Origin of the sequence: Kitasatospora sp. NPDC088134 (assembly GCF_044741705.1) — a bacterium.
Taxonomy (GTDB): domain Bacteria; phylum Actinomycetota; class Actinomycetes; order Streptomycetales; family Streptomycetaceae; genus Kitasatospora.
Map to the genome: position 1 here is coordinate 169,446 of NZ_JBIUTD010000006.1, position 44,490 is coordinate 213,935.

The window sequence follows — 44,490 nt, forward strand, 5'->3', positions numbered from 1 at the left end:
GCCCTCAACGAGGCCCTGCGCAAGTCGTTGGAGAACGACCCGAAGACCGTCCTGATGGGCGAGGACATCGGCAAGCTCGGCGGCGTCTTCCGGATCACCGACGGCCTGCAGAAGGACTTCGGCGACGACCGGGTGATCGACACCCCGCTCGCCGAGTCCGGCATCGTCGGCACCGCGATCGGCCTCGCCCTGCGCGGCTACCGCCCGGTGGTGGAGATCCAGTTCGACGGCTTCGTCTACCCGGCCTTCGACCAGATCGTCTCCCAGCTCGCCAAGATGCACGCCCGCGCGCTCGGCCACGTCAAGATGCCGATCACCGTGCGCATCCCGTTCGGCGGCGGCATCGGCGCGGTCGAGCACCACAGCGAGTCGCACGAGGCGTACTTCGCGCACACCGCGGGCCTGCGGGTGGTCAGCCCGTCCAACGCGCACGACGCGCACTGGATGCTGCGCCAGGCCATCGAGTCGGACGACCCGGTGGTCTTCCTGGAGCCCAAGCGCCGCTACTGGGACAAGGGCGAGGTCGGCGAGGACCCGATGCTGCCGCTGCACTCGGCGCGCGTCGTCCGGCCCGGCACCGACGCCACCCTGATCGCCTACGGCCCGATGGTGAAGGTCTGCCAGGAGGCCGCGCAGGCCGCCGAGGAGGACGGCCGCCGGCTGGAGGTGGTCGACCTGCGCTCGCTGTCGCCGATCGACTTCGCCACCGTGGAGGAGTCCGTCAAGCGCACCGGCCGCGGCATCGTGGTGCACGAGGCCCCGGTCTTCCTGGGCCTCGGCGCGGAGCTCGCCGCCCGGCTCACCGAGCGCTGCTTCTACCACCTGGAGGCCCCGATCCTGCGGGTCGGCGGCTACCACGCCCCCTACCCGCCGTCGCGCGTCGAGGAGACCTACCTCCCCGACCTGGACCGCGTGCTCGACGCCGTCGACCGCGCGCTCGCGTTCTGAACGGGGGAGCGAAGATGACCACTGACGTTCGCTCGCTCCGCGAGTTCAAGATGCCCGACGTGGGCGAGGGCCTGACCGAGGCCGAGATCCTCACCTGGTACGTCAAGCCGGGCGACACCGTCACCGACGGGCAGGTGGTGTGCGAGGTCGAGACCGCCAAGGCCGCCGTCGAACTGCCCATCCCGTTCACCGGCGTGGTCGAGGCGCTGCACTTCCCGGCGGGCACCACCGTCGACGTCGGCACCTCGATCATCGCGGTGGCCGTCGCCGGTGCCGCGCCCGCCCCGGCGGCCGCTCCGGCGGCACCCGCCGCCGCGGCCGCGCCCGCCGAGGCGGAGCCGGAGCGCCGCGAGGTGCTGGTCGGCTACGGGCCGCGCACCGGTACGGCGCAGCGCCGGGCCCGGCGCACCAACGGGGCGGCCGCCGCCGCGCCCGCCCCGGTCGCCGCGCCCGTCGTGCCGGTCGCGCCGCCGGTGCCGACGGTGGCGGAGGGGGAGCGCCCGCTGGCCAAGCCGCCGGTGCGCAAGCTCGCCAAGGACCTCGGGATCGACCTGCGCAGCGTGCTGCCGACCGGCCCGAACGGCGTGATCACCCGCGAGGACGTGCACGCCGCGGCCGCCACGGCCGCCGGTGCGGCCGTCGAGCCGGTGGCGGCCCCCGCGGCGGCCCCGGCCGTCGAGGCGGTGCCCGCGCTGCCGGTGCCGACCGCGGCGGGCGACGTCCGGGTGCCGGTCAAGGGCGTCCGGAAGGCCACCGCGCAGGCCATGGTGGCCTCGGCGTTCACCGCGCCGCACGTCACCGAGTTCGTGCAGGTCGACGTGACCCGCACGATGAAGCTGGTGCGCAAGCTCAAGGAGACCGGCGAACTCGGCGCGGGGGTGCGGGTCAGCCCGCTGCTGCTGGTCGCCAAGGCGCTGCTCACCGCCGTCAAGCGGCACCCGGAGATCAACGCCTCCTGGGACGAGGCGGCCCAGGAGATCGTCCTGCGGGGCGCGGTCAACCTCGGCATCGCCGCGGCCACCCCGCGCGGCCTGATCGTCCCGAACATCAAGGATGCCGGCTCCCGCACCCTTGCCCAACTGGCGATCGCCCTGGGCGAGTTGGTGGAGACCGCGCGGCAGGGCAAGACCGCTCCGGCGGACATGTCCGGCGGCAGCATCACCATCACCAACGTCGGCGTGTTCGGCGTCGACACCGGCACCCCGATCCTCAACCCCGGCGAGGCCGCCATCCTGGCCTTCGGCGCGGTACGGGAGCTGCCCTGGGTGCACAAGGGCAAGGTGGTGCCCCGCCAGGTCACCACGCTGGCGCTGTCCTTCGACCACCGGCTGGTCGACGGCGAGCTGGGCTCGAAGGTGCTGGCGGACACCGCCGCGATCCTGGAGTACCCGAAGCGCCTGATCACCTGGGGCTGATCCGCCCCCGTGGGCCCCGCTCCGCCCCGGCGGAGCGGGGCCCACGCACGTCCGGCCGCTTTCCGGGCGGCTAGCGGCCCGGACGCGGCGCCCCGCTGCGGGCGGTCTGCCAGCTGGCCCGGGCCAGCGCGTGGAAGTCCTCGGCGGCCGGCCGCTCCAGCCCGAGGGCGGTGCACAGCAGCTCCGCGGTGGCCGGGCGCGGGCCGGCCACGCCGCGCTCCAGGTCGGACAGCGTACGAATGCCCAGGCCGGCCTTGACCGCGAGTTCCTCCTGCGTCAGCCGGGCGTGCCGGCGGTGCTCCCGCAGGGCCCGGCCGAACGCTCCGCGCAGGTCGGCGTCCTGATCGATCTCCATTCCGATTCCCTTTCCCCCAGTGGTCCCCCCGTCCGCAGGATATCCCCGGCGGGGCGGCCGGTTGTCGGCCCAACGGCATTGCCGGAATTCGGAATTGGGAATTCCGGCGAATGTCCGCCGGGGTGTTCCGCCGGGGCGATCGGGCAGGGCGATCGGGGCCGCCGGGGCGGCCGCGGCATTGGGCCGCCCGAGGGAGTTTCGCCCCGGCCCGGCCTGGGCCGGGCCGGGGGATGGGTACGTGTGTGCGACCGAAGCACCCGCGCAGTCAGGCCGGGTGACCGTCGCAGCGAGGACTCCCCGTATGCCGACCGGTGCTCCCGGCCCCCTGATGCGGTCCGCGGCCGCCCTGATCCTGGTCGCCGCCGCCGTGCTGCCCGCGGTGGTGGAGCTGGCCTCGCCCGCGCCCTCCACCGCGATAGGGCCGCCGCCGGGCCCGGACCGCCCCGCCCCGCCGGCCCGGGCCGACCTGCGGGCCCCCGGCGCCCCGGCCGTCGACCTGCGGCTGACCGGCGACCCCGGCAACCGGATCACCCTGGTGCTGCTCGGCGACGGCTACACCGCCGACCAGCAGCAGCTCTTCCACGACCAGGCGGACCGGGCCTGGCGGGCGCTGCTGGAGATCGAGCCGTTCCGCACCTACCAGGGGTTCTTCAACATACGGCGGGTGGACGTGGTCTCCCCGGTAGCGGGCATCGCGGAGAGCGAGAACGGCGGGAAGTCCACCGTCACCCCGCTGGGCATGCACTTCTGGTGCGAGGGCACCGCCCGGCTGCTGTGCGCGGACGAGACCGCCACCGCCCGGCTGGCCGGGCAGGGCGAGGGGCCGCAGTACCTGATCGCGCTGGCCAACTCCACCGAGTACGGCGGGGCCGGCGGCACCGGGGTGACCACGCTGGCCGGCGGCAGCCCGGACGCCGGACGGATCATCCAGCACGAGATCGGCCACACCCTGGGCACCCTCGGCGACGAGTACGACAGCGCGCCGAACGACCCGGACTACCCCAACCTGTCCGCGGTGGACGCGGAGGAGATGAAGCGCGGCCGGACCAAGTGGTGGCGCTGGCTGGGCGCCCAGTCGCCGGACGGCGGCGGTCCGGTCGGGGCCTACCGCAGCGCCAACGGCCTGTACCGGCCGACCTCGGACTCGGTGATGCGGACCCTCGGCGGCAGCTACAACCTGCCCTCCCGGGAGGCGATCGTCGAGCAGCTGTACCGCCGGGTGCAGCCCGCCGACGCGCCCGAGCCGGCCCCCGGCCAGCTCTCCGGCCGGCCGAAGCTGCACGTCCGGCCGCTGGCGCTGACCGGCCCGCGGCAGCTGCTGATCAGCTGGACGGTGGACGGGAAGCCGGTGGAGGCGGCCAGCGCGGACGGCACCTGGCTGGACACCGGGGCGCTCGCGCTGTCGGCCGGCCACCGGCACACCGTCACCGCGACCGTCCGGGACACCACCGACTGGGTGCGCGACGAGGCGTTCCGCGACCGCTACATGACCCGGGCGGTGAGCTGGACGCTCGGCGGCTGAAACCGGCCCCCCGGCGGCCCCGGTCCGGGCCCCGGCGGAAAGATCAGGTGATGGGATGACTAGCCTGGTTCCACTATGAGCGTGGACCCCGCCCCCACCGCACCGTCCCTGTCCGCTCCCCGCCGCCCCGCCGCCGCGCCCGAACCGGCTCCCGGCCCCGCCGCTCTCCGGCCGCCCGGCGGCCGGGCCGCCTGGTTCGCCTGGTCGGTCGGCGTCACCGTCTACGCCCTCGCCGTGGTGCACCGCACCAGCCTCGGCGTGGCCGGCCTGGACGCCGCCGCCCGGTTCGGCATCGGCGCCTCCGCCCTCTCCACCTTCTCCATCCTCCAGGTGCTGGTGTACGCCGGGATGCAGATCCCGGTCGGCCTGCTGGTGGACCGGATCGGCCCGCGCCGGGTGCTGCTGCTGGGCGTGGCGCTGATGAGCGCCGGGCAGCTGGCGTTCGCCTTCGCCACCGCGTTCGGGCCCGCGCTGGCCTCCCGGGCGGTGCTCGGCTGCGGCGACGCGATGACCTTCATCAGCGTGCTCCGGGTCGCCGCCCGCTGGTTCCCGGCCGCCCGCAACCCGTTCGTCGCCCAGCTCACCGGACTGGTCGGCACCGGCGGCAACCTGGTCACCACCGTGGTGCTCGCCCAGGCCCTGCACGCCGCCGGGTGGAGCACCACCTTCGGCGTGATCGCGCTGACCGGTGCGGTGGTCTTCGCCGCGGTGTTCGCCCTGCTGAAGGAGGCCCCGCCGGGCGCGCCCGCCCCGGTCCGGCGGGCGGGCGACCGGCTGCCGGTCGGGCGGCAGATCCGGGCCGCCTGGGCCGAGCCCGGCACCCGGCTCGGCCTGTGGGTGCACTTCACCACGGCCTTCCCGGCGGCCGCGTTCGGCCTGCTCTGGGGCCTGCCCTACCTGGTCGAGGGCCAGGGCATGAGCCGGGCCGGCGCGAGCGGCCTGCTCAGCCTGCTGGTGCTCAGCGGCATGGCCTTCGGCCTGCTGTTCGGCCGGCTGCTCTCGCGCTCGGCCGGCTCCCGGCTGCCGATCACCTTCACGGTGCTCGCCGCCACCGCGCTCTGCTGGACCGCTGCCCTGGCCTGGCCGGGCGGCCGCCCCCCGCTGTGGCTGCTGGTGGTGCTGGTGCTGGTGATGGGCAGCAACGGCCCGGCCTCGCTGATCGGCCTGGACTACGCCCGTGCCCACAACCCCGTGGAGCGGCTGGGCACCGCCACCGGCATCGCCAACATGGGCGGCTTCCTGGCCGCCATGGTCACGCTGCTCGGCATCGGCGTGCTGCTGGACGCGCTGGCCGCCCCGGGCGCGGACGGCTACCGCACCTCCGACTACCGGCTGGCGTTCTGCTTCCAGCTGCTGCCGCTGCTGCTCGGCACCACGATGATCCTCCGGCTGCGGCGGAAGCTGCCCGCCGCCCGCTGAGCGGCCGTCAGGGGGTGCTCACCAGGTGGGCGAGCACCCGGGCGCCGAGCTCCCGGTCGCCGACCACCTCGACCGCCGCCGCCTCCGGGCGGACCCGGCCGCAGCACAGCCGGACGAAGGTCTGCCAGTCCATCGACAGCTGCACGTCCGGGCCCAGCACCACCGACTCGTCGACGGTGCCGCGGCCGTCCGGGCCGACCGTGACGGTGCGCCGGAACGGCAGCGCGCCCGTGACGTGGAAGACCACCGTCGAGCCGATCGGCGCGCCCGCCTCCTTGGCGACCTGCTTCGGCAGCGAGGAGATCAGCAGGTCCCGGGTGACGACGGCCGCCGGGGAGTCCAGGTTGCCCGGCAGCTGCAGCGCCCGCCGCAGGTCCTGCTCGTGCACCCACACGTCGAAGGCCCGCAGCCGCAGCAGCGTCGCGTACGGGACGTCCCGGGCCAGCGGGCCGGCCGGCCAGCGGACCAGGTCCTCCGGCTGCTGCCGGGCGTTGCGCAGCGCCCGGGAGCGGCGGATGACGGTGTACTCCAGCTCGCTGGTGATCTCCACCGGCGTCCAGCAGCGGCGCTTGTCGACCGGCAGCTCCATGTACCGGGTGAACTCGTTCGTGACGTGCCGCAGGTCGCGCGGCAGCGCGTGGATCGGCCGCGGGTCGCCCAGCAGCTCGGACTCCACGCCGATCACGTGCGACACCACGTCCCGGACGGACCAGCCGGGGCACTCGGTGGCCCGGTTCCAGGAGTCGGTCGGGAGCGGGGCGAGCAGCTCGGATATCGACTCGATCGAGTGCGTCCACGCGTCGGTGTACGCCTGCACGGTCTGATTGTCCGTCACGGGTATCTCCGGCCCTCCGTCGGCTTGCGTCGTCCCACGTCGCCCGGGCTGTCGAGACCTCCGCACGGACGCGCATAGGGCACGTTACGCTGCCCGGAGAGAGCGGGGCAGCGCTTTCGGGTGACGATCGTAGGCCTCTTGTCGTGGACGGTGGTACTGTGCGCGCTTCATTGATCCAACTCGCGGTCTCGGACGCCGAACCGGTCGCCGAGCGGCGGGCCCGGGCGGCGGCGCTGGTCCGCGCCCAGGACGGCGCCGACCTGGTGGTGCTGCCCGAGCTGTGGGCGGTCGGCGGCTTCGCGTACGACGCCTGGGCGACCGGCGCCGAACCGCTGGACGGACCCACCGCCGAGGCGATGTCGGCCGCCGCGAAGGCCGTCGGCTGCTGGCTGCACGCCGGTTCGATCGTCGAGCGCGACCCCGACGGGCCGATCTACAACACCTCGCTGCTGTTCGCCCCCGACGGCGGGCTGGCCGCCACCTACCGCAAGATCCACCGCTTCGGCTTCGACAGCGGCGAGGCGGTGGCGATGGGCGCCGGCCAGGAGATCGTCACCGCCGACGCCGGTTTCGCCGCGCTCGGCCTGGCCACCTGCTACGACCTGCGCTTCCCCGAGCTGTTCCGGGCCCTGCTGGACGCCGGTGCCGAACTGCTGGTGGTCCCGGCCGCCTGGCCCGCCCGGCGGGCCGAGCACTGGAACCTGCTGGCCCGGGCCCGGGCCGTCGAGGAGCAGGCGTACGTGCTGGCCTGCAACACCGCCGGCACCCACGGCGGCGTCGAGCAGGCCGGCCGCAGCCTGGTGGTCGACCCCTGGGGCCGGGTGCTGGCCGAGGCCGGGCCGGACGAGCAGGTGCTCGCCGTCGAGTTCGACCCCGCCGAGGTGGCGAAGTGCCGGGCCGAGTTCCCGGTGCACCGGGACCGCCTGCTCGGCATCCCGGCCCCCGTCCAGCGCTGAACCGCCCCGCTCGGACCGCCTGCGCGCAACTCGGTGGACCTTGGCCCGGATTGACCATTCCGAGGTAGTCTGTGCGCGTTTTGTGTGCTGGGGCGCCGGGTCGCGGTCCGGTCCGGAGAGGGGACGCGGCCATGACCGCTGCGGGAGCCGGGGGCGGGCGCGCCCAGATCCGGCGCAACAGCCTCCGCGAGCAGATCGCCGACGCCCTGCGGGACGAGATGATGGCCGGCCGGCTGCCGGCCGGCCGCAACTTCACCGTCAAGGAGATCGCCGAGGTCTACGGCGTCTCCGCCACCCCCGCCCGGGAGGCGCTGGTCGACCTCGCCGCGCAGGGCCTGCTGGTCAGCGAACCGCACCGGGGCTTCACCGTGCCCGAGTTCGGCTGGCCGGACTTCCTGGAGATCTTCGAGGCCCGCACCCTGCTCACCGACAACGCGCTGCGCCACCTCGGCGCCCGGGTGGAGCGCTACGACTGGTCCCGGCTGGCCTCGCTGCGCCGCCGGGCCGACGCCGCCGCCCGGGCCGCCCGGGCCGGGCAGCTCGACGTGCTGGTCGGCTGCGACCTGCGGTTCTGGCAGGAGGCGGCCGCGCTGCTCTGCAACGACCGGATCGCCGACTACCTGGGGTGGCTGCGGGTGCAGTCCTGGATGTTCGCCGCCCCGCACCTGCGCGGCGGCGAGCTGGCCGGCCTCTGCTGGGACCGGCACGGCGAGCTGGTCGACCGGATCGAGGCCCGGGACCGGGTCGGCGCGCACCGGATCGTCAACGACTACAACCTGTTCACCGTCGAACTGCTCGCCGGGCTGCTCGGCGAGCCCCTCGACGGGGTCGCCGTGCTGCGGCTGCTGCGCGACCCGCTGCCCCCGGCCGCCCCCGCGGTCGCCGTCGCCCCCGACCCCGTTCCCGCCGCCGTCGCGGACGGGGCCGCGCCCGCCGCGGTGCCGCCCGCCGGGGTCGGTCCGGGCCGGGTCCCGATGCCCAGGTTCGTCCCGCCCGGGCGGTTCGCCCGGCCCTCCCGACCGGGGAGCGGGGAGCCCGCCGCGGGCCGGTAGGGTTGGGGCCCGTTGCCCGCCGACCCGAGAGGACGAGCCGGCCCATGGCCTGCGACCTCTGGCTCGTCCCGCTCGTGGACGTGCTCGCCCACAGTCCCGAGAACCCCTTCCGCGAGGACCTGGACCGCTACAACGCGGTGCTCGCCCAGCACGGGCTGCCGCCCGTCCCGGTCCATCCGTACGTGCCGGGATTCTCCGGGGAGGTCGAGACGATAGCCGCCTTCGACTACGACTCGCTCCACTTCCTGCGCCGCGCCTACCTGTTGGGCCTCACCGGCTTCGAGGTGACGCCGGTGGACGCGCTCGGCAGCGACTACGAGCAACTGCTGGAGATGTTCGAGTCCACGGCCGAACAGTCGCACCTGGTCTGGCACTTCGACCACGCCGGGGCCTATGTCCCGGTGGACTTCGCGCTGCCGCTGGTCGCCGACGAACTACTGGCCGCCGGAGGGCCGTTGGGCTCCTCGTACGGACTGGTTCGTGAACTCCAGGCGGTGGCACCGCTGTTGGGCATCGACCCGGTCAACCCCCCGCTCCCCACCCGGCCGCTGGGCCCCACCCAGCTGGAACAGCCCTTCGGCCCCCCGATCGACGACTTCCACCCCTACGCCCGGGAGCGCCACGCCTGGTCCGGCCTCTACTCGGCCGCCACCCGCAGCGTCACCCAGGGCTCGATGATCGTCTTCGCCTGACCGGCCCGGCCGCGGACCACCCGGCCGCGGACCACCCGGCCCCGGACCACCCGGCCGCGCGCTCAGCGCAGCGGGCCCTCCGGGGGCCGCTGCCGCGGCATGGTGGGCCGGGTGCCGGGCGGCGGCAGCACCCGGACCTGGGCGCCCGCCCCGCCCTCGTTGCGGCCGCCCCAGGCGCCCGGCGCCTGGGTGGGCAGCTGGCTCATGCCGGCCCGGAACTCCAGCATCCACTCCGAGGTCTCGGAGCGGACCATGTCCGAGACGTCCTCGCAGAAGCGCCGCAGCACGCCGAGGCAGCGCTCGGCGGCCTCGCCCGCAGTGCCCTCGGTCGGGCCGAGCACCTCGCGGACGCACTCCGAGGCCCAGTCGAACTGGAAGGCCTCCAGCCGGCGCTGCAGCGCCTGCGCGGTGGAGACGTCCCGCATCCAGCCGGAGGTCAGGCCGAAGGCCCGGTCGGCGAACAGCGCGGCGGCGGCCAGCGCCAGGCCGGTGTAGCCCCACTCCAGGGCGTGCGGCAGCACGCCGGTCGGCGAGACCAGCGGCGCGCCGACGCCGCCGAGCGCGAACACGCCGGAGGAGAACCGCAGCAGGCGGGCCCAGCGGCGCTTCCAGACCCGGTCCCGGCGGTACCAGTCGATCGCCTCGACGGCGCGCTCCTCCGACCAGCGGTAGAGCTCCTCCAGCCGCTCGGCGGGCTCGCCCCAGTCGCCGAGCGGGAACTGACGGGCACTCAGGTCGGTCCGGCGGCGGGTGGGGGTCCGCCCGCCGGAACCCGGGACGGGCTGGTCGTCGTCGGCGACCTCTTTGCCCCAGGGGCTCTCCTCGGGCTGCATTTCCGGCTGGCTCACCTGTGGCGCTCCCTGTGGCGGGGTGACTGCGGGGGCCCGGCGGGGTGCCGGGACCGGCGGGCGGGCCCGTACCGGCTCCGGGGAACCGGGCCCTCCTGCGTGGAACGGTGGAAACTGGTGGAACTGACGGTGCGTGGTGCGCGGACCCGGGGCGCCCGGTGCGGGTCGGAGCCGTCCGGGAGGCCGTGCCCGGTGTGCGGCCGGGTCCTCGTCCAACAGCACTTCTTACCGCCAAATGGCTGACCGTGGGGGCGCTTCCGCAGTGATCGTTATCTGATTCCGGCTCCGGAAGCCGAGGTCGGAGGGTTGCGGCGGGTGGCCGGATTTCACCCGTCCGGGCGGGGTGAACGGGGGGTGTCGCCCTGACGGTACGGCCGTTCGAGGTCACTCTCCCGGGTGGTGCTCGTCGTCCGCCGGACCGCGGGGTCGGAGCCGGACCGGGTCCCGGGGCCCGCGACCGAGCCGCCGACGGGCCGGAACCGGCCACCGACTAGGCTTGGCAGGCGTGAAGGTCCTCGTCATCGGAACCGGCGCCCGCGAACACGCCCTGTGCCGCTCACTGTCCCAAGACCCCGCCGTCGGCGAGCTGCACTGCGCGCCGGGCAACGCCGGCATCGCGCGCCTCGCCACGCTGCACCCGGTCGACCAGCTGGACGGCGCCGCGGTCACCGCGCTGGCCGTCGAGCTCGGCGCCGACCTGGTGGTGATCGGCCCGGAGGCCCCGCTGGTGGCCGGCGTCGCCGAGCCGCTCCGGGCGGCCGGCATCCCGGTGTTCGGCCCCGGCAAGGAGGCCGCCCAGCTGGAGGGCTCCAAGGCCTTCGCCAAGGACGTGATGGCCGGCGCCGGCGTCCCCACCGCGCGCTCCTACGTCTGCACCACCGCCGCCGAGGCCGCCGAGGCGCTGGACGCCTTCGGCGCCCCCTACGTGGTGAAGGACGACGGCCTGGCGGCCGGCAAGGGCGTCGTGGTCACCGAGGACCGCGCCGCCGCGCTGGCGCACGCCGCGGCCTGCGACCGGGTGGTCATCGAGGAGTACCTGGACGGACCCGAGGTCTCGCTGTTCGCGATCACCGACGGCACCACGGTGCTCCCGCTGGTCCCCGCGCAGGACTTCAAGCGCGCCCTGGACGGCGACCTGGGGCCGAACACCGGCGGCATGGGGGCCTACACCCCGCTGCCGTGGGCCCCGGAGGGCCTGGTCGAGGAGGTGCTGGAGACCGTCCTGCAGCCCACCGTCGACGAGCTGCGCCGCCGCGGCACCCCGTTCTCCGGCCTGCTGTACGCGGGCCTCGCGCTGACCTCGCGCGGCACCCGGGTGATCGAGTTCAACGCCCGGTTCGGCGACCCGGAGACCCAGGTCGTGCTGGCCCGGCTGCGCACCCCGCTGGCGGGCGTCCTGCTGGCCGCCGCCAACGGCACGCTCGGCGAACTGGAGCCGCTGCGCTGGTCCGAGGAGGCCGCGGTCACCGTGGTGCTGGCCTCCGAGGGCTACCCGGCCGACCCGCGCACCGGTGACCCGATCGAGGGCCTGGACGCGGCGGAGGCCGACGGCACCGCCTTCGTGCTGCACGCGGGCACCCGGGCCGGCGGCGACGGCGAGGTGCTGACCGCGGGCGGCCGGGTGCTGTCCGTCACCGCCACCGGCGCCGACCTCGCCGAGGCCCGGGCCAAGGCGTACGCGGGCGTCGCGCGGATCTCCTTCAAGGGCGCCCAGCACCGCACCGACATCGCGCTGAAGGCCGCCCAGTAGCAGCCGGTAGCAGAGCGCGAGCGGCTCCCACCCGGGGCGCTGCGTCCGGACCGACCCGTCCGGACGCAGCGCCCCGCGGCTTTTCCCGAGGCCGACGCCGTCAGCGGCGGGGGAGGAAAACCAGTCCTTCGGGTGATCCACCGGTCATCCTGCTGACGGGGCGCGGGCGCGCGCCGTAGGGTGCGCTGCATCGCGCAGGGGCGGGGGCTCCGTCGCGGACGCGGCTCGTCGCCGGAGTGCGCCGGGGCGATGCTGGGAGCGTCGGCGCTCCGCCGCAGTGTCACCAGGACGGGTGGAATCCCGGAGGTTCCGGAACGTCCGCCCGCACCGAGGCGTCGAAACTGGGCAGGAGAGCGCCACGCGAGTCGTACCACCGGGTTCGGCATCCGCCGCTTCCCGTACCGGAATTGATCGAGTCGAGTCGGCTGCGAAGGGGGTGCCGCGGCGATGGCTGCAGTGGACACCGCACGCGCCCGGGCCCGGGCCGTCCTGCGACTGCGCGGACGGGCCGTGGCCGCCGCCGCGCTGCCCGCCGCCTGCGCGGCGGTGCTGTTCGCCGGGCGGTTCACCGGACGCATAGGCGCCCCGGGGGCGCCGGACGCCGCCCTGTGGGACGGCATCCGCTGGGCGGTCGGCGCGGTCGCCGCGCTGACCCTGCTGCTGGCCGCCCTGGTGGCCCGGGCGCACCGGCGGGCCGTCCCGCCGGTCACCCCGGCGGTGCCGCTGGAGCGGTCCGACGCCCCCGAGCTGTACCGCCTGATCGAGGAGTTGGCCGACCGGCTGGACGTGCCCGCGCCCGCCGCCATCGCGCTCACCCCCGACTGCGACAGCTGGCTGGAGGAGCCGCACGCGGCCGCCCGCCGGCCGTCCGCCCCGGTGCTGGTGATCGGTTCCCCCTTCCTGTGGTGGATGCGGGCCGGCGAACTGCGCGCCCTGCTCGCCCCGGTGGTGGCCGGCACCGCGGCCGCCGCCGACCCGGACATCGCCGCCGCCCGCCGCTGGCTGCGCACCCTGGACGCCGCGCTCGGCGAGCACCGCCGCGGCCCGGTCGCCCTGGTCGACCGCCGGCTGCTCGGCGCCTGCCGCGAGCACTCCGCCGAGCTGGAGCAGGCCGCCGCGGCCCGGTCCTCCGAACTGGCCAGGGCCGTCGACCCCGGGCTGCGGATCGCCGCCCAGGAACAGGTCGGCCTGGCCTACGCGGGCTGGGACCGGCTGCTCACCCGGGTCGCGCTGCCCGCCTGGCGGCTCGGCCGGCACCCCGAGCACCTGAACGCCGGCGTGGTCTCCGCGCTCACCGAGCTCTCCCGCCGCGACCGGCTGGCCGCCGACGGCTACGGCAACCGGCTCGGCGACCGACCCGCCTGCGACCTGCTGGAGGAGCCCGGCGCGGTGGACGCCCGGGTCTCCCGGCTGGCCGCCGGGCTGCTGCACGAGGAGCCCGCCGGGGGCTGGCGGCCGCTCGCCTGGGCGGACTACCCGCGCGAGGTGGTCGACCACGGCTGGCGGGCGCAGGCCGCCGCCCTGCAGGCCGCGCTCGGCGGCGACCGGAAGCACACCGGCCCGGCCCTGGACCAGGTGCTGGCCCGGCTCGCGGCCGGCGAGGCCGAGACGCTGGCCGCCGCCCTGGCCGGCCAGGTGGCGCGCGGGGCCCGGGTCGCGCCCCCGCTGCCCCCCGTGCGCAGCGGCCGCGACCTGCTGGTCGAGCACCTGGTCGCCACCGTCTGCTGCGCCGCCGTGGACGCCGGCACCGCCACCCCCGGCCTGGACTGGCTGGACGGCCCGGTGCTGCTGTCCGCGGCGGCGCCGCGGGCCGAACTCGCCCCGGCGGTGGCCCTCGCGGTGGAGGACGGGCAGGACGGCCCGTTGCTGTCCTGGCTGGAGCGGGCCGGGGTGCGGCTGGAGCGCCCGGTGCGCCTCTCGGGCTGAGCCGGGGGCCGGGCGCGGCCGGTACCAATTGCTACGGTGGGGTGACGCTCCGCCAGCAAACTGTGGTGTGCTGGACGACACGCACATCCGCATGGCAAATGCCAAACCCTCGGTGGATGGGCGAAGGGTGGGGAGGGCGTGTGGGGACGGAGTCCAACCGCCGGTGGGAGTCCGGCACGCTGGCGCACGGGGTCTCCGACCCGTTCGGGCAGGGCCCGCTGCCCTGGCTGCGCAGCCCCGACCACTACCTGGCCGACGGCGAGGGCGCGGTGCCCTGGTACGTCAGCGTGGACGCCCCGGGGCAGCGGCCGATCGACGGCCCGGCCCGGCCGCCGCGGCCCGCGGTCAGCGGCCCGCGCAACGCGGACGACGTCCGCCGGCAGATCAAGGGCTTCGCCTCGGCCTGCGTGGCCCGGCCCGGCGGCGCGGTGGACTTCCGGGTCACCGTGAACCCGCCGCAGGAGTTCCAGGTCGACGTCTACCGGATCGGCCACGACGGCGGCGACGGGGCCCGGCAGGTCGCCTCCAGCCCGCTGATCGCCGGCCTGGCCCAGCCCGCGCCGATGGTCGCCGACCGGACGGTCTCCTGCCACCACTGGTGGCAGTCCTGGCGGTTGCAGGTCCCGGCCGACTGGCGCCCCGGCGCGTACGTCGCCGTGCTGACCACCGCCGACGCCGGGCACCGCAGCCACATCCCGTTCACCGTGCGGGACTTCGCCCCGGCCGACCTGCTGCTGGTGCTGCCCGACGTGACCTGGCAGGCGTACAACCTGTTCCCCGAGGACGGGCACCTCGGGGCCAGCCTCTACCACGCCTGGGACGACGCGGGCCGACTGGTCGGCGAGGCGGAGGCGGCGGTCACCGTCTCCTTCGACCGGCCGCACGCCGGGGCCGGGCTGCCGCTGCACGTCGGGCACGCCTACGACTTCATCCGGTGGGCCGAGCGCTACGGCTACGACCTGGGCTACGCCACCGCCACCGACCTGCACGCCGGGCTGGTCGACCCGTCCCGGTACAAGGCGCTGGTCTTCCCCGGGCACGACGAGTACTGGTCGGAGCCGATGCGCCGGGCCGCCGAGCGGGCCCGGGACGGCGGCACCTCGCTGGTGTTCCTCTCCGCGAACAGCGTGTACTGGCGGGTCGAGCTGTCGCCGGGGCCGAACGGCGAGCCGTACCGGCTGCTGAACTGCCGCAAGCGGCAGCGGCTGGCCGCCGACCACCCGGCGGCCGGGGTGCCCGGCGCGGCCTCCGCGCTGTGGCGGGACGCCGGGGAGCCCGAGCAGCACCTGCTGGGCGTCCAGTACGCGGGCAGCGTGCCCGCGCCGGTGCCGCTGGTGGCCCGCAACACCGGGCACTGGCTCTGGCAGGGCACCGGCCTGGCCGAGGGCGAGGAGCTGCCCGGGCTGGTGGCCGGCGAGGCCGACCGCTACTACCCGAAGGTCGCGCTGCCCGCGTACCGGGAGCGGACACTGCTCGCGCACTCCCCGTACCGGGACGCCGCCGGGCGGCTCACCCACCAGGAGACCTCGCTGTACCGGGCGCCCAGCGGGGCGTACGTGTTCGCCGCCGGGACGTTCGCCTGGTCGCCCGCGCTGGACCGGCCCGGGCACACCGACGAGCGCATCCAGCGGGCCACCGCGAACCTGCTGGACCACCTGTGCAAGGAGGGGCGCACCGGGTCCTGACCGGCCCGGCATGAAAGACTTCCCGGCGGCAGAGCCCCCAGCTGTGAGGACTGAACGACCGTGAGCGGATTCGTCACCAAGCCCGAGCCGGTCCAGGTGCCCGGCCTGGTCCACCTGCACACCGGCAAAGTGCGCGACCTGTACCGGGCCGGGAACGGCGACCTGGTGATGGTGGCCAGCGACCGGACCTCCGCCTACGACTGGGTGCTGCCCAACGAGATCCCGGACAAGGGCCGGGTCCTCACCCAGCTGTCGCTCTGGTGGTTCGACCGGATCGCCGACATCGTCCCCAACCACGTCGTCTCCACCGAGCTCCCGGCCGGCGCGCCCGCCGACTGGGCCGGCCGCACCCTGATCTGCCGCAGCCTCGACATGGTGCCGGTGGAGTGCGTGGCCCGCGGCTACCTGGCCGGCTCCGGCCTGGAGGAGTACCGGGCCTCCCGCACCGTGTGCGGGATCGCGCTGCCCGAGGGCCTGGAGAACAGCTCCGAGCTGCCCGCGCCGATCTACACCCCGGCGCTCAAGGCCGAGGTCGGCGAGCACGACGAGAACGTGCCCTACGAGGAGACCGCCCGCCGGATCGGCGCCGAACTCGCCGCCACCCTGCGGCAGACCACCCTCGCGGTGTACTCCCGGGCCCGCGACATCGCCCGCGAGCGCGGCCTGATCCTCGCCGACACCAAGTTCGAGTTCGGCCTGCTGGACGGCGAGCTGGTGATCGGCGACGAGGTGCTCACCCCGGACTCCTCCCGCTACTGGCCCGCCGACCGCTGGGAGCCCGGCCGCGACCAGCCGTCCTTCGACAAGCAGATCATCCGCGACTGGCTGACCTCGCCCGCCTCCGGCTGGGACCGCAGGAGCGAGAACCCGCCGCCGGAGCTGCCCGCCGAGATCGTCGAGCACACCCGGCAGCGCTACATCGAGGCGTACGAGAAGCTCACCGGCCTGAACTGGAAGTGACCGCGCCCGGTCGGCTGTGACGTGACGTGACGTGACGTTCCGTCACAGCCAGCCGTGCTCGCGGGCGATCCGCACCGCCGCGTGGCGGTTCTCCGCGCCGAGCTTGCCCGCCGCCGCGGACAGGTAGTTGCGCACCGTGCCCGGCGAGAGCGCGGCCCGCTCGGCGATCTCGGCGATCGAGGAGCCGTCCGCGGCCAGCTCCAGCACGTCCGTCTCGCGCGGGGTCAGCGGGGAGTCGCCCGCGCTGATCGCCTCCGCGGCCAGCTCCGGGTCCACGTAGCGGCCGCCGGCCCGGACGGTGCGGATGATCCCGGCCAGGTCGGAGGCGGAGACCGTCTTCGGCAGGAAGCCGCGCACCCCGACCTCCAGGGCCCGCTTCAGGTAGCCCGGGCGGCCGTGCCCGGTCACGATCATCACCCGGCACTCCGGCAGCCGCAGGCGCAGCTCGGCCGCCACCTCCAGGCCGTCCAGGCCCGGCATCTGCAGGTCCAGCACCGCGACGTCCGGGCGGTGCGCGGCCGCCATCGCCAGCGCCTCCGGGCCGGAGGCCGCCTCGGCCACCACGGCGAGGTCGTCCTCCAGCGCCAGCAGGGCGGCCAGCGCGCCGCGGATCAGGTGCTCGTCGTCGGCGAGCAGCACCCGCACCTGGTCGGTCATGAGGTGAATTCCCTTGCAGTGAGCGGTAGTTCGGCGATCAGTCGGAAGCGTCCGGGGGACCGGCCGGCAGCGGCCAGGGTGCCGCCGTGGGCCGCCAGCCGCTCGCCCAGGCCGCGCAGGCCGCTGCCCGCGCCCTCCGCGCGCGGGGCCGGGACGGCGGGGACGCCGTCGTTCTCCACCTCCAGCACGGCGGTGCCGCCGGAGACCCGCAACCGGAACAGGCAGTTCGCGGCCTCCGAGTGGCGCAGCACGTTGGTGGCCGCCTCCCGGACCACCCAGCCCAGCACCGCCTGCGCCCCGGCGGGCAGCTCCTCGGCGTCCGACAGCTCGGTGCGGCAGTCCACGTTCGCGGCCCGCAGCACCGCGGCCGCGCCGATCAGCTCGGTGTGCAGCTCCACCGTCCGGTAGCCGCGCACCACCTCGCGGACCTCGCGCTGCGAGTCCTGGGCGATCCGCTGCACCTCGGTCATCTGGTCCACCGCCTCGGGCCGTTGACGGCGGGCCAGCTGCACTGCCAGCTCGCTCTTCAGCGCGATGGTGGCCAGGTTGCGGCCCAGCACGTCGTGCAGGTCGCGGGAGAACCGCAGCCGCTCCTCGGCGACCGCGAGGCGGGCCTGGGTCTCCCGGGCCTCGTCCAGCTCCCAGACCACCTTCGCGGTCCAGGCCGAGCAGCGCACCGTCGTGCAGGCCATGCCCCCGCCGATCAGGCAGCCCGCCGCCATCCCCGCCACCCCGGCCGGGTGGACGCCCGTCAGCAGCAGCGGCACCGTGAGCAGCGCCAGCGTGCCCAGCGCGCCCAGCGCCGCCTCGCGGACCGTGACGCCCAGGGAGGCCGCCGTGATCCAGAAGGTCACCGTCGTCACCGCCACCGTCACCGGGAAGACCGAGCCCTGCTCCGACAGCGGCGGCGAGGTGGACACCGCGGCCAACGCCAGCCCCACCGCGAACGCCCCCGAGGACAGCAGCCAGCGGTCCGGGCGGGGGCGGCGTCCCAGGAAGGCCGCCAGACCCACCCGGTACAGCACCGCGTTCAGGGCCGAGGCCACCAGCACGCCCGCCATCAGCAGCCAGCGTCCCGCCGGGGGCCCCGGCCGCCCGGCCTGTCCGACCACCCCGCCGAGCAGGAGCAGCGGCTGCACCACCGCCACCAGGTACAGCGACCAGCGCACGTACAGCTCGGTGCGCTGCGGCTTGGACAGCGCCCGCCAGCGCCGCAGCGGCCTCGGCCTGTTCACCCGCACGTCCGGTCCCCACTTCCTGACGACGACTCCGGCGAATCTAGCGCCGGGGCTCCCAGCGGAACCAGCGGCGGGTGGCCCAGAGCGCGGCGGCGGCCCAGCCGACGGCCAGCAGTAGCGGCAGCGCGGCCGTCGACCAGGTCGCCGCGAAGCCCTCGGACGGGCCGACGCCGTCGGTGCCGAACCAGCCGATCCGCAGCAGTTGGAGCGCCGGGGTGGTCGGCAGCAGGCGGCAGAGGTCGGCCACGCCGTCCGGCATCGACTCCAGCGGGACCAGCAGGCCGGAGCCGAACTGGGCCACCAGCATCAGCGGCAGGGTGGTGATGCCGGCCGTCTCGACGGTCCGGGTGACCGCGCTGGACAGCGCGGCCAGGGCGGTCAGCAGGACGCCGGACAGCGCCAGGCCGAGCAGCATCAGCAGCGGGTTGGCCGGGGTGCGCAGGTGCAGCGCGGCGGCGCCGACCACCCCGAGCAGCAGGCACTGGGCCAGGGCCAGCAGGATCGACGGGACGGCGGTGCCGAACAGGATCTCGGTGTCGGTGGCCTCGCCGGTCCGCAGCCGCTTGAGCACCAGGTCGTTGCGGCGGGCGGTGTAGGCGCTGGTCAGGTTGGTGTAGACGACGACCAGCAGCACGATGCCCATCGAGCCGGTGATCAGGTTGGTGTCCACGTCCAGGCCGGGGGTGTGCTCGGCGGCGGCCCGCAGGATCGAGCGCAGCGAGCCGACCAGGACGAACGGCAGCACCAGGGCGACGAACACGGCGGTGCGGTTGCGGCGCAGCAGGGTGGTCTCGGCCCGGCCGAGGGCGAGCAGGCGGCTCAGCGGCGTGGTGGCGGCGGGGGCGGTGGTCGCGGTGGTCGCGGTGGTCGCGGTGCTCATGCGGCACTTCCGAGGGTCTCGGGGCGGGCGGGGCGGGCGGTGTCGGGGCCGCTGTCGGGGCCGGGGCCGGGGCCGGCCGCGATGGCCAGGAAGGCTTCCTCCAGGGAGGCGCTGCGGGCGTCCAGCCGGTCCAGCACGACCCGGTGGCGGGCGGCCCAGCCGAGCAACTCGGTGAGGGTGCCCTGCAGGTCGGCGGTGTGCAGGGTGACCCGGCGGCCGTCGATCACCGGCTCGGCGCCGGGCAGCACCGGGAGCTCCAGGTCGGCGTGCGGGCCGGTCCGCTCGGGCAGTTCGAAGCCGATCCGGGCCGGGTGGCCGGCCAGCACCTCGGCGACCGTGCCGGTCACCCGGACCCGGCCGCGGTGCATGATCGCCAGCCGGTCGGCGAGCTCCTCGGCCTCCTCCAGGTAGTGCGTGGTGAGCAGCACGGTGGTGCCGCCCGCCCGCAGTTCGCGGATCAGCCGCCAGACCGCGGCCCGGGCCTCCGGGTCCAGACCGGTGCTGGGCTCGTCCAGGAACAGCACCTCGGGCCGGCCCAGCAGGGCCATCGCCAGGTCGAGGCGGCGGCGCTCGCCGCCGGACAGCTGCTTGACCCGCACCCCGCGCCGGGGCAGCAGGCCGACCAGGTCGAGCGCCCGGTCGACCTCGCGGGCGCCGGAGGTCAGCCCGGCCCAGCAGCGGCCGGTCTCGGCGAGGGTCAGCTCCCCGGGGAAGCCACCCTCCTGCAGCATGATGCCGATCCGCGGGCGGAGCGCCCCCCGCTGCCGGACCGGGTCCAGGCCGAGCACCCGGACCTCGCCCGCGCTCGGCGTGGCCAGGCCCTCCAGCACCTCCAGGGTGGAGGTCTTGCCGGCGCCGTTGGTGCCCAGCAGGGCGAACAGCTCGCCGCGGGCGACGGTCAGGTCCAGGCCGCGGACGGCCTCGAAGCCGGCGCTGCCGGACGGCCCGTAGCGGCGGTGCAGCCCACGGGCCTCGACGGCGGGGCGGGAACGGCTGGTGTCGGTCATGGCTCCAGCCTCCCGGCGGTCGGCGGCCGCCAGTAGTGAGGACCGTCACCGGGCGGCGGTGCGGTGCCACGGGTCGGCGGTGACAAATGTCAGGGGCCGGGGGAGCGACGGGGCCGGGGGAGTGCCGGGAGGACCCGGAAAGACCCGGGAACGCCGAAGGCCCCCTCGGTCGAGGGGGCCTTCGGTTCTGGAGCGGACGACGAGATTCGAACTCGCGACCCTCACCTTGGCAAGGTGATGCTCTACCAACTGAGCCACGTCCGCATGCATATGTACTTGTAGGTTACAGCTGTTCACGCTAGCTGCGAGCGGACGACGAGATTCGAACTCGCGACCCTCACCTTGGCAAGGTGATGCTCTACCAACTGAGCCACGTCCGCACGGTGCTTGCGCACCGGCCGCCCCATTCGGGTTTCCCCGGTTGCGGCGACAGGAAGAACTCTACAACATCGATCGGGCTGTTCGCCCCACCCTTCCCCGGCGGTGCGGCCGGGGAAGGCCGGTGGGGCCGCAACGGCCCGCTGGCGTACGTCAGTTGTTCTCGGCGAAAGCCTCGTACACGTGCTTCGGGATACGACCGCGGGCGGGGAGCTCGTGCCCGTTCGACTGGGCCCAGGCGCGCACCGCGGCCGGGTCCGGGGTGAGCGCGGTGCGGCGGAAGGACTTCCCGCTGCGGCTCTGCCGGCGGCCGGCGGCGACGAAGGGTGCGAGGGCCTCCCGAAGCTTTTCCGCGTTGTCGGCGGACAGGTCGATCTCGTAGGACTTCCCGTCCACACCGAAGTGGACGGTTTCTGCGGCGGCGCCGCCGTCCAGATCGTCGGAGAGCGTGACGACTACACGCTGAGCCATGGGTGTCAATCCTCTCGGGCAATTTCGGCCGTCGGGGTCTCGGATGCCTCCGGCCGGTCGGGCAGGGATCGCGGCATCCGCCGGCGGGCAGGGGAGCCCACGCCGAGATGCGGCGCGTTCGGCTGCCGGTCGCCCTATTCTGCACCCCGGAGCGGGTGAAATCGAAGAGTTGGGGATTCCTTTTTTCCGGATATTCACGGGGTGCCCTCCGAACCCGATAACCCGCCCGCTGCAGACGGGATTAAAGCGGCGAAATCGGATGCGGCCGCCCGACCGCCGCCGGCGCGGACGGGGCCGGAACCCCCGTCCCGTAAGGGGCGTTGGTCTACGCGCGTTACCCTTCCCGGCCCGCAGAACGCCCCTTCCGTCCGGGTAGTCTGAAGGTCCCCCGCCTGAACGCAATCACCACCGGGAGTGCCAGTGGCACGCGTCGTAGTCGACGTCATGCTCAAGCCGGAGATCCTCGACCCCCAGGGCCAGGCGGTGCAGCGTGCACTGCCGCGCCTCGGATTCGCCGGGATCGCCGACGTCCGCCAGGGCAAGCGTTTCGAACTGGAGCTGGAGGGCCCGGTCGACGACGCCGCGCTCGCCCGCATCCGCGAGGCCGCCGAGACCTTCCTGGCCAACACCGTGATCGAGGACTTCACCGTCCGCGTCGAGGAGGAGGGGAAGTGACCACCCGAGTCGGCGTCGTCACTTTCCCCGGTTCCCTCGACGACCGCGACGCCCAGCGCGCGGTCCGCCTGGCCGGCGCCGAGCCGGTCGCCCTCTGGCACCGCGACAAGGACCTCCACCAGGTCGACGCCGTGGTCCTGCCCGGCGGATTCTCCTACGGGGACTATCTGCGCTGCGGTGCGATCTCCCGCTTCTCCCCGGTGATGGACACCGTCATCGAGCAGGCGAAGCTGGGAATGCCGGTCCTCGGTATCTGCAACGGCTTCCAGGTGCTGTGCGAATCGCACCTGCTGCCCGGCGCGCTCACCCGCAACGACTCGCTGCACTTCATCTGCCGCGACCAGAAGCTGCGGATCGAGAACGCCGGGACCGCCTGGACCCGGGATTACTCGGCCGGCCAGGAAATCGTCGTTCCGCTGAAGAACGGCGAAGGCCGCTTCGTCGCCGACGAGCACGTCCTCGACGCCCTGGAGGCGGAGGGCCGGATCGTCGCCCGCTACCTCGACGTCAACCCGAACGGTTCGTACCGCGACATCGCCGGCATCACCAACGCGGCCGGCAATGTCGTCGGCCTGATGCCGCACCCGGAGCACGCCGTGGAGCCGCTCACCGGTCCGACCACCGAGGGCCTGGGCTTCTTCACTTCCGTCCTGAAGCAGCTGGTGAACGCCTGATGAGCCTCGACACCGTCAAGAACGCCGAGCAGACCCCGGACGCCGCCCAGCCCTGGGCCGAACTCGGCCTCAAGCAGGACGAGTACGCGCGCATCCGGGAGATCCTGGGCCGCCGTCCGACCGGCGCCGAGCTGGCCATGTACTCCGTGATGTGGTCGGAGCACTGCTCCTACAAGAGCTCCAAGGTGCACCTCAAGCAGTTCGGCGAGAAGGCGCCCGAGAACGACGCCATGCTCGTCGGCATCGGCGAGAACGCCGGCGTCGTCGACGTCGGCCAGGGCTACGCGGTCACCTTCAAGGTCGAGTCGCACAACCACCCGTCCTACATCGAGCCCTACCAGGGCGCGGCCACCGGCATCGGCGGCATCGTGCGCGACATCCTGGCGATGGGCGCCCGCCCGGTCGCCGTGATGGACCCGCTGCGCTTCGGCGCCCCGGACCACCCCGACACCCGCCGGGTGCTGCCCGGGATCGTCGCGGGCATCGGCGGCTACGGCAACTGCCTGGGCCTGCCGAACATCGGCGGCGAGGTCGTCTTCGACGCCTGCTACCAGGGCAACCCGCTGGTCAACGCGCTCTGCGTGGGCGTGATGAAGCACGAGGACATCCACCTCGCGCAGGCGTCCGGCCCCGGCAACAAGGTCATCCTGTACGGAGCCCGCACCGGCGGCGACGGCATCGGCGGTGTCTCGGTGCTCGCCTCGGAGACCTTCGACGCGACCGGCCCGGCCAAGCGCCCCGCCGTCCAGGTCGGCGACCCGTTCCAGGAGAAGCTCCTGATCGAGTGCACCCTGGAGATCTTCAAGGAGGACCTGGTCGCGGGCATCCAGGACCTCGGCGGCGCCGGCCTGTCCTGCGCCACCTCGGAGCTGGCCTCGGCCGGCACCGGCGGCATGCGGATCGAGCTGGACACCGTCCCGCTGCGCGACCACACGCTCTCGCCCGAGGAGATCCTCATGAGCGAGTCGCAGGAGCGCATGTGCGCGATCGTCGAGCCCGGCAAGGTCGACCGCTTCCTGGAGATCTGCGAGAAGTGGGACGTCATCGCCACCGTCATCGGCGAGGTGACCGACGGCGAGCGGCTGGAGATCTTCTGGCACGGTGAGCTGGTGGTCGACGTGCCGCCGCGCACCGTCGCCCACGAGGGCCCGACCTACCAGCGCCCGTACGCCCGCCCGTCCTGGCAGGACGCGCTGCAGGCCGACGCCCCGACCGCCGAGCGGCTCGCCCGTCCGGCGAACGGCGCGGAGCTGAAGGACGCGCTGCTCAAGGTGGCCGGCTCGCCGAACCAGGCCTCCAAGGCGTGGATCACCGACCAGTACGACCGCTACGTCCTGGGCAACACGGTGCTCGCCACCCCCGAGGACTCCGGCATGATCCGGATCGACGAGGAGACCAACCTCGGCGTCTCGGTCGCCACCGACGGCAACGGCCGCTACACCAAGCTGGACCCGTACACCGGCGCCCAGCTGGCCCTGGCCGAGGCGTACCGGAACGTCGCGGCCGGCGGCGCCAAGCCGCTCGCGGTCTCCGACTGCCTCAACTTCGGCTCCCCCGAGGACCCGGACGTGATGTGGCAGTTCGCCGAGGCCACCCGCGGCCTGGCCGACGCCTGCCAGGTGCTCGGCACCCCGGTCACCGGCGGCAACGTCTCGCTGTACAACCAGACCGGCGACGTCGCCATCCACCCGACCCCCGTGGTCGCGGTGCTCGGCGTCATCGACGACGTCACCCGGCGCACCCCGGTCGGCTTCGCCGAGGAGGGCCAGCTGCTCTACCTGCTCGGCGACACCGCCGACGAGCTGGGCGGCTCCGCCTGGTCGCAGGTCGTCCACGACCACCTCGGCGGCCTGCCGCCCAAGGTGGACCTGGAGCGCGAGCGGCTGCTCGGCGAGATCCTGATCGCCGCCTCCCGCGACGGCATGGTCGACGCCGCGCACGACCTCTCCGACGGCGGCCTCGGGCAGGCCCTGGTAGAGAGCTGCCTCAAGGGCGGCAAGGGCGCCCGCGTGATCGTCCCCGAGGGCCTCGACCCGTTCGTGTTCCTGTTCTCCGAGTCCGCCGGTCGCGCCGTGGTGGCCGTCCCGCGCAGCGAGGAGCTCCGGTTCAACGACATGTGCGGCGCCCGCGGCCTGCCGGCCACCCGGATCGGCGTGGTCGACGGTGACGCCCTGGAGGTCCAGGGCCAGTTCACCGCCACTCTGGCCGAGCTGCGCGACGCCCACACCGGCGTCATCGAGGCGCTGCTCGCCTGACGGTCCGTCAACCTGCGGGCGGCCGGTTCGGAGGAATTCCGGACCGGCCGCCCGTCGGTGTTTTGTACGCTGCGGGCATGCCTACTGCGAAGCCCCGAACCTACGACCCGGTGAAGGTGCGCGCCGCGCTCACCGGGCAGCTCGACGCGATCTCCGCCGCCGTGCGCGCGCTGGACGACGACCAGTTGGCCCGGCCCACCCGGCTGGGGGAGTGGCGGGTGCGCGAACTCGTCGCCCACCTCGGCATGGTGGCCAGCTGGGTGCCGCTGCACCTGCACGACCCGCTGCCGCCGCAGGCCCCGATCACGCCGCTGTACTGGGCCTCGCGGACCCGCACCGCGGCCGCCGCGATCAACTCCACCGCCGTCGAGCTGGTGGCCGAGCAGTTCGCCGGGGACGCCGCCCAGGTGTCCGGCGAACTCGACCGGCAGTTCGGCGAGTTGTGGAAGGCGCTGGACGGTCCGGAGGGTTCGGAGCCCGGCCGGGTGATCCCGATGCGGTTCGGGCCGATGCTGCTGGCCGACTTCCTGGTCACCCGGCTGGTGGAGACGGTGGTGCACGCCGACGACCTGGCCGACGCGCTGGGCCTGGACGCTTTCCCGCACGACCGCTTCGCGCTGGCCTCCGCGGCCCGGCTGCTGGCCGACGCCTTCGCCGACCAAGTGCCGGGCGGCGCAGTCGAGTTGCGGATCCCGCCGTATGCGGTGGTGCAGGCCGTCGAGGGCCCGAAGCACACCCGGGGCACCCCGCCGAACGTGGTGGAGACCGACCCGCTGACCTGGGTCCGGCTGGCCACCGGCCGGGTGGCCTGGGCGGAGGTGCTGGACGTCGCGCTCACCGCGAGCGGGGAGCGCAGCGACCTGAGCGGGTACCTGCCGGTGCTGGGCTGAGTCCTATTTCCCTTCGGTGAGCGCGGCGGCCAACTCGCGGACGCCCGCCTCGCGTTCGGCCGCCGTGTCACCGTAGTCGTAGCTGTGGCTGAACTCGGCGCCCGGGAAGGTCCGGGCCATCCACACGCTGCAGTAGTGGCCCGGCATGAAGCAGGCCTGCAGCTCGGTGTAGACCTCCAGCACGTCCTCCGGGGCGAGGCCGCCGGCCGAGAGGCGGTGCCACAGCGCCTCCTCGGCGTGCAGGGCGAGCGAGCCGTCGGCGGTGACGATCTGCGGCTCGCCGTCCCGGCCGCGCACCTTGAACGCCGCGTACCCGGGCACGCCCCGGGTGTGCCGGACGTCCTCCAGCACCCGCGGCCACCACTGTTCGTCGCTCTCGAACGCCCGCAGGTCGGTGCCGCGCATCCGGCTCTCCGCCGCCGAGAACAGCCGGAAGATCTCCTCCGGGTGCTCGGTCGCGCCCAACGCCCGCAGGTTGTCGTCGAGTTCGCACAGGTTGTCGAGGAACGCCGCCAGGCCGGTGTTCACCGGCACGGACGGGCCCTGGAAGGCCACGTACACGGCCCAGACCCGGCCCTGCCCGTCCAGGCACAGCTCCGCGCCCCGGTCGCTGCCGAGCCGCAGCCAGTCCGCCTCCGGCCGGTCCGCGGCCGTGATGCCCACGCTGCGGGCCCAATCGGCGAGCCGCAGCGGCTCGTCCGCGCGGGCGGCGCTGAAGTACGGCCCGACCTGCAGCGGCAGTCCGGCGGCGGTCAGCAGCGCCGCCGCCTCGGCCGGGACGGCGGTGCCGGCGAACTCGGTGGGTGCGGGGCGGCGCAGGCCGGACGGGCCGAAGCGGTCGAGCAGGCGCTGGGTGAGGTCGGTGGTCATGGCTCCGTCGTCTCGGTTCAGTAGCCGTAGCGGAATTCGTGCAGGATGCCCTGCCAGACCGGCTGGTCGAGCAGGCCGGGTTCGACCGCGCGCAGTTCGGCGGCCAGTTCGGCGAAGATCTCGTCCTCGCTCGGCAGTTCGAGGTCCGGGTCCTCCTCGTACCCGTCCGCGTCGAGGGCAGCGGGGTACAGCTCGGCGAACTCCGGCAGGTGGGCCCGGCACCAGTCGATCTCCGCCGGGTCGAGCCGGGCGACGGCGGTCCACATCGCCCGTCCGCCGAAGGCGAGTTGGCAGCGGGCGAGGGAGTGCAGGCTGCGGTGCGCGGGCCGGCCGTCGACGGTCGGCGGCCGGTGCGCGGCGAGGGCGTACACCTCGCCGGTGGCGCCGTCGAGCGCGAAGGTGCCCGCGAGGGAGGAACCGATCACGACCATGGCGGCACCGTCCTCCGGCAGCCCGGGCCAGTGGTCGGCGGGGCGCTCCGGTGCGCATGCTTCGGGCAGGCCGCAGAGCAGCGGCTGGACGACCGCGCTGAGGGCGTCCGGCAGGCCGATCCCGCTGAGGAAGGCCCGGGCGCCGGGGTCGGTGACGACGGCGGGCAGGTCGGCCTCGGGGACGCGGCGGAGGCTGTCGGTGCCGTAGACCTGCTCCAGCTCGGCGCGGGTGACCGGCCGGACGGGTGGCGGGGGCTCGACGGGTGGCATGCCGACAGCCTATCCACGGCCTGGGGAGCAGCGCGGTCCGCTGTGCGGTCGGCTCAGTAGCCGTGGCGGAAGTGCTGGAGGATCGATTCCCAGCCGGGGTGGCGCAGCAGGTCGGGTTCGATCTGCCGGAGCTTGTCGGCGAGGTGGGCGATGACCTCGTCCGAGTCCGGAGCCGCAGGGTCGATCTCGTCGTCCGCCGGGAGCCCGTACTCGTCCAGCTCGGGGACGGGGAACAGTTCGACGAAGCCCGGCACATGGGCGCGGCACCAGTCGGCGGTGTCCGGATCCATCAGGTCACCCAGCAGGTTCAGTTCCCTTGCACCGAAGGCGAGTTGGCAGCGGATCAGGGAGTGCAGACTCCGGTGGGCCGGGCGGCCGTCGACGGTCGCCTCCTGGTACGGGAGCAGGGCGTAGACCTCGCCGGTGGAGCCGTCGAGGGCGAACACCGTCCCCCACGAGCCGATCAGCACCATGGTGGCCCCGCCGTTCGGCAGGTCGGGCCAGTACGTGGCGGGATCGGCGTAGCTGCCGGACAGCGGGGGCAGCGGCGGCTTCTCGGGACTGATGAACGCGCTGGGGGCGTCCGGCAGGCCGATCCCGCTGAGGAAGGCCCGGGCGCCGGGGTCGGTGACGACGGCGGGCAGGTCGGCCTCGGGGACGCGGCGGAGGCCGTCGGTGCCGTAGACCTGCTCCAGCTCGGCGCGGGTGACCGGCCGGAGGGAAGGCTGCGGGGCGGGGCGGGTGTTCACCTGTGGTCCGGTCAGTAGCCGTGCTGGAAGTCGTGCAGGATGTCCTGCCAGACCGATTGGTCGAGCAGGTCGGGTTCGACGGCGCGCAGCTTGGCGGTCAGTCCGGCGAGGACGTCCTCCAGGGCCGGCAGCCGGTCCAGGAACTCGGGGTCCACGTCCTCCCCGGTGTCGAAGCTCGGCGGGTGCAGTTCGGCGAACTCCGGGAGGTGGGCGCGGCACCAGTCGATGGTGTCCGGGTCCATCTGGTCCGCCATGACTGCCATTTCCCGTCCACCGAAGGCGAGTTGGCAGCGGGCCAGGGAGTGCAGACTGCGGTGTGCGGGCCTGCCGTCGACGGTCGGCGGCCGGTGCACACCGAGCGCGTAGACCTCTCCGGTGGCGCCGTCGAGCGCGAAGGTGCCCGAGCCGTAGTAGCCGACCACGACCATGCCGGCGCCGTCGTCCGGCAGGCCGGGCCAGTAGTGGGCCGGGCCCTTCGGCGCGCAGTCCTCCGGCAGCCCGTAGAGCAGCGGCCCATCGAGGTGGATCATGGTGCCGGGGGCGTCGATCAGGCCGATCTCGCTGAGGAAGGCCCGGGCGCCGGGGTCGGTGATGACGGCGGGCAGGTCGGCCTCGGGGACGCGGCGGAGTCCGTCCGCACCGTAGAGCTGCTCCAACTCTGCTCGCGTGACCGGGAGATGGCTCATGTCAGTATCCGTAGCGGTAGTGGGAGAGGATGAACGCCCAGGCGGGATGGTCGGGGAGGTCGGGTTCGATCGCCCGGAGTGCGGCGGTCAGGCCGTCGAGGACGTCGTCGGGCTCGGGCTGTCCGGCCAGGAACTCCGGGGTCGGGTCGATCTCCTCGCCGTCCTCGTCGTACTCGGGGACGGGGACGAGTTCGGCGAAGCCGGGTACGTGCGCGCGGCACCAGTCGCGGCTGTCCGGGTCCATCAGGTCGGACAGCAGGTAGAGCTCCTTCGCACCGAAGGCGAGTTGGGCGCGGACGAAGGAATGGAGGCTCCGGTGCGCGGGGCGTCCGTTGACGGTGGGGCTCTCGTTCGCCAGGAGGGCGTACACCTCCCCGGTGGCACCGTCGAGCGCGAAGACCGGCCGGCCCCAGGCGCCGACGACCACCATCGTGCTTCCGGCGCCCGGCAGCGTCGGCCAGTAGGTGGCCGGGCCGTCGGGCTCGCAAGCCTCGGACAGGCTGATGAGCGGCGGCTCCACCGGTAGAACGACCGCGCTGACCGCGCTGGGCAGTCCGATGTCCGACAGGAACGTGCGGGCGGCGGGGTCGGTGATCACCGCGGGCAGCTCGGCATCCGGAACCCGGGTGAGTCCGTCCGGGCCGTAGATGTGCTCCAACTCGGCGCGGGTGACGGGCCGGACCGGCGGCAGGTGTGCGTCGGACGTCATGCCCACAGCCTATGGCCGAGGAAGTGGGCGCCGGGGGCGCCGGCGGGGGTGCTTCCGGCCGCCGGCGACATCGCTGATCGTTCTCGACGACGGTCTGCCGGGGCCGTGGCGGGCGGAGCCCGGTTCGGAAAGGCGGCGGAAAGGGCGGGGGATAAGATCACTTCCCATGACGAACTCCCTTGGCGTTCACGAGGCTTCGGTGGTCCGGGTGGCGCTGGCCGGGCAGGTCGGGGCGCTGCGGGGAGTGGTGGCGGGGCTGGGGGAGCGGGAGTTGGGGCTGCCGACCCGGCTGGGGGCCTGGCGGGTGCGGGAGTTGGTGGCGCACCTGGACCGGCAGATCGGTTGGACGCCCGAGCACCTGGACGACCCGGTGCCGGTCGGGTTGCCCGGGTTGACCTTGGCCGCCTGGGTGGCGGCGGTGGGGGCGTTCGCGGACGCGCTGGACCGCGGGACCCGGGAGCAGGCGGCGGCGTACTACGCCGGGTCGGCGGCCGAGGTGGCGGCCCGGTTCGCGGAGGTCTGCGGGCGGTTGGCGGACTTCCTGGACTCGCCGGCGGCGGCCCGGGCCGGGCGGCCGTTCCCGCTGCCGTTCGGGGTGATCGGTCTCGGCGACTTCCTGGTGACCCGGCTGGTGGAGACGGTGGTGCACGCCGACGACCTGGCCGACGCGCTGGGTCTCGGCGCCTTCCCGCATGACGCGGGGGCGCTGGCCGCGGTCGCGGACCTGCTGGCGGCCTCGGTCGGGGAGCCGTGGCGGGCCCGGGCGGTGGAGCTGGCGGCGGCCGACCCGGTGCGCTGGCTCCGGCTGGCGACCGGCCGGGAGCGGGCGGACGGCACCGGCCTGGACGAGCGGCTGCCGGTGCTCTCCTGACGGGCGGGCGGGCGGGCAGTCGGCGGTCGGACGATCAGGGCACGGCCGGGCCGCCGAGGTAGCTGCCCGCGTCGCTGTACGGCCAGGCGTTGGCGGTGCAGCCGTTCAGGCCGTAGATCTGCTGCATCATCGCGGGCGCGGGCTTCCCCCGGCCCGGGCAGCCCTCGTGCCCGTGGCCGATCCGGTGGCCGACCTCGTGGTTGACGATCAGGGCCCGGTAGTCCGCCAGGCTGCCGTCGAACTGCGGCGAACCCGTCAGCCAGCGCTTGGAGTTGACCATCACCTGGCGGCCGACGTCGCAGTTCACCTCGCCCTTGGTGTCCAGGCCGCCCTCGCCGCAGATCCGGTCCACGGTGTCGGGGGAGGCGATCTTGACGGTGAAGTCGTAGCTGCCGGAGGAGACCAGCTGGAAGCTGTTGCTCCGGTCGGCGATCCAGCCCCGCCGGTCGGACAGCACGCCCTCGACGACGTCCGCGGCGGCCTTCGGGTCGATGCCGATGCCGTCCTCGACCTCCACCCGGTAGCGGCGCAGCGTGCTGCCCGTCCCGACGGCGCGGCCCGAGGCGGCGGCGACGGTGAACTCGCCGCCGCCGTGCACGACGATCTGCGGGGTGCTGTCGGCCGGTGCGGCGGGCGGGGACGGCGGTGCGCTCCCGGCCGGGGCGGACGCTGCCGGGGTGGACGCCGCCGGGGCGGACGGCTCGGTGAGCGGCGGCAGCACCCTGGCCTGCGCGGTGGGCTCCGGGCCGCCCCGGTGCGCGGCGTCCGGCAGCAGTGCCGCCACTCCGGCGGTGGTCAGGACGGCGACCGCGACGATGCCGGTGAGAGTGGCCGCCAGTCGGCGGCGGCGCTGCCGGGCCCGGCGGGCGGCGGACCGCACGGTGGACCGGGCGGCGGCCCGGACGGTGGACCGGGCGGCGGCCCGGACGGTGGACCGGCGCGAGCCGGTGCGGCCGGACGAGCTGCGGCCTGCGGACATCTGTTCTTCCCCCGGGGGACGGCGACACGGCGGCCCGGGCGGGGCAGCCGTCGGCCGCCCCGCCCGGGGGTGCTCACTCCGTACATATGCGGTATGGCGTCGGTCGGTTCCCCGCGTCCGGCCGGACGCGCCCCCGCAAGGATCGAAAGTGTACGTCCCTTGTGGTCCGTGCCCTCGCCGCTACTGCTTGAGCGCGGTGTACGCCTCGGCGCTGCTGTCCTTGAGGAACTGCCAGCAGCGCGCCTCCTCCTCGGTCTCGTCGATCGCGCCGGCCGCCCGGGCGAGCGCCGCCAGGCAGCGCAGGAAGCCGCGGTTGCCGCGGTGCTCCCACGGGATCGGGCCGTGCCCGCGCCAGCCGCTGCGGCGCAGCGCGTCCAGTCCGCGGTGGTAGCCGGTGCGCGCGTACGCGTAGGACTCGACGGTGCGGCCGGCCGCGAAGGCGTCGTCCGCGAGCATCGCCCAGGCCAGGCAGAACGCCGGGTACTCGGCGGCCACCTGGGTCGGCGAGGCGGACTCCTCGGCGAGCATCCGGTACGGGTGCTCCTCCTCGGGCAGCAGGGTCGGCTCCGGCCCGTCGAGCAGGTTCTTGTGCATCTCCATGGTGTGCCAGTCTGCCACCCGGGCCGGACGGGCCGTTCGGGAACGGCGGAGCCCCCGCACCCCGGGCGGGGGTGCGGGGGCTCCGCGGACGTTCAACCGGCGTTCAGCGCCCGGACGTCACTTCATCCGCTTGCCGGCCGAGCGCAGCTGCTGCGCGGCCTCGGTCACCCGGGCGGCCATGCCGGCCTCGGCCAGCTTGCCCCAGGTGCGCGGGTCGTAGGTGCTCTTCTTGCCGACCTCGCCGTCGACCTTCAGCACGCCGTCGTAGTTGCGGAACATGTGGTCCACGACGGGGCGGGTGAAGGCGTACTGGGTGTCGGTGTCCAGGTTCATCTTCACGACGCCGTTCTCCAGCGCGGTCAGGATCTCCTGCTCGGTGGAGCCGGAGCCGCCGTGGAAGACGAAGTCGAACGGGTCCTGCTTGCCGTACTGCTTGCCGATCTCGGCCTGCAGGTCGGCGAGCAGCTCCGGGCGGAGCACCACGTTGCCCGGCTTGTACACGCCGTGCACGTTGCCGAACGAGGCGGCCAGCAGGTAGCGGCCCTTCTCGCCCAGGCCCAGCGCCTCGGCGGTGCGCACCGCGTCGGCGACGGTGGTGTACAGCTCGTCGTTGATCTCGTGGCTGACGCCGTCCTCCTCGCCGCCGGTCGGGGTGATCTCGACCTCAAGGATGATCTTGGCGGCGGCGGCCTGGGCCAGCAGCTCCTGGCCGATCGCCAGGTTGTCGGCCAGCGTCTCGGCCGAGCCGTCCCACATGTGCGACTGGAACAGCGGGTTCTCGCCGCGGGCGACGCGCTCGGCGGAGATCGCCAGCAGCGGGCGGACGTAGCCGTCCAGCTTGTCCTTCGGGCAGTGGTCGGTGTGCAGCGCCACGGTGATGTCGTACTTGGCCGCGACGATGTGCGCGAACTCGGCCAGCGCGACCGCGCCGGTCACCATGTCCTTGTTGTACTGGCCGCCCAGGAACTCCGCACCACCGGTGGAGATCTGGATGATGCCGTCGCTCTCGGCCTCGGCGAAGCCGCGCAGCGCGGCGTGCAGGGTCTGCGTCGAGGTGACGTTGATGGCCGGGTAGGCGAACTTGCCCGCCTTGGCCCGGTCGAGCATCTCGTTGTAGGCCTCGGGAGTTGCGATGGGCATGCGAATCCGCTCCTGTCGGTGTGGGGCGATCGGACGACGCTGTCCGAAGGCTCGATACGCCTGTGGTTCACGACATCGATGCGGCACGAGCGAGAGGGTGGCAGCTCGACCGCGGGCCGGACACCTCGGCCATCCTCCCAGACTCGCCCCACGGACACACCCAGCGGCCCGCCACTTGGGACGGCCGCCCCGCCGGGCCGTCCCGCGACGCCCGCCGGGCGGTCCCCGGAAGCTGTCCCGGGACCGCCGGTTGAGGCTTCGTAAAGGAGGACGGGCTATCCTGCGCGCGTGGAACACATCCAGCTCGCCGTCAATGTCCTCGACGCCAAATCGCTCGTCGCCTCCGTCGGCGCCATCGGGATCCTGGCGATCATCTTCGCCGAGACCGGCCTGCTGGTCGGGTTCTTCTTCCCCGGTGACTCGCTGCTGATCCTGGCCGGTGTCGCCGCCTCCGGCGCCGCCGCCAAGGTGCTCGGCGAGGGCGCCCAGATGAACATCGCCATGCTGCTGATCGGCGCCCCGCTGTGCGCGATCGCCGGCGCCCAGCTCGGGCACCTGCTCGGCCGCAAGGTCGGCCCGCGGATGTTCGACAAGCCGAACTCGAAGATCTTCCGGCCCGAGTACGTGGCGAAGGCCGAGGAGTACTTCGAGAAGTTCGGCCCCGCGAAGGCCGTGGTGATGGCCCGCTTCATCCCGATCGTCCGGACCTTCCTGAACCCGGTCGCCGGCACCCTGCAGATGCCGGCCAAGACCTTCTTCGTCTGGAACGTCGTCGGCGCCGTGCTGTGGACCGAGTCCATGCTGCTGATCGGCTACTTCACCGGCGACCAGCTCGCCCCGGTGATCGACAAGTACCTGCTGCCGGCGATGGCGCTGATCATCCTGCTCTCGCTCTCGCCGATCTTCGTCGAGGTGCTCCGGGAGCGGAAGAAGAAGAAGGCGGCCGCTGCCTCCGGCACCGCGGCGGCCGAGGAGGGCGAGCCGGTCGGCGGCCGCCACCGCAAGCACTGACGCCCGCAGCAGCGCACCGACGCCCGCACCACGACGGCGAGAGGCCCCGATCACCTCGGTGATCGGGGCCTCTCGCGTCGGTGCCGCCGGGCCTCAGAGGCCCAGGTCGTCCAGGGTGTAAGCGGTCACGTACGGCAGGCCCGCCTCGGCGATCGCCGGGGCTGCGCCGCGCTCCACGATCACCGCGACGCCGACCACCTCGGCGCCCGCCTCGCGCAGCGCCTCCACGGCGGTCAGCACCGAACCGCCGGTGGTCGAGGTGTCCTCCACCGCCAGCACCCGGCGGCCCTTCACGTCCGGGCCCTCGATCCGGCGCTGCAGGCCGTGCGCCTTGCCCGCCTTGCGGACCACGAACGCGTCCAGCTTCCGGCCGCGGGCCGCCGCCGCGTGCAGCATCGCCGCGGCCACCGGGTCGGCGCCCAGGGTCAGGCCGCCCACCGCGTCGAACTCCAGGTCCGCGGCGGCGTCCAGCATCACCTTGCCGACCAGCGGCGCCGCCTCGGCGTCCAGCGTGATCCGGCGCAGGTCGACGTAGTAGTCCGCCTCCAGGCCCGAGGAGAGGGTCACCTTGCCGTGCACGACGGCCTTGTCCTTGATCTGCGCCAGCAGGGCGTCGCGGTCGTTGCTCATGAGCAGCGAGTTTATAGGCCGCCCGACGGCTCAGCGCCGCCGCAGGGCCCGGACCAGCACCACCGCGCCGCCGAGCAGCGCCACCCCGCCGCCGATCATCCACGGCAGCGCGCTGCGCTCGCCGCCCGCGCCGGGCAGCAGGGCCGGCTCGGCGCCGCCCCAGCGGGAGGCCGCCCGGGCCCGCGCGCTGTGGGCCGGCGGGGCCGGCGCGTACCGGCCCTGCGGCGGGGCGTGGTCGACCTCCTCCGCCGAGCGGCCGACGATGCTGCGCCGCACCGGCACGGTCTCCGGCCCGAACGGCGACTCCGGGTGCGGCGCGGTCGGCACCGGCTCGGGCAGCTCGTCCTCGCTGAACGAGATCAGGTCGGACAGGTCGTCGTCCAGGTCCTGGCCCTGGGCCCGGTCGTCCAGGAACACCACGGTCGCGCCCTCGGCGGCACCGTCCTCGTCCTCGTCGCCGTCCTCCGGGTCGGACAGCTCGGCGACCAGGGCGGCCACCGCCCGGTCGATCAGCCGGCGGCCGGTCGACTCCAGCACCGCGTCCTCGAAGCCCGCGAGCCGGCCGGCGGCGGTCAGGCCGGTGCTGAAGCGCACCGCGGTCTCGCCGGGCCGCTCCTCCAGGGTGATCCGGAGCTCGGCGGTGACCGGGGCCGCGCCGCGGATCTCCTCGCCGCTCAGCCGCACGCCGAGCTCGCCCTCGTGCCAGCCGTCCACCGAGAGCCGGCCGGCGAAGGTGATCGTGGAGCCGGCCACCCGGAGCCTGAGCCGGCTGTCCGCGGCCGCGGGGGCGGAGGTGGACGCGACCGAGCTCAGCCCCGGTACGCAGCGCGCGACCAGCTCGCGGTCCACCAGCGCCTCCCTGACCACCTCGGCGGGCACCGGGACGACAACCTCATGCTCCATACCGGCGAGCCTACCGACCGCCCGCCGCCGTGCCGAGCCCTCCACGCGAAGCCGGGCCGACCATTGCGCGAACGGGCGTACGAGGGACGGGGATTCGGCGGCGGGACGGGATTCCGAGGACGGGCCGGGCGAGCAGCGGCAGCGGGCCGTGCCAGGCGTTCGGCGGCGGGACGGGATTCGGTGGGGGCCGGGGAAGTCAGGGCCCGAGCAGGGTGTGCGGGCCCGGGAGCGGGTCGGGCCGGGTGGCGGTGAGGCGGACGGCGGTGGCGCGCAGGGCGGGGACGGTGAGCGAGCGCGGGGCGGGGGCGTCGGGGGCCAGGCCGAGCGAGGGGGGTCGGCGGGCGGCCAGCAGGAAGGCCTCGGCGGGGGAGGCCGGGCGGCCGCAGCTCTCGGCCGGGCCACCGTCCGGGACGCCGCCCTGGTAGGGGACGGTGTCCAGGCCGACGGCGGCCAGGCCGGCCGCGGCGGTCCACAGGCCGCCCTGTGGGGTGCCGCCGCGGACCGCGAGCCGGCCCTCCGGGGCGAGCCGCCGGGCGGCCAGGCCGTAGAACTCCGCGGAGCGGTACCGGCCGCCGGACGCCTCCCCGTCCAGGTCGGAGACGATCACGTCGAACTGCCCGGTGGAGCCGCGCAGCCAGCCCATCGGCTCGGCCGTCACCAGCCGCACCCGGGAGTCGTCCCAGGCGTGCTCGGTGAGCGCGGCGTACGCGGCGTCCCGGCGAGCCAGCGCGGGGATCGCCGGGTCGCGCTCGACCACCAGCACGCTGCGCACCGAGGGGTGGCGCAGCACCTCGCGCAGGGCCAGGCCGTCGCCGCCGAGCACCAGCACCCGGCCGCTCGGCCCGGCGGCCAGCGCGGGGTGCACCAGCGCCTCGTGCTCGCGGTACTCGTCGGAGCCGCAGACCGCGAGTCGGCCGTCGAGGAAGAGTTCGAGCGACGGCGGGGTGCGCTGGACCGGGACCCGGGGGGTGTCCGGCCCGTCGCCGGTGAGGACGATCTCCTGGTAGCGGCTCTGCGCGGCGAACCGGATCGGCCCGCCGTACAGGGCGTGCCGGGCGGCGCGTTCGATCGCGCCGGTGCAGGCGGCGGCCAGCGCCAGCAGGGCCAGCACCAGGCCGCAGCCCGTCCACAGCAGCAGCCGGGTGCGCGGGGTGGGCTCCGAGCGGAACAGCCAGAGCACCACCACGGCGCCGGCCACCGCGTTGACCGCGCCGGTGACCAGCGCCCCGGTGGCCTGGCCGAGGGCGGGCAGCAGGACGAACGGGAAGGCCAGGCCGCCGATCAGCGCGCCCACGTAGTCGGCGGCGAACAGGTCGGCGACGGCGCGCCCGGCGTGTTCCCGGCGGATGCGCTGGATCAGGGTCATCAGCAGCGGGATCTCCGCGCCGATCAGCAGGCCGATCAGCACGGTGGTGCCGATCAGCATCACCGCGGTGGCCTGCGGCCGGTGCAGCCAGGACCAGCCGCAGTACAGGGCGAGCGCGGAGAGGCCGCCGGCCAGCGACAGCGCGTACTCGACCAGGGCGAAGGAGGTGGCGGGGCGGCGGGTCAGGCCCTTGGCGAGCAGCGAGCCGACGCCCATGGCGAAGACCATCACCGACAGCACCACGGAGGTCTGGGTGACCGAGTCGCCCAGCAGGTAGCCCCCCAGGGCGACCAGCTCCAGCTCGTACACCAGGCCGCAGGCCGCGCAGACGAACGCGGCCAGCAGCACCAGCAGCCGGGCCGGGCGGGCGGGGAGGGCCGGCGGTACGGCGCCGCCGACCCGGACCGCTCCGCCGGGGCCCGCTGCGCGGGGGGCGGCGGGCCGGGAATCGGCCGCGGGCGGGGGTGCGGTGGCGTCCGGACCCGGCTGCGCGGGCCGTCCGACCGGGTGGTTGATCATGAATGAACGCTAGGCGAGAGCCCGGGGGAATGGCTGCACCCATCCGAGGGACAGGCAGGGGCCCCCGGTTGACGCCCGCTCACCACCCGACCTGCGGTCCGTCCGGGCCGCCGGCGTGGGCGGGAGCGCGGTCGCCGATGCCCGCCGAGGCCCCGACGGGGGTGCGCAGCGAGAGCGAGGAGCGGGTGCAGACCAGCCGTCCCTCCTGGGGGTAGGCGTGCCAGGTGCGCCAGTGCACCCGGCTCTCCTCGCAGTGCGCGACCAGGGCGGTGAACGCGCTCGGGTCGCCGGGGAAGATACCGGCCAGTGCGCGCGGGTGCCCCTCGACCAGGGCCAGTAGCTCCTGGGCGCGGGCCGCGAAGACGTGCGGCGGCAGCTCCTCGATCCGGGCGGCGAACTCGTACTCCCAGCCGGCCACCTGTTCGGCGACCCGGGCGGGCAGCGGGGTGCGGCGGCCGGGCAGGCAGGCCACCGTCTCCAGGCAGTCGCCGGGGCCGGCCGCCAGGATCACCTGGTGCGAGGCCCCGAGCAGGCGCAGCTGGAGGGTGCCGCGGACGCCGTCGGACCGGTCGGGTCCGTCGTCCAGTCTGAGGTCGCGGACGGCCAGCGCGGGCAGCGGTTCGCCGCCCAGCTGCCAGGCCAGGTCGCCGGCGCGGGTGTCCGTGTAGGAGGTCTGCAAGGTGGTGAGCATGCTCGGCTCCGCGTTTCAGCTCCGTGCGCGCCCCCTGCGGTCGGAGTCCGCGCCTCGGGCGTGAGGCTGTTCGAGACTGTCCGATCCGGGGCGCGGCCGACCGTGGAAGGAAGGATTCCGGCTGGAGATTCAGCAGCAGAGAAGCACGAATTCTCCGGGTCCGTCAGGGATTTACCCATCTTTGGCGTGCATTCACCGTTATGAGGTGTGTGTCCGACTGGGTGTGATCGGTCCCGAGTTGCACTCTGTTCGCCGAGCTCCCGCGCGCCGGTTCCGCGCGCCGTGCGCGCCGGTAGTGCACCCCGCGCGCCCCGCGCCCACCCGTCCCCGCCCGCCCTGTCGTCCGCCCGGAAACGCCGGGGCCGGCCGATCGTCCTGGACGGTGGGCATCACGGGGGTGCCCGTCTCCGGGGGAGGGGGGCGACGTGTCGCTCGAACTGCCGTCCGAACTGGTCTGGATCATGGACCTGATGGGGCTGAACCGGCCGGACGTGGACGAGGACGAGCTGCGCGAGTGGGCCCAGCACGTCCGCGAGTTCGGCCGGGGTATGAAGGAGTCGCACGACGACACCGACGTCCTGCTGAAGAACCTCGGCGGGGCCTTCGAGGGCGCCTCCTACGAGGCGCTGCTGTCCCGCTGGGGCCAGGCCTCCGGCTCGCACATGACCGTCCTGATCAACGGCTGCGAGGTGCTCGCCACCGCACTGGAGGTGGCCGCCGAGGGCGTGCTGGTCGCCAAGGGCGTGGTGATCGCCCAACTCGTCGCGATGGCAGCTGAGATGGCGGCGCCCGGTGAGCGGCGGATTCCGGATCGACCCGGAGGCCCTGGGCAAGGCCGCCGAGCAGGCGCACGCCCACGCCGACCGGGTGGAGCAGCACGGCCGCAACCTGGACGCCCGCACCCGGGGCAAACTGCTCGGGAAGGGCCGGCTCGGGCAGATCGTGCAGCGGGCGGTGCGCCCGGTGCTCGACTCCATGATCAAGGACATGAGCAAGGCGATGGCGGGCGGCCACCGCTCGATCGGGCACGGCCTGCAGAGCACCAGGAAGAACCTGGACGCCGCCGAGGAGTCGATCCGCACCTCCTTCCGGCACCGGGCCAAGGACCGGGACGGCCTGGAGATCAACCGCGGCGACTCCGTCCTCGGCGGCGAGAAGGGCCTGCGCGACCAGTACCGCCGCCGGGTCGCCACCCGGATCGACGGCCTGCGCAACCAGGGCCACGGGCCGCAGCGGCACCTCGACCCCACCGACGACATGCTGAAGGCTCGGCTGGGCACGCCGACCCCGCCGCACATGGCCAACGGCCAGCCGGCCTACCACCGGATGCCAGGCGGCTACATCCAGACCCAGAACAAGATCGACCCCGCGCACGGCCCGAACCCGCAGGAGCGCCTACAGGGCGACGCGCTCTACCGGGACGCCGAGAAGCCGGACCGCCGGCACAAGTGCGACTCCTTCTCGACCGCCTTCAAGGAGGGCGAGGACGAGTCGTTCATGTACGCCGACCTGCACGCGCGGAGCAGGCTCGACCCGGACGACCCCGGTCCGCAGAAGATCGTGTTCTCCCCGGAGGACGCCTGGGGCCCGGGCAACGGGCACCACCGGCGCTTCCGCGGCTTCTACGTCGACCCGGCGAACCCGGTCGACCAGCACGGCAACGTCAACTACAAACCGGTGGACTTCCGGGACGCGAAGATAGAGGCGTACTACGAACGCGACGGCAAGGGCGGGCACCGGCTGGTGACCATGTTCCCGCAACCGCAGAGGGTGAGGAACCGGTGACTTTCCTGCGATCGAGCATTCCGCACTTCGCCGCGGACCCGGCGGTCCGGGCGTTCTTCGAGACCTCGCTCGGCTACGAGTCCATCGAGGACGCCCCCGCCCGGCGGGCCAGCACGAGGAAGGCCGACCTGCCGTTCTCGCGGCACCTCAGGGAGGCGTTCGAGTACCTGCTCCGGGAGCGTCCGTGCGACGTCTACGAGTGGAGCAGCCTGACCGGCGTCGCGTACGAGGACGAGGCGCACCTGTACGGCTACCTGCAGGGCCTCTTCGACTACCTCTACGAGGGCGCGGCCGAACCGCCGCAGGCGCCCGACGCGGAGGCGCCGATGCCGGCCTGGGTCGACGAGCGCTGGGGCCGCTGAGCGTCCGGCCGTCACGTCGGTACGGTGGCCCGCAGCCCCGGTCCTGATCACCCCTGGAAGGAAACAGCCACGCCATGCCGCTCCGCGACGAACTCCCGCCCCGCAGCGGGCCCTGGGCCAGCCGCTTCGACTCCGAGGACGCCCTGTACCGGGCCGAGGACGCGCTGCGGACGGCGGCGCTGAAGAACCACGACCTGTCGCCGATCCTGCCGTTCGAGGAGGTCTACGGGCCGTTCCTGGAGTGCGCGGGCAAGGCGACCGCGATCGCGATCGACCCGCGGGAGCCGTACACGGCGGACGGGGAGGTCAACTACGTCTACGCGGACTTCCTGACCCTCGGGCTGTTGTACGGCGTCTACCGGCCCGCCGAGGGGGTCGGGCCGGCCGGCCCGGTGGAGGAGGACGACCTGTGGAACACCACGGTCTACCCGTACCCGGGGGGCCGCGTGGACCCGACCAGGGTCGACCTGGCCGAGCTGGGGCTGGACGTGCCGGGGGTGGACCGCCGCTTCGTGCACTTCTGCGCCGGGGCGCTGGGCGTCGAGGCGGTCGACGACCTCGCCGAACTGCGCGCCACCTTCGACGGGGCCTGGCCGGACTACCGGGAGGTGATCCGGGCCGGCCTGCTGCGCCTGGTCCGCGACCGTCCGCTGACGGTGGCGCAGTGGTACGCGCTGACGTACGTCCCGTTCCCCGACGAGCGGGAGCTGACCGCCTACCTTGGGCAGGTCTACGCGTACCTCTTCGACGGCTTCGACGCGATGCCGGTGGCCCCGGTGTGATCCGGCGGCGGGGTGCCGCCGAGGAGGAGCCCCACGGGTTCCCGCTCGGCGTGTACGGCCACTTCTCCGGGGAGCGGCCGGATCCCCCGGCGGCCCCCGACCCGGACCGGCCCCGGGGCCGGGTCAGCCCGCGTGCAGGGTGTGCAGCCGGGTGACGGCCTCCTCGATCACGGAGATCCTCTTGCAGAAGGCGAACCGCACGAGGCTCCGGCCGGCCTCGGCGTCGTCGTAGAAGACGGCGTTGGGGATGGCGACCACGCCGCAGCGCTCGGGCAGGGCGCGGCAGAACTCCAAGCCGTCCTCCTCGCCGAGCGGGGTGATGTCGGTGGTGATGAAGTACGTGCCCTGCGGCTCGTGCACCCCGAAGCCGGCCGCGCCGAGGCCGGCGGCGAGCAGGTCGCGCTTGCGGTGCAGGTCGGCGCGGAAGTCGGCGTAGTAGGAGTCGGGCAGGCGCAGCGCCTCGGCGACGGCGTACTGGAACGGGCCCGCGCTGACGTAGGTCAGGTACTGCTTGGCGGTGCGGACCGCCGAGACCAGGGCCGCGCTCGCGGTGACCCAGCCGACCTTCCAGCCGGTGAAGGAGAAGGTCTTGCCGGCGGAGGAGATCGAGACGGTGCGCTCGCGCATGCCGGGGAGGGCGGCGAGCGGGTGGTGGGCGCCGGCGAAGACCAGGTGTTCGTAGACCTCGTCGGTGATGACCAGCAGATCGTGTTCGACGGCGAGTTCGGCGATGGCGGCGAGTTCCTCGGGGGTGAGGACGGTGCCGGTCGGGTTGTGCGGAGTGTTGACCAGCAGCAGCCGGGTGCGCGGCGTGATCAGGGCGCGCAGCTCGTCCAGGTCGGGGCGGAAGTTGGGCTGACGCAGCGTCAGCGGGACGCGCTTGGCGCCGGCCAGCGCGATGCAGGCGGCGTACGAGTCGTAGAACGGCTCGAAGGCGATCACCTCGTCGCCGGGCTCCAGCAGCGCCAGCAGCGCGGCGGCGAGCGCCTCGGTGGCGCCGGCGGTGACCAGCACCTCGGTGTCGGGGTCGTAGGCCAACCCGTAGAAACGGGACTGGTGTTCGGCGATGGCCTGCCGCAGCTCGGGGATGCCGGGGCCGGGCGGGTACTGGTTGCCGCGGCCCTCCAGCACGGCGCGGGCGGCGGCCTCGGCGATCTCGCGCGGCCCGTCGGTGTCCGGGAACCCCTGCCCGAGGTTGATCGACCCGGTGGCCACCGCCAGCGCCGACATCTCCGCGAAGATCGTCGTGCCCATGCCTGCCAGGCTGCGGTTCAGCAGCGGCCTCGTACTCATCGTGGCTCCTCAGCGGTGTCGGGTGGGGCCATCATCCAAGGACCCGGCGCCGCCCGCCAAGACCCGCCGGGGCGCTCAGCGCCGGGGGATCGGGCGGAGCGCGTCGGCCAGGTCGGTGCCGACGGAGCGGACCGCGCGGAACTCCGGGTCGACGAACACCGCCGGGTACCAGCGGCCGCCCGCCTCCAGGACGGCGTAGCCCTCGTCGGCGTCGCCGAGCGCGGCCATGTCGCCGAAGACGAAGGCGCGGCCCGGCGGCAGCGGGTCCCCCTCGGCGGAGACGGCGGTCACCGCGCCCGGCGGGTGCAGGACGGCGTCGGTGCGGCCGGTGAAGGCGTTGGCGTCGGCGGCGGTCCACTCCCCGTCGGCGGGCAGGGGGGTGAGTTCGAGGACGGCCAGGCCGAGCCGGGGGCGGACCCAGTCGCCGTCCCGTTCGATGCCCAGCACGCCGCCGACGAACGCCATCCGGCGGTCCGCCTCCGGGGTCTGCCACGCGAAGGGGACGACCGAGAGGTGGCCGGGGAACAGCTCGTCGGCGATCCGGTCGCCGAGGACCGGCTCGGTGGCCTCGGTGCCGTAGCGGTGCGCGAAGAAGGCGGTGATCCAGCCGGTCACCTCGGAGCCGCCGGAGTACGACTTCCACTTGTAGATCGACCGCCAGAACTCCTCGTCGACCGGCCCGCCCGCGGCGGTCGCGGCGATCTCGGCCAGCACCGGCCGCAGTCCGTCCAGCCACCCGCGCAGGCCGTCGAAGCGCCCGACCAGGGCTTCGGTCCGGTCGGCCAGCAGCCGCCAGTCCGCGGCGGTGCCCTCCAGCCGGATGCGCGGGATGCCGCAGAGCGAGATCCAGGAGAACTCGTAGAAGGGGCTGACGGTGTCCATCAGGGCGACCAGCGAGACGGCGGCCTCCACCGGCCCGGTGGTGGAGAAGGCGGGGCGGAACAGGTCCGCGGTGTCCGCGCCCAGCTCCGCCCGGAGCAGCGGTTCGACCAGCGGCAGCGAGCGCTGCCAGTCGCCGTCGGCGAGCAGCAGGTCGTCCCGCACGGTGAGGGTCCGCTTCTCGCCCGGGGTGCGGGTGAACATCGCGGCGCAGGCGTCGGCGTTCAGCCGGACGTGGGTGGCGACCTCGTGCACCACGGTGTACCAGAGCAGGTCCGGTCCGAGGCTGAGCGGCAGGTGCGAGCAGAAGCACCGGTGCAGCGCCCGCAGCAGCAGGCTGGCCCCGGAGGGGGACTCGTCCGGACGGCCGAGCAGCCGGCCGGTGGAGCGGTGGTGGAGCGTGTACTCCTCACCCAGGGCGGCCCGCAGGAAGGCGTCGTTGCCCACGTCGGTGAGCCACCCGTCCTGTTCGGCCCGGTCGAGGCTCTCGGCCGGTGCCAGGTCGATCTTCACGGTCATGCTGCTTCCCCCGGTACGTCGTGCGTGCCCCGATCGTAGGGGTGGGACGCGGAACGGGCCCGCCACTTTCCGGTGGCGGGCCCGTTCGGGGTGCGGGGGAGGGGCTCAGGCCTCGTCGGCCGGGCCCTCCTCGGCGGCGGCGTCGCCCTCGGCGCCCTCGCCCTCGCCCTCGCCCTCGCCGAGGCGCTCGACCATCCACTGCTCGAAGCCGACCGCGGCCTGGGTCCAGTTGGCGGTGGTGCCGACGAAGTACTCCAGGTTCACGCCGCTGCCGACGATCATCTGGGACTCGCCGATCAGGCGGACCACGCCGTCGTCGTGGGTGTGGGTGTAGACCTTCGGCCAGAGGGTCTCGCGGTTCCACTCGTCGATCAGCGCGAGCACCTCGGGCTTGCGCTCCAGCGGGAACGGGCGGTCGTAGAAGGCGCGGACCGCGAACAGCTCCTTCTGGTCGCCGCGGAACATGTAGTAGACGCGGAAGTTCTCCCAGGGGGCGGTGAGGTCGCCCTCCTCGTCCACCACGTGCTTGAGCTGCATCTGGTCGAGCAGCTGGGCGACCAGGCTCTGGTCCGGGACGATCACCGGCGGCGGCCCGGCCGGAGCGCCGCCGGGCTGGCCGCCGCCCTGCGGCAGGCCGAAGGACGGGATGGACGACGGGTCGATGCTCACGGGGGTGTCCCTTTCACGGTGCGCAAGGTCGGCTGCCGGTGGGGGGCCGCCTTTCCAGGGCACCATCCTGCCTCATTCGGGGCCCGTGGCACAGGGTGCACTCCGGTGCGCGACCGCCTCCCCGGGACGGGTGGGGCCCGGGGCGTCGGCGCAGGTGGCGCGGGGCGGGGGGGGCCCCCGCCCCGGGCGCCCCCCCCCCCCGGGGCCCGGCCCCCCCCCCCGGGGGGGGCCCCCCCCCCCCCCGGGCCCCCCCCGGGCCCCGCCCCCCCCCCCCCGGCGCCCGCCCCC

The 44,490-nt window shown here is 74.4% G+C and carries 43 protein-coding genes and 2 tRNA genes (1 of these 45 cut by a window edge); 20 read left to right on the plus strand and 25 right to left on the minus strand.

Annotated elements, in window-relative coordinates; all coding sequences use genetic code 11:
* On the plus strand, nucleotides 1–948 hold the 3' portion of the coding sequence (locus ACIOHG_RS12520; RefSeq protein ID WP_400948844.1) for an alpha-ketoacid dehydrogenase subunit beta. Its footprint begins 27 nt before the window's first position; 948 of the gene's 975 nt are visible here — the last part of the coding sequence; the start codon falls outside the window, past its left edge; the stop codon is at nucleotides 946–948.
* 14 nt (nucleotides 949–962) lie between these two features.
* Nucleotides 963–2,363: a dihydrolipoamide acetyltransferase family protein gene (locus ACIOHG_RS12525; RefSeq protein WP_400948847.1), complete on the plus strand. Its 1,401-nt coding sequence runs from the start codon at nucleotides 963–965 to the stop codon at nucleotides 2,361–2,363.
* A 70-nt stretch (nucleotides 2,364–2,433) separates the two neighbouring features.
* Here the strand turns inward: ACIOHG_RS12525 and ACIOHG_RS12530 are convergent, their stop codons facing one another.
* Nucleotides 2,434–2,718, minus strand: a complete 285-nt coding sequence (locus ACIOHG_RS12530; protein ID WP_400948850.1) for a helix-turn-helix domain-containing protein — start codon at nucleotides 2,716–2,718, stop codon at nucleotides 2,434–2,436.
* Nucleotides 2,719–3,019: 301 nt separating this feature from the next.
* Between ACIOHG_RS12530 and ACIOHG_RS12535 the strand changes: the two genes are divergently transcribed.
* Complete coding sequence (locus ACIOHG_RS12535; protein WP_400948853.1) at nucleotides 3,020–4,240, plus strand: M64 family metallopeptidase; 1,221 nt, start codon at nucleotides 3,020–3,022, stop codon at nucleotides 4,238–4,240.
* Nucleotides 4,241–4,315: 75 nt separating this feature from the next.
* A complete protein-coding gene (locus ACIOHG_RS12540; protein ID WP_400948855.1) occupies nucleotides 4,316–5,659 on the plus strand; it encodes a nitrate/nitrite transporter in 1,344 nt (447 codons plus the stop codon).
* Between the two features lie 7 nt (nucleotides 5,660–5,666).
* Here ACIOHG_RS12540 and ACIOHG_RS12545 read toward each other — a convergent pair whose 3' ends face one another.
* A complete protein-coding gene (locus ACIOHG_RS12545) occupies nucleotides 5,667–6,494 on the minus strand; it encodes a maleylpyruvate isomerase family mycothiol-dependent enzyme (protein WP_400948858.1) in 828 nt (275 codons plus the stop codon).
* A gap of 158 nt (nucleotides 6,495–6,652) precedes the next feature.
* Here ACIOHG_RS12545 and ACIOHG_RS12550 point away from each other — a divergent pair, with 158 nt between their 5' ends.
* The 3 genes from ACIOHG_RS12550 to ACIOHG_RS12560 all read left to right on the plus strand — a co-directional run bounded on the left by ACIOHG_RS12550 (nucleotide 6,653) and on the right by ACIOHG_RS12560 (nucleotide 9,194).
* A complete protein-coding gene (locus tag ACIOHG_RS12550) occupies nucleotides 6,653–7,450 on the plus strand; it encodes a carbon-nitrogen family hydrolase (RefSeq protein ID WP_400948861.1) in 798 nt (265 codons plus the stop codon).
* A 131-nt stretch (nucleotides 7,451–7,581) separates the two neighbouring features.
* A complete protein-coding gene (locus ACIOHG_RS12555; protein WP_400948864.1) occupies nucleotides 7,582–8,502 on the plus strand; it encodes a GntR family transcriptional regulator in 921 nt (306 codons plus the stop codon).
* 44 nt (nucleotides 8,503–8,546) lie between these two features.
* On the plus strand, nucleotides 8,547–9,194 hold the full coding sequence (locus ACIOHG_RS12560; RefSeq protein ID WP_400948867.1) for a hypothetical protein: 648 nt from the start codon (nucleotides 8,547–8,549) through the stop codon (nucleotides 9,192–9,194).
* Nucleotides 9,195–9,256: 62 nt separating this feature from the next.
* On the opposite strand, the gene ACIOHG_RS12565 is transcribed toward ACIOHG_RS12560, so the two are convergent.
* The gene (locus ACIOHG_RS12565; RefSeq protein ID WP_400948869.1) at nucleotides 9,257–10,042 is read right to left on the minus strand and encodes an SLATT domain-containing protein; all 786 of its coding nucleotides are present in this window, start codon (nucleotides 10,040–10,042) and stop codon (nucleotides 9,257–9,259) included.
* 505 nt (nucleotides 10,043–10,547) lie between these two features.
* Between ACIOHG_RS12565 and purD the strand changes: the two genes are divergently transcribed.
* From purD to ACIOHG_RS12585, 4 genes are all read left to right on the plus strand, one after another.
* The gene (gene purD / locus ACIOHG_RS12570) at nucleotides 10,548–11,792 is read left to right on the plus strand and encodes a phosphoribosylamine--glycine ligase (protein ID WP_400948872.1); all 1,245 of its coding nucleotides are present in this window, start codon (nucleotides 10,548–10,550) and stop codon (nucleotides 11,790–11,792) included.
* 447 nt (nucleotides 11,793–12,239) lie between these two features.
* The gene (locus ACIOHG_RS12575) at nucleotides 12,240–13,718 is read left to right on the plus strand and encodes a hypothetical protein (protein ID WP_400948873.1); all 1,479 of its coding nucleotides are present in this window, start codon (nucleotides 12,240–12,242) and stop codon (nucleotides 13,716–13,718) included.
* A 140-nt stretch (nucleotides 13,719–13,858) separates the two neighbouring features.
* Nucleotides 13,859–15,403, plus strand: a complete 1,545-nt coding sequence (locus ACIOHG_RS12580; protein ID WP_400948875.1) for a N,N-dimethylformamidase beta subunit family domain-containing protein — start codon at nucleotides 13,859–13,861, stop codon at nucleotides 15,401–15,403.
* 60 nt (nucleotides 15,404–15,463) lie between these two features.
* Entirely contained in the window at nucleotides 15,464–16,363 is a 900-nt protein-coding gene (locus ACIOHG_RS12585) for a phosphoribosylaminoimidazolesuccinocarboxamide synthase (RefSeq protein ID WP_400948878.1), read from the plus strand.
* Between the two features lie 42 nt (nucleotides 16,364–16,405).
* Here the strand turns inward: ACIOHG_RS12585 and ACIOHG_RS12590 are convergent, their stop codons facing one another.
* The 7 genes from ACIOHG_RS12590 to ACIOHG_RS12620 all read right to left on the minus strand — a co-directional run bounded on the left by ACIOHG_RS12590 (nucleotide 16,406) and on the right by ACIOHG_RS12620 (nucleotide 20,994).
* Complete coding sequence (locus ACIOHG_RS12590) at nucleotides 16,406–17,020, minus strand: response regulator (protein WP_400948879.1); 615 nt, start codon at nucleotides 17,018–17,020, stop codon at nucleotides 16,406–16,408.
* On the minus strand, nucleotides 17,017–18,255 hold the full coding sequence (locus ACIOHG_RS12595; RefSeq protein WP_400948882.1) for a sensor histidine kinase: 1,239 nt from the start codon (nucleotides 18,253–18,255) through the stop codon (nucleotides 17,017–17,019). Before ACIOHG_RS12595 ends, ACIOHG_RS12590 begins: the two co-directional genes overlap by 4 nt.
* A 43-nt stretch (nucleotides 18,256–18,298) precedes the next feature.
* Nucleotides 18,299–19,138: an ABC transporter permease gene (locus ACIOHG_RS12600; RefSeq protein WP_400948884.1), complete on the minus strand. Its 840-nt coding sequence runs from the start codon at nucleotides 19,136–19,138 to the stop codon at nucleotides 18,299–18,301.
* A complete protein-coding gene (locus ACIOHG_RS12605) occupies nucleotides 19,135–20,145 on the minus strand; it encodes an ABC transporter ATP-binding protein (protein WP_400948888.1) in 1,011 nt (336 codons plus the stop codon). Before ACIOHG_RS12605 ends, ACIOHG_RS12600 begins: the two co-directional genes overlap by 4 nt.
* Before the next feature lie 188 nt (nucleotides 20,146–20,333).
* Nucleotides 20,334–20,409 (minus strand) — tRNA-Gly (locus ACIOHG_RS12610).
* Between the two features lie 43 nt (nucleotides 20,410–20,452).
* Nucleotides 20,453–20,525, minus strand: a tRNA-Gly gene (locus tag ACIOHG_RS12615).
* A 151-nt stretch (nucleotides 20,526–20,676) separates the two neighbouring features.
* A complete protein-coding gene (locus ACIOHG_RS12620; RefSeq protein ID WP_400948891.1) occupies nucleotides 20,677–20,994 on the minus strand; it encodes an Lsr2 family protein in 318 nt (105 codons plus the stop codon).
* A 420-nt stretch (nucleotides 20,995–21,414) separates the two neighbouring features.
* On the opposite strand from ACIOHG_RS12620, the gene purS reads away from it, so the two are divergent.
* From purS to ACIOHG_RS12640, 4 genes are all read left to right on the plus strand, one after another.
* The gene (gene purS, locus ACIOHG_RS12625) at nucleotides 21,415–21,669 is read left to right on the plus strand and encodes a phosphoribosylformylglycinamidine synthase subunit PurS (RefSeq protein ID WP_033250393.1); all 255 of its coding nucleotides are present in this window, start codon (nucleotides 21,415–21,417) and stop codon (nucleotides 21,667–21,669) included.
* Nucleotides 21,666–22,343 carry a phosphoribosylformylglycinamidine synthase subunit PurQ gene (purQ, locus tag ACIOHG_RS12630; protein ID WP_400948893.1) on the plus strand — a complete coding sequence of 226 codons (678 nt, stop codon included), beginning with the start codon at nucleotides 21,666–21,668 and terminating at the stop codon, nucleotides 22,341–22,343. The genes purS and purQ overlap by 4 nt, the downstream gene beginning before the upstream one ends.
* Nucleotides 22,343–24,598, plus strand: coding sequence for a phosphoribosylformylglycinamidine synthase subunit PurL (gene purL / locus ACIOHG_RS12635; protein ID WP_400948896.1), 2,256 nt, complete (start codon nucleotides 22,343–22,345; stop codon nucleotides 24,596–24,598). Before purQ ends, purL begins: the two co-directional genes overlap by 1 nt.
* 77 nt (nucleotides 24,599–24,675) lie before the next feature.
* Nucleotides 24,676–25,488: a sterol carrier family protein gene (locus ACIOHG_RS12640; protein WP_400948899.1), complete on the plus strand. Its 813-nt coding sequence runs from the start codon at nucleotides 24,676–24,678 to the stop codon at nucleotides 25,486–25,488.
* 3 nt (nucleotides 25,489–25,491) lie between these two features.
* On the opposite strand, the gene ACIOHG_RS12645 is transcribed toward ACIOHG_RS12640, so the two are convergent.
* Genes ACIOHG_RS12645 through ACIOHG_RS12665 form a run of 5 tightly spaced genes read right to left on the minus strand, consistent with a single transcriptional unit; the run spans nucleotide 25,492 to nucleotide 29,203 of the window.
* Nucleotides 25,492–26,358 (minus strand): nucleic acid/nucleotide deaminase domain-containing protein, encoded by an 867-nt coding sequence (locus tag ACIOHG_RS12645; protein ID WP_400948902.1) that lies wholly within the window; start codon nucleotides 26,356–26,358, stop codon nucleotides 25,492–25,494.
* A gap of 17 nt (nucleotides 26,359–26,375) precedes the next feature.
* Nucleotides 26,376–27,059, minus strand: a complete 684-nt coding sequence (locus ACIOHG_RS12650; RefSeq protein WP_400948905.1) for an SUKH-4 family immunity protein — start codon at nucleotides 27,057–27,059, stop codon at nucleotides 26,376–26,378.
* A gap of 53 nt (nucleotides 27,060–27,112) precedes the next feature.
* A complete protein-coding gene (locus ACIOHG_RS12655) occupies nucleotides 27,113–27,808 on the minus strand; it encodes an SUKH-4 family immunity protein (RefSeq protein ID WP_400948907.1) in 696 nt (231 codons plus the stop codon).
* Between the two features lie 11 nt (nucleotides 27,809–27,819).
* Nucleotides 27,820–28,494: an SUKH-4 family immunity protein gene (locus ACIOHG_RS12660; protein ID WP_400948908.1), complete on the minus strand. Its 675-nt coding sequence runs from the start codon at nucleotides 28,492–28,494 to the stop codon at nucleotides 27,820–27,822.
* 1 nt (nucleotide 28,495) lies between these two features.
* Nucleotides 28,496–29,203, minus strand: coding sequence for an SUKH-4 family immunity protein (locus ACIOHG_RS12665; RefSeq protein WP_400948911.1), 708 nt, complete (start codon nucleotides 29,201–29,203; stop codon nucleotides 28,496–28,498).
* 166 nt (nucleotides 29,204–29,369) lie between these two features.
* Here ACIOHG_RS12665 and ACIOHG_RS12670 point away from each other — a divergent pair, with 166 nt between their 5' ends.
* On the plus strand, nucleotides 29,370–30,074 hold the full coding sequence (locus tag ACIOHG_RS12670) for a maleylpyruvate isomerase N-terminal domain-containing protein (protein WP_400948913.1): 705 nt from the start codon (nucleotides 29,370–29,372) through the stop codon (nucleotides 30,072–30,074).
* Nucleotides 30,075–30,108: 34 nt separating this feature from the next.
* On the opposite strand, the gene ACIOHG_RS12675 is transcribed toward ACIOHG_RS12670, so the two are convergent.
* The 3 genes from ACIOHG_RS12675 to fbaA all read right to left on the minus strand — a co-directional run bounded on the left by ACIOHG_RS12675 (nucleotide 30,109) and on the right by fbaA (nucleotide 32,793).
* Nucleotides 30,109–31,053, minus strand: coding sequence for a DUF3152 domain-containing protein (locus tag ACIOHG_RS12675; protein ID WP_400948915.1), 945 nt, complete (start codon nucleotides 31,051–31,053; stop codon nucleotides 30,109–30,111).
* Between the two features lie 180 nt (nucleotides 31,054–31,233).
* Nucleotides 31,234–31,653 carry a DUF3151 domain-containing protein gene (locus ACIOHG_RS12680; RefSeq protein WP_400948916.1) on the minus strand — a complete coding sequence of 140 codons (420 nt, stop codon included), beginning with the start codon at nucleotides 31,651–31,653 and terminating at the stop codon, nucleotides 31,234–31,236.
* A gap of 117 nt (nucleotides 31,654–31,770) precedes the next feature.
* Entirely contained in the window at nucleotides 31,771–32,793 is a 1,023-nt protein-coding gene (gene fbaA / locus ACIOHG_RS12685; RefSeq protein WP_400948919.1) for a class II fructose-bisphosphate aldolase, read from the minus strand.
* Between the two features lie 288 nt (nucleotides 32,794–33,081).
* On the opposite strand from fbaA, the gene ACIOHG_RS12690 reads away from it, so the two are divergent.
* Nucleotides 33,082–33,804, plus strand: coding sequence for a DedA family protein (locus ACIOHG_RS12690; RefSeq protein WP_400948922.1), 723 nt, complete (start codon nucleotides 33,082–33,084; stop codon nucleotides 33,802–33,804).
* Nucleotides 33,805–33,897: 93 nt separating this feature from the next.
* On the opposite strand, the gene pyrE is transcribed toward ACIOHG_RS12690, so the two are convergent.
* The 4 genes from pyrE to ACIOHG_RS12710 all read right to left on the minus strand — a co-directional run bounded on the left by pyrE (nucleotide 33,898) and on the right by ACIOHG_RS12710 (nucleotide 37,913).
* Complete coding sequence (pyrE, locus tag ACIOHG_RS12695; RefSeq protein WP_030457553.1) at nucleotides 33,898–34,434, minus strand: orotate phosphoribosyltransferase; 537 nt, start codon at nucleotides 34,432–34,434, stop codon at nucleotides 33,898–33,900.
* Nucleotides 34,435–34,464: 30 nt separating this feature from the next.
* On the minus strand, nucleotides 34,465–35,337 hold the full coding sequence (locus tag ACIOHG_RS12700; RefSeq protein ID WP_400948924.1) for a CoxG family protein: 873 nt from the start codon (nucleotides 35,335–35,337) through the stop codon (nucleotides 34,465–34,467).
* Nucleotides 35,338–35,533: 196 nt separating this feature from the next.
* Nucleotides 35,534–37,222, minus strand: a complete 1,689-nt coding sequence (locus tag ACIOHG_RS12705; protein ID WP_400948926.1) for a spermidine synthase — start codon at nucleotides 37,220–37,222, stop codon at nucleotides 35,534–35,536.
* A 79-nt stretch (nucleotides 37,223–37,301) separates the two neighbouring features.
* Nucleotides 37,302–37,913, minus strand: coding sequence for a DUF2617 family protein (locus ACIOHG_RS12710; protein ID WP_400948929.1), 612 nt, complete (start codon nucleotides 37,911–37,913; stop codon nucleotides 37,302–37,304).
* A 792-nt stretch (nucleotides 37,914–38,705) separates the two neighbouring features.
* Between ACIOHG_RS12710 and ACIOHG_RS12715 the strand changes: the two genes are divergently transcribed.
* The 3 genes from ACIOHG_RS12715 to ACIOHG_RS12725 all read left to right on the plus strand — a co-directional run bounded on the left by ACIOHG_RS12715 (nucleotide 38,706) and on the right by ACIOHG_RS12725 (nucleotide 40,842).
* Nucleotides 38,706–39,698 carry a hypothetical protein gene (locus tag ACIOHG_RS12715; RefSeq protein WP_400948931.1) on the plus strand — a complete coding sequence of 331 codons (993 nt, stop codon included), beginning with the start codon at nucleotides 38,706–38,708 and terminating at the stop codon, nucleotides 39,696–39,698.
* Nucleotides 39,695–40,060, plus strand: a complete 366-nt coding sequence (locus ACIOHG_RS12720; protein WP_363592248.1) for a hypothetical protein — start codon at nucleotides 39,695–39,697, stop codon at nucleotides 40,058–40,060. Before ACIOHG_RS12715 ends, ACIOHG_RS12720 begins: the two co-directional genes overlap by 4 nt.
* Nucleotides 40,061–40,134: 74 nt before the next feature.
* Nucleotides 40,135–40,842 carry a hypothetical protein gene (locus ACIOHG_RS12725; RefSeq protein WP_363592250.1) on the plus strand — a complete coding sequence of 236 codons (708 nt, stop codon included), beginning with the start codon at nucleotides 40,135–40,137 and terminating at the stop codon, nucleotides 40,840–40,842.
* 123 nt (nucleotides 40,843–40,965) lie between these two features.
* On the opposite strand, the gene ACIOHG_RS12730 is transcribed toward ACIOHG_RS12725, so the two are convergent.
* The 3 genes from ACIOHG_RS12730 to ACIOHG_RS12740 all read right to left on the minus strand — a co-directional run bounded on the left by ACIOHG_RS12730 (nucleotide 40,966) and on the right by ACIOHG_RS12740 (nucleotide 44,202).
* Nucleotides 40,966–42,135: a pyridoxal phosphate-dependent aminotransferase gene (locus tag ACIOHG_RS12730; RefSeq protein WP_400948935.1), complete on the minus strand. Its 1,170-nt coding sequence runs from the start codon at nucleotides 42,133–42,135 to the stop codon at nucleotides 40,966–40,968.
* A 75-nt stretch (nucleotides 42,136–42,210) separates the two neighbouring features.
* Entirely contained in the window at nucleotides 42,211–43,533 is a 1,323-nt protein-coding gene (locus ACIOHG_RS12735; RefSeq protein ID WP_400948936.1) for a DUF4419 domain-containing protein, read from the minus strand.
* A gap of 105 nt (nucleotides 43,534–43,638) precedes the next feature.
* Complete coding sequence (locus ACIOHG_RS12740; RefSeq protein ID WP_400948938.1) at nucleotides 43,639–44,202, minus strand: YbjN domain-containing protein; 564 nt, start codon at nucleotides 44,200–44,202, stop codon at nucleotides 43,639–43,641.
* Nucleotides 44,203–44,490 lie beyond the last annotated feature (288 nt).

What these genes read in the sequence shown, in the direction of transcription:
- ACIOHG_RS12525 (WP_400948847.1), top strand. Translation starts at nt 963, where the DNA reads ATGACCACTGACGTTCGCTCGCTCCGCGAGTTCAAGATGCCCGACGTG.
- ACIOHG_RS12530 (WP_400948850.1), bottom strand. Translation starts at nt 2,718, where the DNA reads ATGGAGATCGATCAGGACGCCGACCTGCGCGGAGCGTTCGGCCGGGCC.
- ACIOHG_RS12535 (WP_400948853.1), top strand. Translation starts at nt 3,020, where the DNA reads ATGCCGACCGGTGCTCCCGGCCCCCTGATGCGGTCCGCGGCCGCCCTG.
- ACIOHG_RS12540 (WP_400948855.1), top strand. Translation starts at nt 4,316, where the DNA reads ATGAGCGTGGACCCCGCCCCCACCGCACCGTCCCTGTCCGCTCCCCGC.
- ACIOHG_RS12555 (WP_400948864.1), top strand. Translation starts at nt 7,582, where the DNA reads ATGACCGCTGCGGGAGCCGGGGGCGGGCGCGCCCAGATCCGGCGCAAC.
- ACIOHG_RS12560 (WP_400948867.1), top strand. Translation starts at nt 8,547, where the DNA reads ATGGCCTGCGACCTCTGGCTCGTCCCGCTCGTGGACGTGCTCGCCCAC.
- ACIOHG_RS12575 (WP_400948873.1), top strand. Translation starts at nt 12,240, where the DNA reads ATGGCTGCAGTGGACACCGCACGCGCCCGGGCCCGGGCCGTCCTGCGA.
- ACIOHG_RS12590 (WP_400948879.1), bottom strand. Translation starts at nt 17,020, where the DNA reads ATGACCGACCAGGTGCGGGTGCTGCTCGCCGACGACGAGCACCTGATC.
- ACIOHG_RS12600 (WP_400948884.1), bottom strand. Translation starts at nt 19,138, where the DNA reads ATGAGCACCGCGACCACCGCGACCACCGCGACCACCGCCCCCGCCGCC.
- ACIOHG_RS12605 (WP_400948888.1), bottom strand. Translation starts at nt 20,145, where the DNA reads ATGACCGACACCAGCCGTTCCCGCCCCGCCGTCGAGGCCCGTGGGCTG.
- ACIOHG_RS12620 (WP_400948891.1), bottom strand. Translation starts at nt 20,994, where the DNA reads ATGGCTCAGCGTGTAGTCGTCACGCTCTCCGACGATCTGGACGGCGGC.
- purL (WP_400948896.1), top strand. Translation starts at nt 22,343, where the DNA reads ATGAGCCTCGACACCGTCAAGAACGCCGAGCAGACCCCGGACGCCGCC.
- ACIOHG_RS12640 (WP_400948899.1), top strand. Translation starts at nt 24,676, where the DNA reads ATGCCTACTGCGAAGCCCCGAACCTACGACCCGGTGAAGGTGCGCGCC.
- ACIOHG_RS12645 (WP_400948902.1), bottom strand. Translation starts at nt 26,358, where the DNA reads ATGACCACCGACCTCACCCAGCGCCTGCTCGACCGCTTCGGCCCGTCC.
- ACIOHG_RS12650 (WP_400948905.1), bottom strand. Translation starts at nt 27,059, where the DNA reads ATGCCACCCGTCGAGCCCCCGCCACCCGTCCGGCCGGTCACCCGCGCC.
- ACIOHG_RS12660 (WP_400948908.1), bottom strand. Translation starts at nt 28,494, where the DNA reads ATGAGCCATCTCCCGGTCACGCGAGCAGAGTTGGAGCAGCTCTACGGT.
- ACIOHG_RS12665 (WP_400948911.1), bottom strand. Translation starts at nt 29,203, where the DNA reads ATGACGTCCGACGCACACCTGCCGCCGGTCCGGCCCGTCACCCGCGCC.
- ACIOHG_RS12670 (WP_400948913.1), top strand. Translation starts at nt 29,370, where the DNA reads ATGACGAACTCCCTTGGCGTTCACGAGGCTTCGGTGGTCCGGGTGGCG.
- ACIOHG_RS12675 (WP_400948915.1), bottom strand. Translation starts at nt 31,053, where the DNA reads ATGTCCGCAGGCCGCAGCTCGTCCGGCCGCACCGGCTCGCGCCGGTCC.
- ACIOHG_RS12680 (WP_400948916.1), bottom strand. Translation starts at nt 31,653, where the DNA reads ATGGAGATGCACAAGAACCTGCTCGACGGGCCGGAGCCGACCCTGCTG.
- fbaA (WP_400948919.1), bottom strand. Translation starts at nt 32,793, where the DNA reads ATGCCCATCGCAACTCCCGAGGCCTACAACGAGATGCTCGACCGGGCC.
- pyrE (WP_030457553.1), bottom strand. Translation starts at nt 34,434, where the DNA reads ATGAGCAACGACCGCGACGCCCTGCTGGCGCAGATCAAGGACAAGGCC.
- ACIOHG_RS12700 (WP_400948924.1), bottom strand. Translation starts at nt 35,337, where the DNA reads ATGGAGCATGAGGTTGTCGTCCCGGTGCCCGCCGAGGTGGTCAGGGAG.
- ACIOHG_RS12705 (WP_400948926.1), bottom strand. Translation starts at nt 37,222, where the DNA reads ATGATCAACCACCCGGTCGGACGGCCCGCGCAGCCGGGTCCGGACGCC.
- ACIOHG_RS12710 (WP_400948929.1), bottom strand. Translation starts at nt 37,913, where the DNA reads ATGCTCACCACCTTGCAGACCTCCTACACGGACACCCGCGCCGGCGAC.
- ACIOHG_RS12725 (WP_363592250.1), top strand. Translation starts at nt 40,135, where the DNA reads ATGCCGCTCCGCGACGAACTCCCGCCCCGCAGCGGGCCCTGGGCCAGC.
- ACIOHG_RS12730 (WP_400948935.1), bottom strand. Translation starts at nt 42,135, where the DNA reads ATGAGTACGAGGCCGCTGCTGAACCGCAGCCTGGCAGGCATGGGCACG.
- ACIOHG_RS12735 (WP_400948936.1), bottom strand. Translation starts at nt 43,533, where the DNA reads ATGACCGTGAAGATCGACCTGGCACCGGCCGAGAGCCTCGACCGGGCC.